The sequence below is a fragment of the Pseudomonas mendocina genome, from assembly GCA_037482215.1.
Taxonomy (GTDB): Bacteria; Pseudomonadota; Gammaproteobacteria; order Pseudomonadales; family Pseudomonadaceae; genus Aquipseudomonas; species Aquipseudomonas mendocina_E.
Genome location: CP148074.1, coordinates 1324800 through 1382470, shown reverse-complemented (window position 1 = coordinate 1382470; position 57671 = coordinate 1324800). Strand labels below are relative to the sequence as shown.

The following is a 57671-nucleotide window of genomic DNA, read 5'->3' as shown; positions in this document are numbered from 1 at the left end:
CTGACATGCTGATCGTAGACTCAACACGTCTGGGGGCTGGAGGTCCTACGCGGATTCAACTGGACTACAACCCTGCGACCATGGGCGTGCTGACGTCTGGAAACGGCATGGAGCTCGTCGAGGTACGCGATGCGACCCGCTCTGCCGCTGGTGCCTTCGTACTCGGCAACCGCATTGCAGCTGGTGCCTATGAGTACACCCTGCAACAAGGCGGTGTTGCCTCAGACACTGGGGACGGTAACTGGTATCTGCGTAGCCACCTCAATATGAATTCGCCAGAACAACCCACACCGGAAACACCAACTCCCCCACCAACCCCTGTGGTGGAGGTCCCCAACTACCGTAACGAGGTGCCGACCGCGATGGTCGTGCCCGCGCTGGCGCACCGACTCGGTCTTGGCGTTTTGGGTACCTATCATGATCGGGCTGGCGAGGATAATGCGCTTCTTGCCCAGGGCAGCGCATTGCAAGGCTATGCCCGCGCCACTGAAAGTCCGGAAGAAAAACGCAGCTGGGGTCGGGTTTTCGGCGAGACTGGCAAAATCAGAAACGGCGGTAATGATCAAAGTAGTCGCTATCAAAGTTTTAGCGACAAAGGCGCACGCTACGACTTCGACTTTTATGGCTTCCAGCTAGGTCTGGATTTGCATCGCCAACTTAACGATGACGGCTCGCGCAATATCGGAGGTGTCTACCTTGGCCTTTCACATGCGAAAGCTGATGTCGACGGGGCCTTGCAAGGTCGAGCAGGTGAAGTGACTATGGACGGCTACTCACTCGGTGCCTACTGGACGCTACTCGGCGCATCTCGCTGGTACATCGACGCTGTTGCACAAGCCACCCTCTACGAGGGCATAGAAGCACGCTCCACAGCTAACGAAAAGATCAAACCCAGTGGGTGGGGTTACACGGCCTCACTCGAAGCCGGCTACCCGTTTGCCCTAAAAGGCAACTGGACATTGGAACCACAAGCTCAACTAATCTATCAGCGGGTCATGCTTGATGATACTGAGCGAGACACCTACGGTATCATTCAATTCAAAGACAGCGATGCTCTTTATGGAAGACTTGGAGGTCGGCTGGTCAAGCAATGGGAACGTGAAGGCGGAAAGGAAACCTCCGCTTGGCTCAGAGCTAACGCCTGGCATAGCTTTGGTGCTGACGCCCAAACCTCCTTTGCATCACTCAACGGGGAAAACACCGTAACCCTCAGTAACGATCTGGGTGGTTCTTGGGCCCAGGTCGGGCTTGGCGTCACGCATCAGGTCAATAACAACCTGAATGCCTTTATAGCAGCCGACTACAATCAAGGTCTAGATCACAGCAACAACCGCAGCCTGTCCGGACGAGTAGGATTGCAATATGTCTGGTGATATACAGCTCGGGAATGCAGTTGAGCGTTCAGCAGCCTGAGCTTAAGCCGAATGCGTCCACTGAACCTAAAGAAAAACGGCAGCCACTTGGCTGCCGTTTTAATCTTAAGGTCACCCTGAGATTTATTCCCACTCAATAGTCGCTGGCGGCTTGCTCGACACGTCGTAAGTAACGCGGGAGATGCCCTCAATCTCGTTGATGATGCGGTTCGACACCTTCTCCAGCAGCTCGTATGGCAGATGCGCCCAGCGAGCGGTCATGAAATCGATGGTTTCTACCGCACGCAGGGCAACAACCCAGGCGTAACGGCGGCCGTCACCGACCACACCCACAGATTTAACCGGCTGGAAGACAACGAATGCCTGGCTGGTTTTGTGGTACCAGTCGAAGTTACGCAGTTCTTCGATGAAGATGTGATCCGCACGACGCAGCAGGTCGGCGTACTCTTTTTTCACTTCGCCGAGGATGCGCACGCCCAGGCCCGGGCCTGGGAATGGGTGGCGGTAGACCATGTCGTACGGCAGGCCCAGTTCGAGACCGATCTTACGCACTTCGTCTTTGAACAATTCACGCAGTGGCTCAACCAACTTGAGCTTCATCTCTTCAGGCAGACCACCCACGTTGTGGTGGCTCTTGATCACGTGAGCTTTGCCGGTTTTAGCGCCAGCGGACTCGATCACATCCGGGTAGATGGTGCCTTGAGCGAGGAACTGGATGTTTTCCAGCTTGCTCGACTCTTCATCAAACACCTCAATGAACTTGGCGCCGATGATTTTGCGCTTCTGCTCAGGGTCACTGACGCCAGCCAATGCACTGAGGAATTTGTCTTCGGCGTTGGCACGAATCACCTTCACGCCCATGTTCTCAGCGAACATGGCCATAACCTGATCACCTTCGTGCAGGCGCAGCAGGCCGTTATCCACAAATACGCAGGTCAGTTGGCTGCCGATGGCTTTGTGCAGCAGTGCGGCTACAACGGAGGAATCCACACCACCGGAGAGGCCCAGCAGGACGTTAGCATCGCCCACTTGCTCACGTACTTGGCGAATGGCGTCTTCAACGATGTTGGACGGTGTCCACAGGGCTTCACAGCCACTGATTTCCAGCACAAAACGGGACAGAATGCGGCCGCCCTGCTTGGTGTGGGTCACCTCTGGGTGGAACTGCACGCCGTAGTAGTGGCGGGAATCGTCAGCCATGGCAGCAATCGGGCAGCTCGGGGTGCTGGCCAGAATGTGGAAGCCTTCTGGAATCTTGGTGACTTTGTCACCGTGGCTCATCCACACATCCAAGCCCAGCACGCCATCGGTATCCACGTGGTCTTCGATGCCGTCGAGCAGCTTGCTCTTACCAACGACATCCACACGGGCGTAGCCGAATTCGCGCAGGTCAGAACCTTCAACCTTGCCGCCCAGCTGCTCGGACATGGTCTGCATGCCGTAGCAGATGCCCAGCACCGGCACATTAAGGTCAAACACGGCCTGCGGTGCGCGAGGGCTGTTGGCTTCGTGCACCGACTCCGGGCCACCGGCCAGGATGATGCCGCGCGGTGCGAAGGCACGGATGTCCGCGTCGCTCATATCCCAAGGGTGCAGCTCGCAATACACTCCGATTTCACGCACACGGCGGGCAATCAGTTGGGAGTACTGGGAACCGAAATCCAGAATCAGGATACGGTGAGCGTGAATGTCTTGATGAGCCATAGCCGTCTCTCGTAGCGGGATTCACAAATGACAAGGGGCTGAATCAGACAGCCCCGAGTACTCAATATTCTGTATGTCGCCAGATAGAGGCTTCGGCAGCAAACCGAAACCACTATCCGACGCTTTTTCAACCGACGCGGTAGTTCGGCGCTTCTTTGGTGATCTGTACATCGTGTACGTGGGACTCAGCCATACCAGCACCGGTAATACGTACAAACTCTGGCTTGGTACGCATCTCTTCGATGGTTGCACAGCCGGTGTAGCCCATGGAGGCACGCAGGCCGCCCATCAGCTGATGCACGATGGCACCCATTGCGCCTTTGTACGGCACTCGGCCTTCAATACCTTCCGGAACCAGTTTCTCGGCACCTGCGGATGAATCCTGGAAGTAACGGTCAGACGAACCTTGCGCCTGCGCCATTGCACCCAGCGAACCCATACCACGGTACGCCTTATAAGAACGGCCTTGGAACAGTTCGACTTCGCCCGGTGCTTCTTCAGTACCAGCCAGCATAGAACCGATCATTACAGCCGAAGCACCGGCAGCGATGGCCTTGGAGAGGTCACCGGAGAAACGGATACCGCCGTCCGCAATCAACGGTACGCCTGTACCGGCCAGTGCCGCTGCAACGTTAGCCACAGCACTGATCTGCGGAACGCCAACACCAGCAACGATGCGGGTGGTGCAAATAGAACCTGGGCCAATACCGACTTTAACGCCATCAGCACCGGCTTCGGCCAGGGCACGAGCAGCAGCGCCAGTGGCGATGTTGCCGCCGATCACCTGAACCTCTGGGAAGTTCTGCTTAACCCAGCGTACGCGCTCGATTACGCCTTTGGAGTGACCGTGCGCGGTATCAACGATGATCACGTCAACACCTGCCGCAACCAACGCAGCAACGCGGTCACCAGTGTCAGCTCCAGTACCAACAGCAGCCCCCACACGCAGACGGCCATGCTCGTCTTTGCTGGCCAGCGGGTAGGCTTTGGCTTTTTCGATATCGTTAACGGTCATCATGCCTTTGAGGCGGAATTGATCGTCAACAATCAGAACGCGCTCAATGCGGTGCTTGTGCAGCAGCTTGCGCACGACTTGTTTGTCTTCGCCTTCTTTGACGGTGACCAGACGCTCTTTCGGCGTCATGACTTCACGTACTTTGGCGTTCATGTTGCTTTCGAAACGCACATCGCGCGAAGTCACGATGCCCACCAGATCACCGTGGTGCAGGACTGGCACGCCGGAGATGTTGTTCTGACGGGTCAGGTCGAACAGATCACTCACAGTTGCGTCAGCTTCAATGGTGATCGGATCTTTCACCACACCAGACTCATAACGTTTGACCTTGCGGACTTCGGCAGCCTGCTGATCAATAGTCATGTTCTTGTGGATGATGCCGATGCCACCTTCCTGAGCCATGGCAATAGCCAGACGGGCCTCAGTTACGGTGTCCATTGCAGCAGAAAGAAGCGGAATATTCAGTTCGATGCCACGTGTCAGGCGCGTTTTGAGGCTGACATCCTTCGGCAGAACTTCGGAATAACCAGGAATAAGTAGAACGTCGTCGAAGGTAAGAGCTTCTTGACTGATTCGCAGCATGGCGGGGGCTCCCAGACGGGAAAATTGGAAGCGCGCCATTATACCCAGACCTGCCGCTTCGCTCAACGCAAAGTAGCGATTACTTTGGGGAAATTCTCAGATGCCGCGAACCGCGCCCTACAGGCCAACCCTGACGACCCTGACAGGAAATCCCAACACGGCTGTGATCTGCTGCAAAAACTCTGGCTTAAAGCCTGCTTCTGCCCAGTTATTGAAGATAAAGCCGAGATTGGAAAAACCACAGGGTTGTAAGAACAAGAAGCCGTTAATGTCGTCTTCATGCCCACAAAGGGGGCAGATAAAGTTGTCGGTGTGCCCAGGAAACCACTCATCCAGACTTTCAAACAGAGCCTCACCGACTTCTTGACGGCATTCAGGGCAACCTGCCTCCTCAAGAAACCCCTCAGTGGGGGTATAAATGCAGCGTTTGTAGATAATTTCCAAACCGTGTATCGGCTGACCAAACGGCAGTAGGTCGGGCCGTTCAACCACCTTGCGAGCCCCGGGGGCGATCCCATACCCCATGTGCCGCCCGGTACGGCCACAGGTGCTTAGCTCAGCCTCTACAATGTTCTGCCGAATCAGCCAACGCACCAGTTTAAGTGCCGCTGCCTCATGGCCGGGGAAGCTGGATATCTGCGGAACAATGATGGCTTGCTGCTGCTTCATGACGCGATCTGCTCGGATAAAGGGCGCGCAGCTTAATAAGCTGGACGGCCCGGTCAAGATAAAGAATCAATTTGCACCCTATGGACAGTTTCGCAAAGTCTTTACTATGCCCACATGATTAAAGACCCATTCCAACGCCTGAACCTCGACCGCGAGGTACTCAGCGTCAGCCAACTTAATAGCCGCGCACGCCTGCTGCTTGAAGATGTGTTCAGCAACATCTGGGTGGAGGGTGAAATCTCCAACTTGGCCAAACCTGCGTCGGGGCACGTTTACTTCACCCTTAAAGACAGCCAGGCCCAGGTGCGCTGTGCACTGTTCCGACAAAACGCCCTGCGTATTCGGCAAGCGCTGCGTGATGGGCTGGCGGTGAAAGTGCGCGGCAAGGTTTCGCTGTTTGAAGGCCGCGGCGACTACCAGTTGATTCTGGACATGGTCGAGCCCGCCGGTGACGGCGCGCTGCGGCTGGCATTTGAAGCCCTGAAAGAAAAGCTCAGCGCTGAAGGCCTGTTTGCTAACGAGCGCAAGATTGCCCTGCCGACTCACCCCAAACGCATTGGTATTGTCAGCTCGCCGACCGGCGCGGTAATCCGCGACATCATCAGCGTGTTCCGCCGCCGCGCCCCGCAAGTAGAGCTGAACTTGGTTCCCACCGCTGTGCAGGGCCGCGAAGCCACCGCGCAGATTGTTCGCGCACTCGAACTGGCTGACAAACAAGGCTTTGATGCGCTAATCCTGGCCCGTGGCGGCGGCTCGCTGGAAGACCTCTGGTGCTTCAACGAAGAGCCTGTGGCCCGTGCCATTGCCGCTTGCGCCACGCCGATTGTCAGCGCTGTCGGCCACGAAACTGATGTATCCATTGCCGACTTTGTTGCCGATGTCCGCGCGCCGACACCCTCTGCCGCCGCAGAACTGCTGGCACCGGATAACAGCGAACTGGTGCAGCGCCTGTACACCCTGCAACGTCGCTTGCACATGCGCATGCAACACCGCCTGGAGCGGGAGCGCATGCGCGTGGATAGTTTGCAGCGCCGCCTGCGCCACCCCGGTGAGCGCCTGCGCCAACACGCGCAGCGGGTGGATGATCTGGAAATGCGCCTGATCCGGGCCATCCAGACGCAATCAGGCAGGCAGCGGGAGTGCCTCAACAGCTTACAAACCCGCTTGCTAAGCCTGCACCCGCAACGGGACTTGAAGTTACTAGGCCAGCGTCTCGACGCCCTAACCGAGCGTATGCATCGCAGCATGTTCGAAGGTTTAAGAGCACGCCAGCTACGCCTCACCAGCCAGATGCAAACCCTGCATGCCGTCAGCCCACTGGCAACACTGGGTCGCGGATACAGCATTTTGCTCGATGACAAAGGGCGTGCCATCCGAGATGCAGCGGATACACAACCCGGCCAGCGCTTAAAAGCACGGCTAGGCAAGGGCGAACTGGACGTTCGCGTCGAAGACAACCACGTGCAGCCAGCTAATCTGTCGCTGCTGGACTGATCGAAACCGGCTGCTGGATCAGCCACAACAGGAAGATGTATGCGTTTTATTGCTGTCCTTTTTGCCCTAGCCCTACCTGCCCACGCCGACGGGTTTATCAGCCGCCTGCTCAACAAACCGGTTCCAGGTGGGGTCGCCGTTGTGGATCTTGGCTCAAGCCCCAGCGCACCAACGGCCACTTATCAAGGCAAGCCAGTACTGATCATTCATGAAGATCAGCAACGCTGGATAGCCATTGTCGGCATCCCGCTGAGTGTTAAACCAAGCACACAGCAAATCAGCGTGAACAACGGCCAGCAGCTGAGCTTTCAGGTCGGTAGCAAGCATTACACCGAACAGCGCATCACCCTCAAAAACAAACAGCAGGTCAACCCAAACCCAGACAACCTGCGGCGCATTGAGCGCGAGCTAGCGGAGCAGACTCACGCCTATCGGCAGTTCAGCCCACGTCAACCAAGCAATTTATTGTTTGATCGGCCCGTTAACGGCCCCCTCTCCAGCCCCTTCGGCCTGCGACGCTTCTTTAACGGAGAGGAGCGCAACCCACATTCCGGACTGGACTTCGCCGCCAACAAAGGTACACCGATCAAAGCACCGGCAGCCGGGAAAGTGATTCTGGTGGGCGACTACTTCTTCAATGGCCGCACTGTATTCCTCGATCATGGCCAGGGCCTGATCAGCATGTTCTGCCATATGTCAGCGGTGGACGTGAAAGTCGGTGATGAAATTGCCCGGAGTGGAGTTATCGGCAAGGTCGGCTCCACAGGACGCGCCACCGGACCGCATCTGCACTGGAACGTCAGCCTGAACGATGCACGGGTTGATCCAGCGATCTTTATCGGCGCATTCAAACCCTGAAAAGGCAGCCCTTGGTCAGACAGACGGCTCGTTCAACGCAATAACCCTGCTCGGTTTGTTATGGTGGGAGGTTCAAATTCGCACACCAGTCATCTGGCATACGTATAAATGGATCTCACGCTTTAATAGGAGCGACACGAGCAGCATGAAAGAACTGTACAACGAGTCTCTGATCTGGCTTCAGCAATACCCCGAGCTATACACCCTGACCGCACTGACAGTGCTGTTGCTGGCAGCCTGGGTAGGCAACTTCATCGTCAAACGCATCTTGGTGCGCGGCCTCTATCGTGCCCTCAAGAGCACACCAATCGGCAGGAACCAGCTGGTTTATGACTCACGGGTGATCTCCCGCCTGGCCAATATTGTTCCGGCGCTGATCATCACCGGCGGGATCAACCTAATTCCCAACCTGCCTAAAGTCGTTGTAACCGTCACCCAGAACGTGTGCAGCGCCTTTATCGTACTGTCCATCGCGCTGGCCATTAGCGGTATTCTGACGATCATCAACTCGCTGTATGAGCGCAGACCCAATGCCCACCTGAAGCCGATCAAAGGCTACATCCAAGTCATCAAGATTCTTCTATTCGCTGTTGCAGCGATTCTGATGATCGCCAGCCTGATCGACCGCTCACCACTGATCCTGCTGTCCGGTCTGGGTGCCATGGCTGCGGTGCTGATGTTGATCTTCCAGGACACCCTGCTGTCACTGGTGGCCAGCGTGCAGATCTCCTCCAGCGACATGGTGCGCGTAGGCGACTGGATTGAGATGCCACAGCTCAATGCCGACGGTGATGTGATCGATATCGCCCTGCACACCGTCAAGGTGCAGAACTGGGACAAAACCATCACCACCATACCCACCAAACGCTTGATCACTGATCCGTTCAAAAACTGGCGCGGCATGCAGGAGTCGGGTGGTCGGCGAATCAAGCGCAGCCTGTATCTGGATCAGACTAGCGTACGCTTCCTCAGCCCAGATGAAATCGCCCGCCTGCAAAACTTTCTGCTACTGGGCCAGTACCTGAGCAATAAAAAAAGTGAGCTGGAAAGCTGGAACGGTCAGTTAGCAGAAGCGGCTAACGAACCGGCAAACACACGTCGGGTAACAAACCTCGGCACGTTCCGAGCCTATGTTGAGCATTACTTGCGCCAGCATCAGGGCATTCATCAAGGCATGACTCAACTTGTCCGCCAGTTGCAACCCACCGCAGAAGGCTTGCCGCTGGAACTGTACTGCTTCACCTCAACAGTGGCCTGGGGGCCGTATGAGGCGATCCAGTCGGACATCTTCGACCATTTATTGGCCATCCTGCCGGAGTTTGGACTGCGTGTATTCCAAGCACCTAGTGGTGCAGATATGCGAGAGCTAAAGGGGCATTTATCCCCAACAAGCCTCAATTGATGCTTTAGCGGGCGGCTACCGTAAAAAGCCGTCCGCAATTTGCGACAATAAAGCCGCAAAAAAACTGCTATAAAATTGCGCAAACATGTCTCAATCGAGATTTTTCACCAATTTTCAAGCATTGCTTGCCAGCTTTAACCCCAGCGATTAGGGTTAGCGCCATGAAAAACACTCATACCCTCTTCCTGCTGCGCCAACATGCCAATCTATGTTTGGTAAGCCAGCGACTGCGTGGCTAATTCTCAGCCCCAGATCTACCCGATTACCTGAATAGTTCAGCGGCCGCCACAAGCGCCGAGATTTTAAGGATTAGCCATGAGCATGCTTAAAGATCCATCCAGCAAATACCGTCCGTTTACTCCGATCAGCCTCCCGGATCGCACCTGGCCTGATCAGATCATCACTAAAGCGCCGATCTGGTTGTCCACCGACCTGCGTGACGGTAACCAATCGCTGATCGAACCCATGGACGCCGAGAAGAAAATGCGTTTCTTCAAGTGCCTGGTTCAAGTGGGTCTGAAAGAGATCGAAGTTGGCTTCCCGTCTGCTTCGCAAACAGATTTCGACTTCGTTCGCGAATTGATCGAAGGCGGCCACATTCCTGATGACGTCACCATTCAGGTACTGACTCAGGCCCGTGACGATCTTATCGAACGCACCTTCGAGTCCCTCAAGGGCGCGAAGAAAGCCATCGTTCACTATTACAACGCCTGCGCTCCGGCCTTCCGCAAAATCGTCTTTAACCAAGACAAAGCCGGTGTTAAAGCCATTGCGGTGGCTGCCGCTAAAACGATCAAGCGCCTGGCCGAAGCTGCACCGGAAACCCAGTGGGGCTTCGAGTACTCGCCTGAGGTGTTCAGCTCCACTGAAACCGACTTCGCGGTGGAAGTGTGCAACGCTGTGATCGACGTGTTCCAGCCGACTCCGGCCAACAAGCTGATCCTCAACCTGCCAGCCACTATTGAGTGCGCTACACCCAACAACTATGCCGATCAGGTCGAGTGGTTTGGCCGCAATGTGGACAAGCGCGACAGCGTGTTGATCAGCGTGCACACCCACAACGACCGTGGTACTGGCGTTGCTGCTTCCGAGCTTGCAGTCATGGCGGGCGCTGACCGTGTGGAAGGCTGCCTGTTTGGTAACGGCGAGCGTACCGGCAACGTCTGCTTGGTGACCTTGGCGCTGAACCTCTACACCCAAGGTGTGAATCCTGAACTGGACTTCTCCGACATCGACGCCGTGCGCAAAGTCGTCGAAGACTGCAACCAACTGCCGGTTCACCCACGTCATCCGTATGTTGGCGACCTGGTTCATACCGCGTTTTCAGGCTCGCACCAAGACGCCATCCGTAAAGGCTTTGCCCAACAGAAGCCGGATGCCATCTGGGAAGTGCCATACCTGCCAATCGACCCGGCCGATATCGGCCGCGATTACGAGGCGGTTATTCGCGTCAACAGCCAGTCGGGCAAAGGCGGCATCACTTTCCTGCTTGAGCAGGAATACGGCATCAGCTTGCCACGCCGTATGCAGATCGAGTTCAGCCAAGTGGTCCAGAAAGAGACGGATCGCCTCGGCCTTGAAATGACGGCCGGTCAGATCTACGAGTTGCTGGTCAACGAATACCTGAAAGCTGAAACACCGTACACCCTGAAAGGCCACCGCCTGCAGGAAGAAAACGGTAACAGCACAGTAGACGTAGAAGTTAGCAATAACGGCGAAACGCAAACCTGGCACGGCACCGGCAAAGGCCCACTGGAAGCACTGGTCGCTGGCCTGCCCGTCTCGGTTGAGATCATGGACTACTCTGAACACGCCATTGGTGCAGGTACTAACGCCAAAGCCGCAGCTTATATTGAGCTGCGCGTAAATGGTGGCCGCGCCCTGCATGGTGTAGGCATTGATGAAAACATCACCACCGCCAGCTTCCGGGCACTGTTCAGCGCACTGAACCGGGCCCAGGCACAAGCCGCCTAACGGTACTACAAATAAGAAAAGGGGGACTTCGGTCCCCTTTTTTGTGGCCGCGATTATAAAAACATCACAAACCGATAAGCGCTGTCTCCAGCGAAGACTATAAGGCCGCCGACTTCATGCATTAGCTCAACGTGAAGCTATCAGCATCCAGATACGCCGGGAAACGCTCGCGGTATTCGGCCAACGCCTTGGCACTCAAGGTGCTGCGCAGCACGCCATCGGTTGCATCCGGAGCGATCAGGTAGTCACCCTGGAAGTCAAGCAACTGGCTGTCGCCACTGTAGGAATAGCCTTTGCCGTCCGTACCCACACGGTTGACGGCAGCGACGTAACAGAGGTTTTCAATGGCCCGAGCAGGGAGCAGGCGGTTCCAGTGATTACCTCGTGCAGCTGGCCAGTTGGCAGTGTAGATCAGTAGATCGGTGTCACCCGCACTGCGGCTCCACACAGGGAAGCGCAGGTCGTAGCAGATCAATGGCCGTACCTTCCAGCCCTTGAGTTCCACCACCAGTTGCTCATCCCCTGCGCTGTAATACTTATGCTCACCGGCCATGCGAAACAGGTGGCGCTTGTCGTAGTACGCATAGGTGCCATCCGGCCGAGCCCAGATCAAACGGTTACGGTAGCCGCCATCAGCAGCCTGAATAATCAGGCTCCCCATGATCACCGCATTAACGGCCTGAGCCTGTTGCAGCAACCATTGCACGCTAGGGCCGTCTTGAGGCTCAGCAAGGGCAGAGGACTCCATGCTGAAACCAGTGGTGAACATTTCCGGCAGGAGTATCAAGTCGGCGCCTTTAGCCTGCTCGAACAGCGCTGAGAAATGTTCACGGTTAGTCTGCGGGTCGTGCCAGGCAAGATCCGTCTGAATCAGGGCAACGTCTAGGTCGGGCAACTGACTTAATTCCTTTAAATCGCGCATAGCTTCTCCGCAGCTTGGCGTAGGGTTTCTTCACGTTTGGCAAAGCACAGGCGTACAAGACGCAAACTTTCGGGTGGCTGCTGATAAAAAACCGAGACAGGAATAACCGCCACACCGTGTTCACGGGTCATCCACTCAGCCATGGCCACATCATCCAGATCATTACGGATGGCGGAATAGTCGACCACCTGAAAATAAGTGCCCGGTGTACGGCTAAAACGGAAGCGAGAGTCCTCCAGCAAATCGCAGAAGATATCGCGCTTGGCCTGATAGAAGCCTGGCAGTTCGTCCACATGTTCAGGATGGGCTGCCATATAGTCCGCCAGCCCCCATTGCAGCGGAGTGACGCCACAGAAATTAACGTACTGATGCACTTTGCGCAGTTCGGCGCTGAGCGCAGGCGGGGCGACTACATAACCGGTTTTCCAACCGGTGACGTGGTAGGTTTTGCCGAATGAGCTGACCACAAAGGACCGCTGATACAGCTCCTCATGCGCTAGCACACTGGCATGCTTGCGACCATCAAACAGCAGGTGCTCATACACTTCATCACTGATTATGTAAATTTCACGCCCACGGATCAGCTCAGCCAGTTGATCCAGTTCTTCACGGCTGATCAGCGCCCCACTAGGGTTGTGCGGGCTGTTGATGATGATCATGCGGGTTTTGCTGCTAAGGGCATCCTGCAGTTTCTGCCAATCAATGCGGAAGTCAGGCAAGGTCATTGGCACATGCACACAGCGTCCCCCAGCCAGCTCGACTGAAGGCTCATAACTGTCGTAGCTAGGATCAAAGACAATGACCTCATCGCCAGGGTGAACCACTGCCTGCACCGCACAAAAAATCGCCTCAGTCGCACCCGGCGTGATGGTAACTTCAGCGTCAGCACTGACTGTGGCGCCATAGCAGCGGGCGATCTTCGCCGCCACCTGTTCACGTAAAGCGGGCAAGCCCGTCATCGGCGCATATTGGTTATGGCCTGCTGAAATGTGCGCAGCCACAGCATCGCGTAAACCTTGCGGGCCATCAAAGTCTGGAAATCCCTGAGACAGGTTAAGCGCGCCGGTTTCCGCAGCGAGCTGAGACATACGGGTAAAAATGGTGGTGCCGACATTCGGCAACTTGCTGTTGATCATTACGACTTATCCCCGGAGCAGTGCAGCGCTGGATACTGACAAGCCAGCAGGATAGCCGATACGCCAGATGCGCAAAAGGCACCCGAAGGTGCCTTTATAGAGCGCTACCGACATAGTGCTAGTCGGTTATTTACGCTTGTCCTTACGCTTTTTCTCAGCCTTTTTGTGGTGGCTCATCAAACGACGCTTCTTATTCACCTGGCGGTCCGTAAGGGTGTTTTTGTTGCCCTCGTACGGGTTATCGCTGCCTTTGAACTCGATGCGAATAGGCGTACCCACCAGCTTCAGCACACGGCGATAGGTGTTTTCCAGATAACGAATGTATGACTTCGGTACCGCATCCACCTGGTTACCGTGGATCACAATCAGCGGCGGGTTAGCACCACCCAAGTGAGCATAACGCAGCTTGATACGGCGGTTGTTGACCATAGGTGGCGCATGGTCACTGACGGCATCTTCGAGAATCTGAGTCAGACGGTTGGTCGGCCAGCGGGTAATCGCGGACTTAAACGATGCCTGCACCGACTTGTACAGATTGCCCACACCAGTACCGTGTAGGGCAGAGATAAAGTGGATATCAGCAAAGTCGACGAAGAACAGACGGCGTTCCAGCTCAGTCTTAACGTAGTCACGTTCGCTCGGCTCCATGCCATCCCATTTGTTCAATGCGATAACCAGAGCGCGACCGCTTTCCAGGACAAAACCCAGTAGGTTCAAGTCGTGATCCACCACACCTTCGCGGGCGTCCATGACGAACACAACAACGTTGGAGTCTTGAATAGCCTGAAGGGTTTTAACTACCGAGAACTTCTCAACTGCCTCGAAAATCTTGCCACGGCGACGCACGCCCGCCGTGTCGATCAGGGTGTATTTTTCACCATCACGCTCGAACGGGATGTAGATACTGTCACGGGTCGTTCCAGCTTGGTCATACACGATGACCCGTTCTTCGCCCAACATACGGTTTACCAGCGTGGACTTACCCACGTTGGGACGACCGATGATGGCCAGCTTGATGCCGTCCTTCTCACTCGGCCCGGGAATACGCTTGGCTTCCTGACCTTCGAGGACTTCCTCTTCTGCTTCGCCCTCTTCCGGTTCTTCAGCATCTTTGGGGAACGTGCCCAGCACAGCTTCAAGCATCTGGCTAATGCCACGGCCGTGAGCACCGGCAATGGCCAGGGATTCACCCATGCCCATGCTGGCGAACTCGGCACGAGCCAGATCCGGATCGAGGTTATCGACCTTATTGATCACCAGGAAACTGCGCTTGTTACGACGACGCAGATGCTCACCAATCATCTGGTCAGATGCAGACAGACCCGCACGGGCATCCACCAAGAAAAGTACGGCATCCGCCTCTTCAATGGCCTGCAAGGATTGCTCAGCCATCTTGGCGTCAATCCCCTCTTCATCCCCGGAAATACCACCGGTGTCGATGACGATGTAGGTGCGCCCCTGCCACTTGGCCTCACCGTACTGGCGATCTCGGGTCAGACCAGACAGGTCGCCGACGATAGCGTCACGGGACTTGGTCAAGCGGTTAAACAGGGTGGACTTGCCAACGTTCGGGCGACCCACCAGGGCTATTACGGGAACCATTCGGCTCTCCACTTCGTTATTTCAGAAAATACAAAAGCCGCTGCTTGCGGCAGCGGCCGTAATTCAACACCTGGAGGGCCGTCAGACAACACGTTCTGCCAACCCTGCCAGGACCAGCCGATCAATGCTTGATGGTCAGAGCCACCAGCTTACCGCTGTTGCCGAATGCATAGAGCATATCGCCTACGACCAGCGGACGGGCACGCAGGCCATCGCTGTCGATACGGGTACGCCCTACGAAACGGCCATCCACTTGGCTGACCAAGTGCAGATAACCTTCCAGATCACCAAAGGCAACATAGCTGGAAAACACTTCCGGCGCAGAGAGCTGACGGCGAGCCAGTGCATCGTTGTTCCACAGAGCGGATGCAGAGCGCTCGTCGATACCCTCAACGGTACCGCTGGCCAGGCTGACATACACACTGCCGTAACCTTGAGCAACGCCGACGGAACTGGAGGCTTCGCGCTGCCAGAGGATCTGGCCGCTTTCAAAGTCCAGAGCGGCTACGCGCCCCTGATAACTAACGGCATACAGGGTGCCAGCAGACAGCAACAGGCCACCATCGATATCCACAACCCGCTCGAGTTCGGAGCGCCCCTGCGGAATCGCAACGCGTTGCTCCCATACTGGAACACCGCGCTGCGCGTCTAACGCAATCACCTTACCGGTGGACAGGCCTGCAACAGCCAGACGATTAGTCAGTACTGGGCTACCTGTACCGCGCAGCGTCAGTACCGCTGGGGTGTTTTCGAAAATCCACCGCTGGTCGCCCGTGTGGATATCAAATGCAATCAGTCGGTCATCCTGAGTCTGAACCAGAACAACGTCACCATTCAGAGCAGCGGGTGCTAGGACTTCGCTGGTGACACGAGAACGCCACTTTTCTTCACCCGTAGCGCTATCCAGGGCGACAATCTCACCTTTAAGCGTGCCTAAAACCACCAGACCATAACCAGCACCGACAGCGCCGGAAACCGGGATCTCCAGGTCTTTTTTCCAAAGCACCTTGCCGGTCATACGGTCCATGGCGACCACCAGGCCCTCAACATCGGCAGCATAGATCTGCTCACCGTCGATGGCTGGAACCAGCATGTTGTAGGTTTCGCCTTGGCCTTCACCAATGGAGCGGCTCCAGACTTTATCTAGACGCACTTCTTCAGTGAACTTTGGCAGTTCGGCCGGGGGCAGTTCCTTGGTGCTGTTGCTGCTGCAACCCACAGCCATTACAGCCAGGGCCAGCAGTGCGGCATTTTTCCAACGCATCACGTTATGCATCCCCTTTGGCCAGGTCGTCGAGCTTCATTTGCAAACCGCCTACTGCGGCATCATCAGCAAGAGAAGACTTAGCCTTTTCATAAGCAGCTCGGGCTTCATCTGCGCGACCCAATTGCACCAGCAGATCGCCCTTCAACTCTTCACGGCTGGACGAGAATGCTTCAATGGCATCGCCATCGAGCAGTTTCAGCGCGTCCTCAGCCTTGTCTTGTGCCGCCAGTACGCGGGCCAGACGCTGACGCGCCATTTCGCCTAGGCTCTTATCAGCTGGCTTATCAACAACGGCTTGCAACTCGCTGGCTGCGTCGTCCAGTTTGCCCGCTTCAACGGCAACCTTTGCAACAAACAGGCTGCCGTACTGAGCATAAGCAGTGCCGGAGTATTCTTTCTTGAGGGTGTTGGCCAGCTCAGCAACCTTACCTGCATCCGGCTTACCGCTCGGATCAAGGGCGGCCTCCAGCAGCTGCTGGTACAGCGCAGAGGCGCCATAGGCATGGTTCGCTTGGTATTTCTGCCAAGCATTCCAACCCAGCACAGCGGCCAAAGCAATGATCACACCTGTCAGTAATGGCTTGCCGTTACGCTGCCACCAATCCTTGATTACCGCCAACTCTTCATCGTCAGTACGCGAAACCACCCCAACACTCCTATTCGCTGAATCTTTTAGCAGGTGTTCAGACCTGTTTGGCACAAGCCGCCAGATGATCGGCCAAGTCCGACCAGGCAATATTCTGTTGTTCGCCCTGTCCACGTAGCGGCTTACAACCTACAACTTGCTGAGCCAATTCATCTTCACCAAGAATCAGTGCGTAAAGCGCGCCGCTCTTGTCGGCCTTTTTGAACTGGCTTTTGAAACTTCCTGCACCGGCGTTGACCTGCAAGCGCAGCCCCGGTACCTGATCACGCAATTTTTCACTCAGGGCTAGCGCTGCCAGTTCGGCAGGCTCACCAAAGGCACACATATATACATCAACTGTGCGCGCAATTTCAGCCGGCACTTTACCCAAGGTTTCGAGTAAGAGCACCAAACGTTCGATACCCATGGCAAAACCCACACCCGCAGTCGGCTTGCCACCCATCTGTTCGACCAGGCCATCATAGCGTCCGCCAGCACAAACGGTGCCCTGCGAGCCCAACTGATCAGTTACCCACTCGAACACAGTTTTGCTGTAGTAGTCGAGCCCGCGAACCAGTTTGGGATTTACTTCGTATGGCACGCCAGCCGCGTCTAAACGGGCCTTGAGCCCTTCGAAATGCACCCGGGAGTCCTCATCCAGGTAATCCGCCAGTTTTGGCGCATTAACCAAGATTGCCTGGGTTTGTGGCGACTTGCTGTCTAATACTCGCAGCGGGTTGGTGTTCATGCGGCGGCGGCTGTCTTCATCCAACTGATCCGCATGGGCCGTCAGAAACTCAACCAGAGCATCCCGGTACACCGCACGGGCTGCACTGGTGCCCAGGCTGTTCAGCTCGAGCTTGACCGAATCACGGATACCCAGCAGGCCCCACAGGCGCCAGGTCAACAGAATCAGCTCGGCATCAATGTCCGGGCCGTCAATGTTGAATACTTCGACACCAATCTGGTGGAACTGGCGATAGCGGCCTTTTTGAGGACGCTCGTGACGGAACATCGGGCCGATATACCACAGCTTTTGCGGCTGACCAGCACCCGCCAAACCATGTTCCAGCACAGCGCGGACGCAGGCTGCGGTACCTTCAGGGCGCAGGGTCAGAGAGTCACCGTTGCGATCCTCAAAGGTGTACATCTCTTTTTCTACGATATCGGTGACTTCACCAATGGAGCGTTTGAACAGCTCAGTGAACTCAACGATAGGCATGCGAATTTGCTGATAGCCGTAACCATCCAGCAGACCGGCCACAGTGCCTTCGAAATAGCGCCAGAGAGGGGTTTGATCCGGCAGGATGTCGTTCATGCCACGAATGGCTTGTAAGGGCTTGCTCACTTAAATTCCTTAACGCGTCTTAGCTGCGCACAATAACAGCAGCATCAGCAGCGGCTTTATCTGCGGCTTTTTCACGAATCAGTTTTTCCAGCTCGTCGACCAGATTGTCGTTGGTCAGCTTCTGCGCCGGTTTACCGTCGATATAAATCAGGTTTGGCTGACCACCAGTCAGTCCGATATGAGCCTCTTTAGCTTCGCCGGGCCCATTGACCACGCAGCCAATCACGGCAACATCCATCGGCACCAACAGGTCTTCGACCCGCTGTTCCAACTCATTCATGGTTTTCACCACATCGAAGTTCTGTCGCGAACAGCTCGGACAGGCGATGAAGTTGATGCCACGGGAGCGCAGGCGCAGTGATTTGAGGATATCGAAGCCTACTTTGACCTCTTCTACCGGGTCAGCCGCCAGCGAAATGCGGATGGTGTCACCAATACCGTCAGCAAGCAGCATGCCCAGACCTACAGCTGACTTGACGGTGCCGGAGCGCAAACCGCCGGCCTCGGTAATACCCAGATGCAACGGTTGTTCGATCTGTTTGGCCAGGAGGCGATACGCCTCCACTGCCATAAACACATCTGAAGCTTTAACGCTGACTTTGAAATCAGGGAAATTAAGACGATCCAGATGCTCAACATGTCGCAAAGCGGACTCTACCAGCGCTTCAGGCGTAGGTTCACCGTACTTTTTCTGCAAATCCTTTTCGAGGGAGCCGGCATTGACACCAATGCGAATCGGGATGCCCTTGTCACGAGCAGCCTCAACCACAGCGCGCACCCGATCTTCACGGCCAATATTACCGGGATTGATACGCAGGCAATCGACGCCAAGCTCAGCCACACGCAAGGCAATCTGATAGTCGAAGTGAATATCAGCTACCAGCGGCACCTTCACCTGCTGTTTGATCAGGCCGAATGCTTCAGCCGCATCCATGTCCGGGACAGAAACCCGAACGATATCAGCACCAGCAGCCTCCAGACGGCGGATTTGGGCAACTGTTGCAGCAACATCGTGGGTGTCGCTGTTGGTCATACTCTGAACCGAGATGGGTGAATCACCCCCTACAGGAACCGAACCTACCCAGATTTTGCGCGAAACGCGGCGCTTGATCGGTGACTCACCGTGCATGTTATTGCCCACCCAACTTCAGTCGTGCTGTCTCACCAGAGATAAAGGGCGCAATATCAACTTCTGCACCATTCAAACGAACACTGGCACCGCGCGCATAGCCCAGGCGCAGCTCCAATGGTGCCTTACCGGCAACCTCATAGCGCTCACCTTTACGCTTGAGTGAGGCATGAAGGATCTTGCCCGTCGCATCTTTAATCTGAATCCAGCAGTCAGCAGTGAAGGTAAGTGCAATCACGGCCTCACCTTCACCGGCCTGGACGGGAGCGGCAGGTGTTTGTACGCTTGTTTCAGCAGGCGTAACAGCCGCAGCGGCCGCTGTTGGCTCAGTAGCTGAAGGCAGCGCTGGCGCTGCAGAAGCCTCGGCAGTACCTACAGCGCTCTCGCCCACAGTAGAGGCTTGCGCAGCAGGAGTAGTCTCTGAAGACCCCGGCTCAGTTTCCGGCTTGTTAGCTTCAGCACCTGTCAGGGCCTGATCAGCTTCTGCTTCCTGTTGGGCCTCTTCTACCGCTTGGTCTTCTGGCTCGTCCAAAGGATGAATCTGAGTTGTGCCATCCGCACCCTCTACTTCAACGTGCTCAAGACTGGTCGTTGCAATGCTCTGTTCACGACGTTCAGCCTGGTCCTGCCACCATATAAAGCTCGCACCAGCCAACCCCACCAGCGCAACAATGCTTACAACCTTAAGAACCCGCTGAGAAATATTTCGCGGCTCTTGAATGCGATCCAAGCTATGAACAGTACTTTCAGCGGCAGTAGATCCGGTGTACGCATCAAATTGACGAACCAGCTCAGCCTGATCCAGGCCCAGCAGTTTGGCATAAGTACGTACATATCCCCGGGCAAAGGTCAGCCCCGGGACTTTTTCAAAAGCGCCTTGTTCGATTTCATTAAGACGCTGTGTGGTCAAATTCAGCTGAGCGGCAACTTCGGCAACCGCCCATCCCCGAGCCTCACGAGCATTGCGCAAGGTCTCGCCGGGATTCACCCGGGAAACAGCTACAGTTTCTGGTTGCGCCGTTTTCATCATTGCTCCGACAGGTATTGCTGATATTCCGGGGTAGCCGGATAGAGTCGTTTTAACTGTAAACCGAGGCTCGCGGCCTGATCGCGCTCCTCAAACACCTTAGCGAGGCGGACACCCAGCAGCAGGCTTGCCGCATTGTGTGGAGCCAGCGCTACATAGCTTTCATAGTAGCTGCGGGCGGGCACATATTCTTTATCGTTAAAAGACAGCTGGGCCATGGCGAGCAAAGCCCGTGGCTGACGGGAATTTAAACGCAAAGAACGCTCAAAATAAGTCTTCGCTTGAGCCTGTTGGTTCAATTGTTGAGCCGTCAGACCAAGATTTTCGAAAACCCTAGAGCGTTCTGGGTACAGCGTGTCTTCTGAAGCTTTTAAATAAACCTCAAGGGCTTCTTTATAACGTTTTTGCTCAAACAGGAAACCACCGTAGTTGTTCAGCATACGGGCTTCGCCGCCACTGAGCGAGATGGCTTTGCGAAAATGGCTATCTGCCAGCTCAGGCTCCATCTCCGTCTGGAAAACAAAGCCTAAGGTTGCGTGCACATCCGCACTCGACGGATCTAAGTCCAGCGCTTGCTTGAGCGGCACCTTGGCACGCTCAGTATCGCCGTTGCGCAAATAGCCAAGCCCGAGTTGCATGTAAGCATCCCTGGCTTCTTCGCGACCTTTGTCGGTCTTTAGTGGATCAATATTACCGCCGGTTGAGACACAACCGGCCAACAGACTGGCGGCCAACAGCAAAAATGCAGGTCGCAAAGTCATGAGCGCACTCCCTCAGGTTCGATTGGCAGCAGAACTCGCGGCGTCAGTTTCGCTATTCAGCTGACGAACAGCAATATAACGCTCGCTGCGGCGGGTACGGTCCATGACCTGCCCCACCAGTTGCCCACATGCTGCATCAATATCTTCGCCTCGTGTGGTGCGGACTGTGACATTGTGCCCAGCTTTGTGTAACAAGTCCTGAAAACGGCGAATAGCGTTATTGCTAGGACGCTCGTAGCCAGAATGAGGAAACGGGTTGAAAGGAATCAGGTTGATCTTGCAAGGCACGTCTTTGAGCAGAGCGATCATCTCATCAGCGTGCTGCGGGGTATCGTTTACGTCCTTGAGCAGGGTGTACTCGATGGTCAGAACACGCTTCTCACCTAAACGCGAAATGTAGCGCTTGCAGGCAGCCAGCAGCATCTCAAGCGGGTACTTCTTGTTAATGGGTACCAGCTTATTACGCAACTCATCGTTTGGTGCATGCAGAGAAAGCGCAAGGGAAACGTCGATGACCTCAGCAAGCTTGTCAATCATCGGCACAACACCCGATGTCGACAAAGTCACCTTGCGCTTGGAAATGCCGTAACCGAGGTCGTCCATCATGATTTTCATGGCGGCGACAACGTTATCGAAGTTAAGCAGCGGCTCCCCCATGCCCATCATCACCACGTTGGTGATAGCACGGTCGATTTTTGCCGGAACGGTGCCAAAGGATTTATTAGCGATCCAGACTTGACCGATGATTTCAGCCGACGTCAGGTCACTGTTAAATCCCTGCTTACCCGTGGAGCAGAAGCTGCAATCCAGGGCACAACCTGCCTGGGATGACACACAAAGCGTGCCCCGTGATCCCTGCGGGATATACACGGTTTCAACGCAACTGCCTGATGCCACGCGCACAACCCACTTGCGAGTGCCATCGGACGAAATATCTTCGCTGACCACTTCAGGCCCGCGAATTTCAGCAGAAGCTTTGAGCTTTTCGCGCAAAGCTTTGCCGATATTGGTCATGGCGTCGAAATCATCGACGCCAAAGTGGTGAATCCACTTCATGATCTGACCGGCACGGAAGCGCTTTTCCCCGATCTGTTCGAAGAATTGCTCCAGTTCCTGCTGGGTTAAACCCAGAAGATTTGTTTTACCGGTCGATTGTGTCATGGCCTCACCCTCACCCATTTCGCTTAGCGAATGCGTGCGCAAACTTCAGTTTCAGAGAAGAAGTAAGCGATTTCGCGAGCAGCAGAAGCTTCGGAGTCGGAACCGTGAACAGCGTTTTCGTCGATGGAAACAGCGAAATCAGCACGGATGGTGCCTGGAGCTGCTTCTTTCGGGTTGGTAGCGCCCATCAGCTCACGGTTAGCCAGAACTGCGTTCTCGCCTTCCAGAACCTGAACGATAACCGGGCCGGAAGTCATGAATGCAACCAGGTCCTTGAAGAAGCCACGCTCGCTGTGCTCAGCGTAGAAACCAGCAGCTTCGCGCTCGGACAGCTGTACCATCTTAGAAGCAACGACACGCAGGCCGGCTTTTTCGAAACGGCTGGTGATCTCACCGATAACGTTTTTAGCAACGGCATCCGGCTTGATGATGGAGAAAGTACGTTGAACAGCCATGGGAAACTCCAAAAACAGTTATTTAGCAAAAATTAAACCCGCGAATTATACGCGGGTTCATGTCAAAAGCGTAGGTCGCTGGCCAGATAGCCTTCAATCGGCTTCTTCGATCCAGGCGGCCTGAATGGCCTCTAACACTTTCTCTCCTGCCCGTTGCGGGTCGTCATCGAACCCCGGCAAGGCTACGACCCACTTGTGCAGATCGACAAAATTGACGTAGCGCGGATCAACATCCGGTTTGGAATCGGCTAACTGAATGGCAATTTCCAGCACATCAACCCATTTCAGACTCATCACAACTCCTCGACTCAATGGGGCGCTTCAGCGGCGTGATTGAGGGAATACTTGGGAATCTCAACAGTCAGATCTTCATCTCCGACGATAGCCTGACAGGATAACCGGGACTGCGCCTCAAGCCCCCAAGCCTTATCCAGCATATCCTCTTCAAGATCATCCAGCTCGTTCAACGAGTCGAAGCCCTCGCGGATGATGCAGTGGCAGGTGGTGCAGGCGCATACGCCGCCACAGGCACTTTCAATCTCGATGTGGTTATCGTGCGCCACATCCAGAATGGATGTACCGGGCTCAACTTCAACCACTAACCCTTCCGGACACAGCACTGCGTGGGGCAGGAAAATGACCTGGGGCATGTTTATTCCTCAATCTCGTTTAGATTACGACCAGCCAGCGCGGCCTTGACGGTTGCATCCAAGCGACGAGCCGCAAAGGCATCGGTCACCTGCGTCAGGCGCTTAGTCTGCTGCTCGATGGCAAAACCGTCGTTACCGGCCATCAATTCACGCAGCTGCTCCATTTGCAGTCCGATGGCTAAGCGCTCTTCTTCACTCAGCAAGCGCTCACCATCCACCTGCAAAGCGCCTTCAACTGCCTCAAGCAGACGCTGCGCATCAACTTGCTGCTCACGCAGCACACGAGCGGCCTTGTCTTCACCGGCATTACTGAAGGAATCCTGCAACATGCGGGCAATTTCGCCATCGGTCAGGCCGTAAGACGGCTTCACCTGAATACTGGACTCCACACCCGAGGTTAGCTCACGGGCCGAGACACTGAGCAAACCATCAGCATCCACCTGGAACGTAACCCGGATTTTTGCTGCGCCAGCGACCATAGGTGGAATGCCGCGCAACTCGAATCGAGCCAAAGAACGGCAATCGCTGATCAGCTCACGCTCACCTTGCAACACATGAATCATCATGGCCGTTTGGCCATCTTTATACGTGGTGAATTCTTGAGCCCGCGCCACTGGAATGGTGGTATTGCGCGGAATCACCTTCTCCATCAATCCGCCCATGGTCTCAAGACCAAGCGACAGCGGAATTACGTCCAGCAGCAAGAGTTCTTCGCCCTCACCGCGACGGTTACCCGCCAAGGCATCAGCCTGAATAGCAGCACCAACTGCCACCACCTGATCCGGATCGATATCCGTCAGTGGTTCGCGACCGAACAACTCACCCACCGCTTCACGCACACGCGGTACACGAGTCGAGCCGCCAACCATGACAACAGCTTTGACATCTTCGAGCTCGATCGCAGCGTCACGCACCGCACGGCGACACGCTTTAAGACTGCGACTGATCAAAGGTTCAATCAGCTGATCAAAATGGGCACGAGTCAACACACCACTCCAACCGGCATAGGCCACCTCAGTGGAATCTGCTGTCGTCAGAGCCTCTTTAGCCGCACAAGCAGTGGCTAGCAGGGCACGCTGCTCACTCGGGCTGAGATTAGTGGAAAGGCCGGCTTGAGCGACAATCCAGCCTGCGACCAAGTGGTCGAAGTCATCACCACCCAGCGCCGTATCCCCACCGGTTGCCAACACTTCGAACACCCCACCCGTCAGGCGCAGGATGGAAATATCAAACGTTCCACCACCCAGGTCGTAGATCGCCACAACACCTTCGGCTTTTTGATCCAAACCGTAAGCAACCGCCGCGGCAGTGGGTTCATTGAGCAGTCGTAGCACGGTCAGCCCAGCCAGTCGCGCAGCATCCTTAGTCGCCTGGCGCTGAGCATCATCGAAATAAGCCGGGACCGTGATTACAGCCCCCACCAGTTCACCACCGAGCGCCTCTTCACCACGCTGACGCAGCACTTTGAGAATTTCAGCAGAAACCTCAACCGGACTCTTTGCGCCCTGCACCGTGTCAATAAAAGGCATGTGCGACTCACCTTCGACAAAACGGTACGGCAACTGCTCGCCCAGCTGCTTAACATCAGCCAGACCACGCCCAACCAGACGCTTGACGGAGAGCACAGTGTTGAACGGATCGCTGGATGCAGCCTCTTTCGCGCGCGCACCGACCTCAACGCGATCAGCGTGATAACGAACAGCAGAAGGCAGAATGACCCGCCCATCCGCATCAGCAAGTGGCGCGCTCAGACCGCTGCGCACAGCGGCAACAAGAGAATTGGTTGTCCCAAGATCAATCCCAACCGTGAGCTTGCGCTGGTGTGGTTTTGGGCTTTGTCCGGGCTCAGCGATCTGCAGTAAGGCCATGTTGATCAGTGCTTAAATCAGGGGCGCAACGGGGCGCAGGGGCATTAATCGTCGAGGCGCTCTTCCAGCTGGCGCACCTCGTGGGAAAGCTTGTCCAGGAACTGCATACGGCGCATCAGGCGCTCAGCCTCTTCGCGCTGCGCTGCATCTTCCCAGCAAGCGGCAAAACGCTCATTGAGCTCGTCCTGAGCTGACTTGAGCCGACGCTTGAACTGACTGACACCTGAGATATCAGCGCTGTCCTGAAGATCCTCAAGCTCCTCACGCCACTGCATTTGCTGCATAAGGAATTCAGGGTCGTGCACCGTTACCTCTAGCGGTAACTCACCGCCTTTAAGCGCCAACAGATAGCGGGCACGTTGCGGGGCACTTTTCAGGACTTGATAGGCTTCGTTCAGACTGGCTGAGCGCTCCAGCGCGAGGCGTTGCTCACGCTCGGATGCATCTGCAAAGCGATCCGGATGAACATGACGCGCCATCTCACGATAGCGGGCGCTGAGCAGATCCAGATCCAGCTTAAACTCAGGTTGCAAGTCGAACAGTGCAAAATGGCACGGGCTGCCGCTACGAATCTCAGACATTGAAGCTTTCGCCGCAGCCGCACTCACCACGCACATTTGGGTTATTGAACTTGAAGCCTTCGTTCAAACCCTCTTTGACAAAGTCCAGCTCTGTGCCGTCAAGGTAAACCAAGCTCTTAGGGTCGATGACGACTTTCACACCATGGGCTTCGTATACCTGATCTTCGCTGGCGGCTTCGTCAACGAACTCAAGCACATAGGCCAAACCGGAACAGCCTGTTGTGCGAACCCCCAAACGAATGCCTACACCCTTACCGCGCCCCTCAAGGGAACGACGCACATGGGCAGCAGCCGCTTCAGTCATGCTGATAGCCATCGACTACCTCCTTAGAGCAGGCCTTTCTTCTGCTTGTAATCGCGAACAGCAGCCTTGATGGCATCTTCAGCGAGTACTGAGCAGTGGATCTTCACTGGCGGCAGTGCAAGTTCTTCAGCCAACTCAGTGTTCTTGATGGTTTCTGCCTCATCCAGGGTCTTACCCTTCATCCACTCGGTAGCGAGGGAGCTGGATGCGATTGCGGAACCGCAACCGTAGGTTTTGAACTTGGCGTCTTCAATGACACCCTGCTCATTCACCTTGATCTGCAGACGCATTACGTCACCACACGCCGGAGCACCGACCATGCCGGTGCCGACATCAGGATCAGCCGCATCCATCTTGCCGACGTTGCGGGGGTTTTCGTAGTGGTCAATGACCTTGTCACTGTAAGCCATGCTGGTATTCCTCTCTCATCAGGGACTGCTCACCGGCAGCCTTAGTGTGCAGCCCACTCGACTTTGGTCAGGTCCACACCTTCTTTAAACATATCCCACAGCGGCGAAAGCTCGCGCAGCTTGGTGACCGCCTCGCGCACTTTCTGCGCGGCGTAGTCAATTTCTTCCTCGGTCGTAAAGCGGCCGAAGGTGAAACGAATGGAGCTGTGTGCCAGCTCGTCATTACGCCCCAACGCACGCAGCACGTAGGAAGGCTCCAGCGAGGCCGAAGTACAGGCCGAACCGGAAGAAACAGCGAGGTCTTTGAGCGCCATGATCAGCGACTCACCCTCAACATAGTTGAAGCTCAGATTGAGGTTGTGCGGTACGCCAGAAGTCAGACTGCCGTTAACGTACAGCTCTTCCAGATCTTCAAGCTGCTTGTAGAAACGGTCGCGCAGGCCTTTGATGCGCTGGTTTTCCTGCACCATTTCTTCTTTAGCAATGCGGAATGCTTCGCCCATACCAACGATTTGGTGAGTCGCCAGAGTGCCTGAACGCATGCCACGCTCATGACCGCCACCGTGGATCTGCGCTTCGAGACGCACGCGCGGTTTACGACGCACATACAGAGCACCGATACCTTTCGGGCCGTAGGTTTTGTGTGCCGAGAAGGACATCAGATCGACTTTCAGGGTATTGAGGTCAATCTCGACCTTACCAGTCGCCTGAGCAGCATCAACATGGAAGAACACGCCACGGGCACGGGTCAGTTCACCAATTGCAGCGATATCGTTAACGCTACCGATTTCGTTATTGACCATCATGACCGACACCAGAATGGTGTCCTCACGCAGGGCAGCCTCGATCATCGCTGGGGTGATCAGGCCTTCTTCAGTCGGGTCCAGATAAGTCACTTCAAACCCTTCACGCTCCAGTTGGCGCATGGTGTCGAGGACAGCCTTGTGCTCAATTTTGGAGGTAATCAGGTGCTTACCTTTGGACTTGTAGAACTCAGCCACGCCTTTGATAGCAAGGTTGTCCGACTCGGTGGCACCGGAAGTCCAGACGATCTCACGTGGATCAGCATTGACCAGCTCAGCCACCTGGCGGCGAGCGTTCTCAACAGCCTCTTCAGCTTTCCAGCCAAAGACGTGGGAACGGGACGCTGGGTTACCGAAATTACCGTCAACCAGCAGGCAGTCACTCATTTTTTGCGCAACTCGCGGATCAACCGGAGTGGTCGCGGAGTAATCGAGATAAATCGGCAATTTCATCAACTTTCTCCTAATCAGGTATCTGGCCCGTCGGCCTGCGCCCCACCCTCAATCAACGGCGGACGCTTGAATCTTGTCCAGGTGCGGCGCCCCATTACTGCAACGGCGCTGATCCTGACGCAGAGCTACTTCCTGCACTTCACTACGAGTAACCAGATCAGCCAGGCTGATGCCACTCAAAAACTCATGAATTCGCTGACTCAGATCGCACCACAAGTGGTGAGTCAGACAGGTATCACCAGCATGGCAATCCCCCTGCCCCTGACAGCGCGTGGCATCGACCGATTCATTCACTGCATCAATCACTTCTGCCACCTGAATCCCGCGCATATCACGGGACAACTGGTAACCACCGCCTGGGCCGCGCACACTGGAAACCAGATTGCTACGGCGAAGCTTGGCAAACAGCTGCTCCAGATAAGAAAGAGAAATACCCTGCCGCTCGGAAATGTCAGCTAGAGATACAGGCCCACGCTGGGCATGCAGCGCCAGATCGAGCATGGCAGTGACGGCGTATCGGCCTTTAGTGGTTAATCGCATGAGGGATTACCGCGTGATCGCAACAGGCTGCGATTATGCAATTCCCGAGCATTTAAGTCAACTATAAGACCCAGCACGCTAGTCGGGATTAAGTTGCATATGAGGGCGCACATCATAGCAAGTTGCTCGCCCTCACGCTATCAAACCTGCGGCTTCGCCACCTCTTTGACCACCCCATCGAAATCTTCGTCACGCAACTGTGGCAACTCACCAGCACAGTAGTCACTACCCAGTGATTTCAGCGCGCCACACATACCCTCAAGACGCTCATCCACCACATGCAGGTGATCCAACAACTGACCAATGGCACGCGCCACAGGGTCAGGCATGTCCTGACCAACACCATAAGCATCGAAACCAAACTTCTCAGCAATTGCCTGACGCTTAGCCTCCCGCTCATCATCTGCCTTGACGATGATCCGTCCCGGTATCCCCACCGCAGTCGCCCCTGCCGGCACTGCCTTAGTCACCACAGCATTTGAGCCTATCTTAGCCCCTGCCCCAACCGTAAAAGGACCAAGGACCTTGGCACCCGCCCCGACGACCACGCCATCTTCAAGCGTAGGATGGCGCTTACCCTTGTTCCAACTGGTCCCTCCCAGGGTAACCCCTTGGTAAAGGGTTACATCATTGCCAATCTCGGCAGTCTCACCGATCACAATGCCCATGCCGTGATCAATGAAGAAACGACGACCAATTTTCGCACCCGGATGAATCTCAATTCCGGTCATCCAACGCCCGAAATTGGACACCAAACGCGCCAGCCACTTCCAGCCAGACGTCCACAGCGCATGGGCGATACGGTGTAACCAGACCGCATGTAACCCCGGATAACAGGTCACCACTTCGAACGCATTACGTGCAGCCGGATCACGGTGAAACACACTGCGAATATCTTCGCGCATACGTTCAAACATCTGCTTTCTCCTGAGCAGGCAACTCACCCCGCGCAGCCTTGACCGTTTCGGTCAGAATTCCACGCAAAATATTCATCTCAAGTTTACTCACCTGACTGCGCCCATAGAGCCTGCGTAAGCGACTCATCAGGTGGCGCGGCTTCGCCGGGTCCAGAAAGCGAATCTCAATTAACGCCTGCTCCAGATGCGCATAGAAAGACTCCAACTCGTCCGCTGTTACCGGTTGCGAGCTCTGCACCGCAGTAGCTTCGAATTTCTGCTGCTTAGTCGGCTGATTACTGGCAGCCAGCCAAGCCATGCGCACTTCATAGGCCAACACCTGAACTGCAGCCGCCAAATTAAGCGAGCTGAACTCAGGGTCAGACGGAATGTGGACGTGATAATGGCAACGCTGTAACTCTTCATTAGTCAGCCCAGCGTACTCACGCCCGAACACCAGAGCCACCTCACCCCCCTGAGCCGCCTGTTCGCAGGCAGTGACCCCGCACTCCCGCGGATCGAGCAAAGGCCAGGGAATGCGGCGGTCACGAGCACTGGTACCCAACACCACATTACAGCCAACCAAAGCTTCCTCAAGTGTCTGCACGACCTGCGCAGAGTCCAGCACATCTGTAGCCCCCGAAGCCCGGGCCACCGCCTCCGAGCTTGGAAACTCAACCGGATCAACCAGAACGAGACGTGACAGCCCCATGTTCTTCATGGCGCGCGCAGCCCCACCGATATTTCCCGGATGACTGGTATTAACCAGGACGACTCGAATTTTTTCCAGCACCACAAACGCTCACAGACAGGGTTTAGATCGATAAATCTTACAGAACCGTCTCACCTTGCGCCATTCAGGCCACAGCGCACACTTCATTAATGTTTCGTTTCTGATAGAATGATCGGCTTTCTTTAAAGCCCCAGGTGAACCTCCATGCAGCCCATGCTGAATATCGCGCTGCGCGCAGCCCGTAGCGCCGGCGAAATGATTTTCCGCTCAACCGAACGCTTGGACGTTATTTCGGTCGACGAGAAAGAAGCCAAAGATTATGTCAGCGAAATCGACCGTTCAGCAGAACAGCTGATTGTTCAGGCGCTGCGCAAGGCCTATCCGAATCATGGCATTCTCGGCGAAGAAAGCGGCCTTAGCGAAGGCAGCGGTGACGGCGCTGATTACCTGTGGATCATTGACCCACTGGACGGTACCACCAACTTCCTGCGGGGCATCCCCCACTACGCGGTGAGCATTGCCTGCAAATACCGTGGCCGCCTGGAACACGCCGTTGTGCTCGACCCCGTCCGCCAAGAAGAATTTACCGCAAGCCGTGGTCGCGGCGCGGCACTTAACGGTCGCCGCCTGCGCGTAGGCAATCGCAAGAGCCTCGAAGGGGCATTGCTGGGCACAGGTTTCCCGTTCCGCGACAGCCAGATGGAAAACCTGGAAAACTACTTGGGCATGTTCCGTTCCCTGGTTGGCCAAACCGCAGGCATCCGCCGCGCAGGCGCTGCCAGCCTGGACCTTGCCTACGTTGCAGCTGGTCGCTTCGATGCCTTCTGGGAGTTCGGCCTGTCCGAGTGGGACATGGCTGCAGGTGCACTGCTGATTCAGGAAGCAGGCGGCTTGGTCAGTGACTTCAGCGGTGGCCATGAATTCTTGGAAAAAGGCCAAGTGGTTGCCGGTAACACCAAGTGCTTCAAAGCCGTTCTGACTGCTATTCAGCCGCATCTTTCCGCTTCACTGAAGCGCTGAAAAGACCAATAAAAAAGCGCCCTTCCGGGCGCTTTTTTATGCCTGACGCGTACGCTCTCACTGCGCAGCTGCTGCGGCCGACGCTTCCTCGGCCAACACAAGCTGCCCATCACGCACCGGAATCTGCCGTCCTGGGTCTTGCGCCATACGCACCTGACCGACTTTGCCATCCAGCTCATATTTAACGTCGTAACCCACTAGCTTCTCACTGGTATCCGTAACGGTATTGCAACGGGTCTCAGTGGTTGTGTAAGTATCTTTTTGCTGCAAATGCTCTTGGGCTTTGTTACCTGCGTAGCCCCCTCCGACGGCACCTGCAACAGTGGCAATCTTCTTGCCAGTACCACCTCCGACCTGATTACCCAACAAGCCACCTACCACAGCGCCAATCGCAGTACCCGCAATCTGATGCTGATCCTTCACGGGCGCCTGCCGCGTTACCGCAACATCTTTGCAGACCTCGCGTGGAGTCTTGATGGTTTCCATGACCGGTTTCACAGCCAGTACCTGGGCATACTCAGGCGCACTGACCATGTTGTACGTAGCAACAGCACCACCGGCCGTAACGCCTACCGCGCCTAATACAGCACCCGCCAACATTGATTTGTTCATCTCAAGCTCCTTGAGCTACTTGGTTGCTCACGTTCCTTTGAGCATAAAAAAACCGGGCAAGTTCACAACTTACCCGGCCTTTTATCGACAAACGGACAGATCGTACTAGATCAAGGACGATCATCCACCTCTTCAGTCACCGCAGGCGGGATCAAGTCCTCTACTCGCAGCTTCAACCACACCAGAACGGTTGCTCCGATGTAAACCGACGAGTAAGTCCCCACAACCACACCCACCAACAGCGCCAGTGCGAAGTTAGCCAGGGTGTCGCCACCGAACACCAGCAACGCGATCAGCGCCAGTGCAGTGGAGAACGAAGTAGCCATGGTACGCAACAGGGTCTGAGTAACCGAGATATCGATGTTCTCGATCAAGTCAGCCTTGCGCAGTACACGGAAGTTCTCACGGATACGGTCATAGATAATGATCGTGTCGTTCAGCGAGTAACCGATCATCGCCAGTACCGCAGCCAACACTGTCAGGTCGAATGGGATCTCAAAGAACGCCAGGATACCCAGCGTAATCACGGTATCGTGAGCCAGAGAGGCCACCGCCCCCACACCAAACTTCCACTGAAAACGGAAAGCCAAGTAGAGCATGATCCCGCCCAAGGCCAGCAGCGCCGCCAGGCCACCCTGGTCACGCAGCTCCTCACCCACCTGCGGGCCTACGAACTCCACACGCTTAACTTCAAAGCCGGTGTCCGGGTCAATCTTGCGCAGCGCCTCAGCGACCTTAGTGCCCAGCTGCGGATCGTCGCCCGCCATACGCACCAGCACATCAGTGGTCGCGCCAAAGCTCTGCACGACAGCGTCGGTGTAGCCCGCCTGCCCCAGCTCACGCTTGATCAGCTCAAGATCAGCTGCCTTCTCGTATTTGAGCTCAATCAGCGTACCGCCAGTAAAGTCCAGACCGAAGTTAAGCCCTTTGGCAAACAAAGCACCCAGACCGATAACGGTCAGCACCAAAGTGATGGCGAACGCAACATTGCGGATCGCCATGAAACGAATGGTTGATTTGATAATGGCCATTGGTCAGATCCACAGTTTCTTGAAGTTACGACCACCGAAGATCAGGTTGACCATGCCGCGAGTGAACATGATCGCTGTAAACATGGATGTCAGAATCCCCAGCGACAGTGTCACAGCAAAGCCCTTGATCGGACCGGAGCCCAGCGCGAACAGAATGCCCCCAACCAGCAGCGTGGTCAGGTTACTGTCGATAATTGCGGTATAGGCACGATCGAAACCTTCATGGATCGCACGCTGCACCGACAGACCATTATTCAGTTCTTCACGTATGCGTGAGTAGATCAGTACGTTGGCGTCCACCGCCATACCCAGCGTCAGCACAATACCGGCAATACCTGGCAAGGTCAGGGTGGCACCAATTACTGACATCAGGCCAACCAACAGCGCCAGGTTGAACGCCAGAGCAACTGTAGCCAGCACGCCGAAGAACTTGTAGATGATCACAATGAACACCGACACGAACACCATGGCCCACCAGGTGGACTCGATACCCTTGGCAATGTTCTCAGCACCCAGGCTTGGGCCGATTGTGCGCTCTTCAGCGAAGTACATCGGGGCTGCCAGACCACCAGCGCGCAGCAGCAGCGCCAGCTCAGAAGACTCACCCTGGCCATCCAGACCGGTAATACGGAACTGGCTACCCAGCGGCGACTGGATGGTTGCCAGGCTGATGATCTGCTTCTCTTCTTTAAACGACTGAACAGCAACCTCTTGCTCAACACCGTCAACAACCTGCTTGGTGTACTGAGTAACCGGCTTCTGCTCAATGAAGATCACCGCCATGCTGCGGCCCACATTATTGCGGGTCGCACGGGACATCAGCTCACCGCCGTGGCCATCCAGACGGATGTTCACTTGCGGGCGGCCGTTTTCGTCGTAACTGGCTTGAGCATCCGTTACCTGATCACCCGTGATGATCAGGCTGCGCTCCAACGCAACAGGCGGGCGGCCAGCCTGACGGAAACCGAAAGACTCAGTGGCAGCACGCGGTGCATCAATCTCAGCCTCAAGGCGGAACTCAAGGCTGGCCGTTTTACCCAAAATACGCTTGGCTTCTGCGGTGTCCTGCACGCCCGGCAGCTCAACCACGATACGGTTAGCACCCTGACGCTGAACCAACGGCTCAGCCACGCCCAGTTCGTTCACACGGTTACGAACGGTGGTCAGGTTCTGCTTGATCGAATATTCGCGAATCTCACTAAGACGCGCCTGAGTCAGCGCCAGATTAAGGATCTGCTGATCACCACGGGTATTGGTGGTCATGTCGAAATCGGTAAATTCTTTGCGGATCAGCGACTGCGCCTTTTCGAGCGAGTCACTGTCAGCAAACCCCAGCTGGAAGCCGTTTTCCTGCGCTGGCAGGGTACGGTAGCGAACGCGCTCTTTACGCAGCAGGGTTTTAACTTCACTTTCGTAGACTTTCAGACGTGCCGTGATGGCCTTCTCCATGTCCACTTCAAGCAGGAAGTGCACACCACCCGAGAGGTCAAGGCCCAGCTTCATTGGGCTGGCGCCTACAGAGCGCAGCCAGTCTGGCGTAGTAGGTGCCAGGTTCAGTGCCACGACATAGTCGTCGCCCATGGCCTTACGCACAATGTCCTTAGCTGGCAGTTGGTCAGCCATACGCGTCAGGCGTAGCAGACCGCCCCGCTCACTCACCTCACTGCCTTTTACAGCGATGCCGGCGGCTTCAAGGGCGCTGGTGGCCTTACTTAAAGACGACTCATCGACCTTCAGCGCAGTACTGGCGCCACTGACCTGAATGGCAGGATCATCCGGATAGAGGTTGGGTGCGGAATAAATCAGACCGATTGCCAATACGGCAAGAATCAGAATGTATTTCCACAAGGGGTATTTGTTCAGCATGGAACCGCCCGTTATGAAGCGGGGCGCTAATGAGCGCCCCGTCGATGGTGAAAGTCTGTCGCTTAGATAGCCTTCAGCGTGCCTTTCGGCAGAGATGCTGCGATGGCTACTTTCTGAATCTTCAGCTCTACGGTGTCGGACACTTCGATTACCACGAAGTCATCAGAAACCTTGGATACCTTACCGGCAATACCGCCGCTGGTAACAACCTCGTCGCCTTTTTGCAGGCCGCCGATCAGGGATTTGTGCTCTTTCGCACGCTTGGCTTGTGGGCGCCAGATCATCAGATAAAAGATGACCAGGAAGCCGAGCAGGAATACCCACTCAAAACCAGTACCGGCAGCACCAGCAGCCGGAGCAGCACCTTCAGCGTAAGCTGCGGGGATAAAGAAACTCATGTAACACTCCTGTAGCAAAGGACTTAATACGTCTAGAAATCAATCCAGTGGTGGGGTTGGAAGGCCCCGCTTGGCGTAGAAGGCATCGACAAAGGCGGCCAATGTACCTTGTTGAATTGCCTCACGCAAACCAGCCATCAGCACCTGATAATGGCGCAAGTTATGGATGGTGTTGAGCATGCTACCGAGCATTTCACCGCATTTATCAAGATGATGCAGATATGCGCGGGAGAAATGTTTGCAGGTGTAACAATCACAGGTCGGATCCAGCGGTGAATCGTCGTGTTTGTGCACCGCATTGCGAATTTTCAGAACACCGGTATCAATAAACAGGTGGCCGTTGCGAGCATTGCGAGTCGGCATCACGCAGTCAAACATATCTACACCGCGGCGCACGCCTTCTACCAGGTCTTCCGGCTTACCAACGCCCATCAGGTAACGTGGCTTGTCGCTCGGCAGGCGCGGCGGCAAGTAATCCAGCACCTTGATCATTTCTTCTTTCGGCTCACCGACGGACAAACCACCAATGGCGTATCCGTCGAAGCCAATTTCATTCAGGCCTTCCAAAGAGCGCATGCGCAACTCTTCGTGCATACCACCCTGAACAATACCGAACAGTGCAGCAGTGTTATCGGCATGGGCCTCTTTCGAGCGTTTGGCCCAACGCAGCGAAAGCTCCATTGAGCGCTTGGCTACATCAAACTCAGCGGGATACGGTGTGCACTCGTCGAAGATCATCACAATGTCAGAGCCCAGATCACGCTGAACCTGCATCGACTCTTCTGGCCCCATAAATACTTTGGCGCCATCCACAGGAGAGGCGAAGTAGACGCCCTCTTCCTTAATTTTGCGCATTGCACCAAGGCTGAACACTTGAAAGCCGCCCGAGTCTGTCAGGATCGGCCCTTGCCACTGCATAAAATCGTGCAGGTCACCGTGACGTTTGATCACCTCGGTACCAGGGCGCAACCACAGGTGGAAGGTGTTACCCAGAATGATCTGCGCACCAATGCCTTCAATATCACGGGGCAGCATGCCCTTTACGGTGCCGTAGGTACCAACCGGCATGAAGGCCGGGGTTTCGACCACGCCACGGGGAAAGGTCAGACGACCACGACGGGCCTTGCCCTCAGTCGCCAACAATTCAAAAGACATGCGACAGGTGCGTGTCATAGCTGTTCCTCTGGCCCGCGTGGTGCGGGATTACGGGTGATGAACATAGCATCACCGTAGCTGAAAAATCGGTATTGGTTATCCACAGCCGCTTTGTAAGCCGCCATGGTTTCCGGGTAGCCCGCGAACGCTGAAACCAGCATCAGCAGGGTGGACTCCGGCAAATGGAAGTTGGTCACCAAGGCATCAACCACATGCAGCGGCCTACCGGGGTAGATGAAGATATCGGTGTCACCACTGAACGCCTTTAACTCCCCATCGCGGGCAGCGGTTTCCAGTGAACGCACACTGGTCGTTCCCACTGCAATCACCCGACCACCACGGGCGCGGCATGCTGCCACTGCATCCACCACGGCCTGAGTAACTTCGAGCCACTCACTGTGCATATGGTGATCTTCAATGCGCTCAACCCGCACCGGCTGGAAAGTACCAGCACCTACGTGCAATGTAACAAATGCTCGCTGAACACCTTTGGCCTCAAGTGCAGCCAACAGTTCATCATCAAAATGCAATCCCGCAGTGGGCGCAGCCACCGCTCCAGAACGTTGCGCATAGACCGTCTGGTAACGCTCACGGTCAGCGTTTTCGTCGGGGCGGTCAATGTAGGGTGGAAGCGGCATGTGGCCGACCCGATCCAACAGCGGCAGCACCTCTTCATTGAAGCGCAGCTCGAACAGCGAATCGTGACGCGCCACCATCTCCGCCTCGCCACCGCCATCAATCAAAATGACTGAGCCGGGCTTAGGGGATTTGCTCGCCCGCACATGGGCCAGCACGCGATGGCTGTCCAGCACACGCTCAACCAGCACTTCCAACTTGCCGCCTGAAGCCTTTTGCCCAAATAAACGCGCCGGAATCACACGGGTGTTGTTAAACACCATCAAATCTCCAGGACGCAGATAATCGAGCACGTCAGCGAAGTGTTTATGGGCCAGCTCTCCGGTTGGACCATCCAGCACCAGCAAGCGGCTAGCGCGCCGTTCGGCAAGTGGGTGGCGGGCAATCAGGGAATCTGGAAGCTCGAAATTGAAGTCGGCGACGCGCATGTTTAGGCAGGGGATCATCTAGCAGGGCCGCGAAGCTTACCGGAAAACACAAATTCTAGCCACGTAATGCATTGACCAACTCGAATCGCATCCCTATACTGCGCCGCCATTGTGCCCCGGTGGCGGAATCGGTAGACGCGGCGGATTCAAAATCCGTTTTCGAAAGGAGTGGGAGTTCGAGTCTCCCCCGGGGCACCACTAAACAATCAGATTCTGGTAACGGAATCTGAATAAAAAACCGGCTTAAAGCCGGTTTTTTTGTGCCTGTGTTTTATCGACGAAACTGAGCGCAGTGATCCTCCTCCGGCTGCGCCGCCGTATACCAGACATAGTCCGCCGACTCAGACGCAACCTTGCTGCCGACATCAGCCAGGATCAGCGCCTGCAAGCCCTTATCAGCCTTAAGATCACGCAAGTGCAGCGGTACTCCGAGGTCGCGGCGTGCATGGTAGGCACCGGCGAACAGGATGCTCGGCTCTGGGGCAGCAATCATTGCTTCAGCCATACGGCGGTCGCGTTGTTGCTGAACGGCGAGCATGGCCGGGAGTTGGCTTTCGGGCAGGAGGTTGCAGTGGGAACTGCGGATTTGTTTAAACAGCCCTTCCTGCACCTTGGCGCGGGTTGAGTGTTCGCCAGTCAGTGTCGGGATGGTCTTATAGATATCCATCACTTCGCTGCGCTCAAGGTTGGCCGCCAACAGCGGATACGGCTGACGCACAGCGTATTGCACCAGCGGGCCGTAGAGTGACCAAGGCCAGCCTGGCTGCCAGTTCAGTGCGCGAATCATGTCGTCCGGCGCCTTACCTTGGGCAACAGCTGTGCGGACGCTATCGACTTTGCCTTGTTGGTCCGGTGTAAGCATTTCCAGCAGCAGGCTGCCCTGATCCCGCTGCGTGGCCAGTGCCCGCAGCAGCCAGAGCTGCAATGCATGATGATCAGGATTGTCATGGCGTTCGCCCACCAGCACCTTGGGCGCAGCAGCGAGGCGCTCCAGCAGTTGCTCCGGGCTCAACTCGTTGCCTGTGCGCAGCTCAATAATTTTGCCCAATTGCTCATGCTGCAAACCTTCACTGCCCTGCCACTGCGGCACAGACGGCAGTGACGCTTGGCAGGCCGTTAACAGTGCTAACACCAGTAAAAACGCGATACGCATACTTAGCCCTTATCAATAGGATTGGCTCATTTACATGGGCCGGATATTGGCTGGATCAACGCGCCACAATCAATGGGTGACCCCGCTCGGGATGCTGTTGTACCAACACCTCTAGCCCGAACACAGCTTGCAGTGCCTCTACACTCAGTACCTCGTTTGGACAACCCAAGGCATGGGGACGGCCGTTATTAAGCAGCAGCAGGCGATCGCAGTAACGGGCAGCCAGATTCAGATCATGCAGGATCACCAATGCGCTGGCGCCACTGGCGACAAACTCACGGGTAGCCTGCAAGGTGGTGTGCTGATGGAGGGGGTCCAGCATCGATGTGGGCTCGTCCAGCAGTAACACCTGCTCTGCTCCGGCAGGCCAGAGCTGGGCCAACACCCTTGCCAGATGCACACGCTGACGCTCGCCGCCGGAGAGCGCCAGATAGCTGCGCCCGAACAGGTGAGCAACATCCGCGGCCTCCAGCGCATGCCGGATAATTTCGGCGTCCTGCGCCTGGCCACTGGCGTGGGGCAGTCGTCCCATACCCACCACCTCTTCAACGCGAAAGGCAAAGTTCAGCGTGGACGATTGCGGTAACACCGCCAGCCGTCTGGCCCGCTCCGAACCGGCCCAGCTGTGCAGTGGGCGTTGCTCCAGCAACACCTGCCCGTGGCTCGGTTTCAGTTCACCACACAACGCGCCGAGCAGTGTGCTCTTACCTGTACCGTTGGGACCAAGCACGCCCAGCACTTCGCCTGCACGCAACTCCAGATTGATGCCTGCCAGCACCGTGGTCGAACCACGCTGCACGGCCAGATTCTCTGCCCGCAACATCAGGTTCGCCCCCGCACAAGTAGGTAAAGGAAGAACGGCGCACCAATCAGAGCCGTTACGATGCCAATCGGCAATTCAGCCGGAGCCAACGCCAAACGCGAAATCAGATCCGCCAGCAGTAACAAACAAGCCCCCGCCAACGCAGACGCTGGTAACAGCACGCGATGATCAGGCCCGACCATCAGCCGCACCAAATGGGGAATCACCAGACCTATAAAGCCGATCATCCCCGCTGCCGCCACCGCAGCACCAACGCCCAGCGCCGTGCAGAACACCAGTTCAGCCTTGACCCGCTCCACCGAAAAGCCCAGATGCCGCGCTTCAGACTCCCCCAGTAACAGCGCATTCAACGCTTTGGCCCGGCGTGGTAGCCACAGTGCAACTGCCGCAGTGACGATCAGCAGGGGCCAAAATCGGGCGTAGCTCGCCCCGTTCAAGCTGCCAAGTCCCCAAGAGGTCAGGCTGCGCAACGTGGCATCGTCGGCCAGGTAGGTGAACAACCCGATCACTGCGCCGGATAGCGCAGTAAAAGCAATGCCGGCCAACAACATGGTCGCCACATTGGTTTCACCATTGCGACGCCCCAGGCTGTATACCAGTGCCGTCACGCCCAAGCCGCCGATAAAGGCGAAGAGAGAAAGCAGGTACGGCTCAAGCACTTTAGGCAAACCACCGATCAGCGTAACGCCGCCGACAATCGCCAGTGAGGCGCCCAACGCAGCGCCACTGGCCACACCAATCAGCCCTGGGTCCGCCAGTGGGTTGCGAAACAGCCCCTGCATGGCCACGCCACACAGCGCCAGCACTGCCCCCACCAATACGCCGAGCAGGGTTCTGGGCAGACGAATCTCACTCAGAATCAATTCAGCTTGAGCCAATCCCTCCCCGCCTATTGGTAGCCCCAATAAACGAAGGCCAGCCTTGAGCGTATCCAACAGAGCAAGGTTGATCGGCCCAAACGCAAGCGAAGCCCACAGTGAAACCAATAGCAGCAGTGCCAACGCGACAAACAACAGCCGCGGCCGGATCAATGGACTCATAAAGCCGACTTAGCGTCTGACGGGACTGACGTGGTTCCGGGATAAAACAGCGCTGAGATTTCACTCAGGGCGTCTGGCAAACGTGGCCCGAGCCCGCCTACCAGCAAAGTGGGATCAATCACCAGCAAGCGCCCTTCAGTTGCAGCCTTGGTGGCTGCCAGGGCGGGGTTCTGGCTGAGCAATGCCTTTTGCGCCGCCTCACCGGCCAGCTGTCGGTCTGCGATCAGTACCACGTCCGGGTTCAGGCCCAGCAGCGCTTCGGTGGAAAGCGCCTTGTAACCTTCGTGCGTGGCCAGGTTACGCCCACCTGCATGGGCCACCAGCCAGTCAGCGACCGTATCCCTCCCCCCAGCCATCGGGCTGGCTCCGGCATGCCCGATCAGAATCACAACGCCAGGGGCTGACTGCTTTTTCTGCACATCGGTCAGCCACGCTTGCTGCTGCGCCAAGCGCTGCTGATAAGCACTAAACACCTGCTCTGCCCGGCCCTTATCACCGAGCAACTCACCAACATACTGCAAGTTAGCGTGCAGGCTGTTCAACTCTGGCTGTGAGGACAGCGACTGAACTTTCACCCCGGCGCTGCGCAGTTGCGCCAGCACAGGCGGCGGGCCCATCTCCTCAGTACCGAGCACAACGTCGGGGCGCAACGCCAAAATGCCTTCGGCAGCCAGTTGCCGCTGGTAGCCCACGCTTGGCAGTTTTGTCAGGGACGCAGGGTGGCGGCTGGTACTGTCTACCCCCACCAGATGACGTTCGCCGCCCAATTCGACCACCCACTCACTCAACGAACCACCGGCGGTGATCCAACGCTGCGGCAATGGCTCATCCGCCAGGGCCGCAGTGGCCAACATTACACTCGCGCACACCGCGATTACTGCATTCAAGGCTTTCATGTCTGCTCTCTGCAATCGGAATAACAGACGACTGCACCCGCAGCCGTCTGAACGGGCTTAGATGCTCAGGGCCGGGGCTTCTTCGGCCAGCGCACGCCACGTTTCCAGCTCTGGTACACCTGGCTTACGCGCACCAAAGAGCTGCAATACCAACTCACCGTCCGCATCAAAAGCCTCCCAACTGGTGATCACGCCATCGGTGCTTGGCTTACGAACGCGCCACAGTTCAGTCACACCCGCGGTTTGCAGATGCAGGTTGAATTCCGGGGCCATCACGTTGAACCAAGTGTCGAGCCAGCGCATGTTGCTGACAGGGCCGGTATGAATCTGGATGCAGTGTTGGTTACCCACAAACACCATCACCGGCACCTGGCGCTCGCCAGCCGTTTCCAGCACGTTTGGCAGCTCCTCCAGCGCCAGCGGCTCGGCCCACTGACGCCCAGCCAGACGCAGCGCCTGGGTACGGGCAGCGCCATGTTTTCTCAGTAAGGCGAAGAAATGATGGGTGTCCTTGAGCTCAGCCCAGCCGGTGCGCAGGCTGGTCACATCAATCGCCGCATCCGCTTGCGCAGCTGGCTTTTCCGGCAACGGTTGCAGATTAAGCACATCGCTTTGCACCTCATCCTTGAAGCGCTCAATCAAAGCCTCCCAGGCTTGATGATGGCTCTGCTCGGTGAGGAAGACCTTGTGCACCGCAGTGCCTTGTCGGTCGAAAATCTGGATACTGCGCTGGGCACCTTTCTGGGTTTTCTCATCCACAGCAAACACACTGTCCCAACCGCCTAGAAACAGGCGCAAGTCGATGTCTGGGCTGACCACCAAGCCCATTTGCCCGTTCGGGGTCACGGTCACATCTCGGTAAAAGCCCTTACGTTCGTGCACGCAATGTTCATTGCGGGTCAGCGCCATGATGTAGCCCAACTCGCCCAACGCCGGCAGCAGCTGGGCCCACTCCGGGCGCAGACGCACGGCGTCGACACCTAAGCGGCTGGCAACCAGCTCACCCTCACTGACCTTCAACTGCGTGGCAGCATCGCGGGCACGCAAGCGTGGCTGCTCGGCACGCAGTATTTGCCAGGCCTGGTATAGAGCGCTGACTGAACGGTTCAGCGATGGCGAATGTTCCATGTGTAGCTCCTTCTCAATCACGGATTGATGAGCCGCCAGAGGCAACCCACCTGAATTTTGCGCACACACTGCCCCGGCCCTTAAGTAAGGAACCGGGGCAGTTATGTCCGAGCACATCGGGCGCAGCGGACGGGAATGAGCCGCAGCGCAAATCTATTTGATAATCATTTGCACATGCATGTCAATCCCATTACTGTTTGTCGCGATTTTTATCGCCAAACCTTGCATGCAATGGAGTATTCACATGCTGAACCGCCCGCCCTTCGCACTTCGCCCATGGATGGCACTGCTACTGCTGAGCCCATCGCTGGCTCTGGCTGAAGATGCCGAGACATTGCCGATAACAAAGGTGTCCGCCTCCGCGGTGGAAACACCGCTTCCCAGCCGAACAACTACTGACGCTGAGACCTTGGACAAGCGCTTGATCCGCAGCTTTGAGGATTTGGGCCGGCGCAGCGAACCGGGCGTTGCCTTCAACCGCAACAGTGAAAGCATCAACATCCGCGGCCTGGAAAAAGACCGTGTACTGACCACCATCGACGGCATCCGCGTGCCATGGATGACTGACGGCGCCCGCAGCCAGGGCCCTACTGGCGGCGCCCAGGGCGGACTGGATACGTTCGATTTCAATACGCTGTCAGCTGTGGATATTGTGCGTGGCAGCAACTCCAGCCAAATCGGCTCCGGCGCGCTGGGGGGCTCCGTACAACTGTTCACCCTCAACCCGGAAGACCTGCTGGAGCCGGGCAAAGACTTCGGCAGCCTGCTAAAAACCGACTACGACAGTGGTGACGAAAGCTGGGGGCTCAATGCAGCTATCGCGGGGCGCGTGCAAAACACCTACTGGCTGCTGCAAGCCGGTAAACGTCAAGGCCACGAGCTGGAAACCGCAGGCAGCGACAACCTCTACGGCAGCCAACGTACAGAGGCCAACCCGGCCGACACTGACCAGAAGAACGTCCTGTTCAAGCTGCAACAACGTTTCGATGGCGGTCATAAAGTGGGTTTTACCGGTGAGTTTTTTGAACGTAACCGCGATGTCGACAACCGCGTCGGCCAAGGCAGCACCTACCTGATCGGCCAGAACAGCACCAATGAACTGAGCCATCGCCAGCGGGTGTCTGTGGATTACAGTTTTATCAGCGAAGATGAAAACAACCTGATCGACACAGCTAACGTCATCGCCTACTGGCAAAAACTCGATCGCAAGGATGATCAGGACGGCATGCGCAGCATGGACGCCCGCGGCGGCGCGCCAGACCGACTGTTCCAGCGTTTCGGCCTGCCCGGCAACCCGTACAAATATCCCAGCGGGCCTTACGGCCGTAACAACCAGATCGAGAAGGAGTTGTACGGCGTTTCAGGTAATGTCGGCATCGGCCACAACCTAGCGGGGTTGGACAACAAGCTGACCCTCGGCGGCGAGCTGTACCGCATCAATACTGAGCAAAACTCCAAGGGCTACGACAACTGCCCAGGCTTCTCCATCAGCGCCTCCAACCCGATGTACATGGGCCCTGCCTCTTGCGACTTTTTGCATACCAATCAGGCAGACATGCCAAAGGCTGAATCAACGCAATGGGCGCTCTACGCCAATAACCAAATCAGCTTCCTGGATGGCGCGGTAACACTGACTCCCGGCTTGCGTTACGACCACTACAAGCAAGACCCGCAAGCCACTGGCGCGTTTAACAACAACGTCAACCCGAGTAACAACCAGACCCTCAGCACCTCCACAGACCACAAGCTCTCCGGCAGCCTGCTGGCCACCTGGAAAGTGGCGGAGAAAGCCAAACTCTACGCACAGTGGTCGCAAGGTTTCCGTGCCCCGGACGCCACCGAGCTGTACATGAACTATGGCGCGGAAGGCAGCTACCTGCGCCTGGGCAATGCCGATCTCAAACCGGAAGAGAGCAACGGCTACGAGATCGGTGCGGAACTGGGTGACAAACAGCTGGGCGGCTCGATCAGCCTGTTTGATAACCACTACAAAAATTTTATCGACGGTAACCTGACCGCCTCCGCTGAAGACCTCGCCAATCTAGGCCTTAATTCATCCGACTATCCAATGGGTGTAACCCGAGCCGGCAACCGCGCAAAAGTCGAGATTTACGGCGCCGAGCTGGCCGCACACTGGGCCTTTATGCCGAACTGGAAACTCTGGGGCTCCGTGGCTTGGGCCAATGGTGAAGACCGCAACACCAACCAGCGTCTGAACACCGTAGCGCCAATCACCGGTCTGTTCGGTCTCAGCTACGAGCAGGAACAGTATGGCGGCGACCTGATGCTGCGCACCGCCACAGCACGTAACAAGGTGGAAACCGACAACGACTTCCAGGCACCGGGTTACGGCGTGGTCGATCTGACCGCGTATTGGCAGCCCAAAGCGTTGGACGGCGTGAAGCTGCAAGCGGGTCTGTTCAACGCCTTCGACAAGAAATACTGGAACGCACTGGACGTGCCCACTGGCCAGCTGGCACAGCCGAATGACTACTACAGCGAAGTCGGACGTAACTTCCGAGTTTCCGCTTCCTGGCAGTACTGAGCCCTTCCACTTACGCAGCAGACCGGCATAATGCCGGCCTGTTTGCGGAGGTGGATGTCATGTTTAGGGTCTGTGCTCTTGATGAGCTCAAAGAAGGTCAAAGCCGCGGTTTTACCGTCGCCGGAATCAAAGTGTTTGTAATACGTAAGCACGATCAGTTTTACGCCTACCGCAACTGGTGCCCGCACCGGGAAATCCCCCTCGAATGGCAATCCGATCAGTTTCTCGATGAGAGTAATAACTTGATCCGCTGCTCCAGTCACGGCGCATTGTTTCTGATCGAAAACGGCGAATGCATCTCCGGCCCTTGCGAAGGGGACGCTCTACAAAAACTGGATGTGCAGATAAAAGAAGACAGCCTCTGGGTAGATGCTTAAAACACGAGCGCCTGCGCTAGACCTTCTCAATAATTTGAGCACAAACGTACTTGACTGTTGGGGATCATGGGAACGCTGACATATAGTCACCAGACTTATTGTTAACGGCGGCGCCATGCACACCATCGAACGTATTTATCCAAAGGATTTGGATCTGCAAAACACGGACGATCAGAACAGCCTGCACATTCACATGCAGCGCTACGAATTTGCATCTGAGCAACTCACCGGGCAGCGCATTCTGGATATGGCTTGCGGCTGCGGTTATGGCAGTGCGCGTCTGGCTGAACTGAACCCGGATAAGCACATCACTGGCGTCGATATCGACCCTGACGCCATCGCCTACGCCCGCGCCCACTATCAATTGCCCAACCTGACCTATATCTGCGCCAACGCCGAACAGTTCAGCAGCGAACAGCCGTTCGACTGCATTGTCAGCCTGGAGACCATCGAGCACCTGCCCGATCCAAAGGCGCTGGCGGACAATATCAACCGTCTACTTGCCCCGAACGGCAAACTGATTGCCTCGGTGCCGATCACCCCAACGCTGGATGGCAACCCACACCACCTGCACGATTTCAGCACGCGCAGCTTTCATGCACTGTTCCGCCCCTATTCGATGCAGCCGGGCGAGCAGTTAGAGCAGATCCAGTGGTGGCAATTCAAAGGGCTTTTTTCAAAGCGGCCTGATCAGCAGAAACAACACCGTTCTGAAGGTGTCGGCAACGCTGTGCTCAAGTATTACCAGCGCCATCCGCTGTATCTGTTCAGCCGCCTGTACTCCATGCTGCGCTATGGTTTCAGTAACCGTTACATGACGTGCGTGTTCAGCCGTCATCCCGGCAAGCCTTAACCGTTCGACGCAGACGAAGTGCCTTTGTTAGAGTGCCAACCCGTATACCAGCTAAAGAGTCAGGAAGCGTGAACTCTGACCTGCCCCGTGCCCGACAAAAACTGCAAACCCGCCACGCCCTGATGGATGCGGCGCACACCCTAATGGACAGTGGTCGTGGCTTTTGCAGCCTGAGTCTGCGCGAAGTGACGCGGACTGCCGGCATTGTCCCAACCGGGTTCTACCGGCACTTTGCGGATATGGATGAGCTTGGCCTGGCATTGGTGGAAGAAGTCGGTGAGACGTTCAGCGAAGCCATCCGCCAGGTGCGCCATCACCGCTTTCAGCTCAATGGTGTCATTGACGCTTCTGTGCATATCTTTCTCGATGCGGTGTCTGCCAATCGCTCCCAGTTCCTGTTCCTGGCCCGCGAACAATTTGGCGGTTCTGTTGCAATCCGTAAGGCCTTGGCCGCGCTGCGTGAGCGGATCGCTCTGGATTTGGCAGCCGATCTTGCCACCATGGCCAAACTGGAACACCTCGATCAGGCCGCGCAGATCATGCTCTCCGACCTGGTCGTGAAGAGTGTTTTTGCTACCCTGCCAGAGCTGATCGACCCGCCATCCAGTCCGCTGGCTCACTATGCCAACCCGGAAACCAAGATGACCGAACAACTGCGTTTCATCTTTATTGGCGCCAAACATTGGCAGGGCCTGACACACGGCAGCGATATCGCACCAAAATAAAGCACAACCCGCCCCAACGCCCAAGCATGAAACATGCACCAGCATGAAGCAGGCGCTCTACATCGCGGCATAGCCCGAAAGCACTGAGCATTAGCCTGCTTGGCAAGCCCCTTGCTCTGTAACCGGTAATAACCTGCCGGACACATGCCCCATGTTGGTGATACACACACGCATTCCCCCCCAGGCACACTGGGATGCGGAACTCGAACTGACCTTTGAGGCCCGCAGCAAAAGCCGCCTGCGCTGCTATACAAGCAGCGGAGAAGATGCCGGCCTGTTCCTTGAGCGCGGCCAGCCCGCACTGCACGACGGCGAATGCCTGCAAGCCCAAGACGGGCGCATCGTGAAAGTCGTCGCCCGCCCGGAAACCCTGCTCCACGTCACCTGCGCCAGCCCGTTTGAATTAATGCGAGCGGCCTACCACCTGGGCAACCGTCACGTTGCCCTGCAATTGGGCGATGGCTGGTTGCGTCTACCCGATGACTACGTGCTCAAAGCCATGCTCGAACAGCTTGGTGCCACGGTCACGCTGATCGAAGCGCCCTACCAACCTGAACAAGGGGCTTATGGCGGCGGCCATCACCACTCCCATGCGGGTGACGCTGAATTCAGTTATGCACCACGCCTGCATCAGTTCGGTGCGCGTAAGTGAGCGACATCCACAGCGCCTGGCAGTTACTGCGCCTGTCCAGCCCACAGCTGCCGATTGGTGGCTACAGCTATTCGCAGGGTCTGGAAATGGCTGTGGATAACGGCCAGGTCAAGGACACTGACAGCGCACGCCGCTGGATCAGCGATCAGTTGTTACTCAACCTTGCCCGCTTTGAAGCGCCCCTGCTGCTGGCTCACTGCCAAGCTGCTGCTGAGCAAAACTGGCCACGCTTACTACAACTGGCCGAACAACACCGGGCCAGCCGAGAAACCCGTGAACTGCATCTGGAAAGCCGGCAGATCGGCTACTCACTGGAGCAACTTCTGCGCGGTTTGCCCGAGCTGGATGAAGCCGCCCGCACTGTATTTGCCGCACTCCCGCAACCGGGCCAAGCCGTGGCATGGGCTCTGGCGGCCCGCGCGTGGCAGATCAGCCCGCAAAACGCCTTGGCGGCCTGGCTATGGGGCTGGCTGGAAAACCAGCTGGCAGTGCTGATGAAAACCCTGCCGCTGGGTCAGCAGGCCGCTCAGGTTCTGACCTCACAACTGATTCCCCTGCTTGATCAGGCCCGCCAGCAGGCCAGCGCACTACCTGAAGCACACTGGGGTAGCGCCGCCTTCGGCCTGGCCCTGACCAGCATGGCGCACGAACGCCAATACAGTCGCCTATTCCGCTCTTGATATAAGGAAGACACCCCACATGAACAGCCAACCTCTACGCGTCGGCATCGGTGGTCCAGTCGGCTCAGGTAAAACCGCCCTGACCCTGGCCCTGTGCTTGGCCCTGCGTGACCGCTATAACCTGGCCGTGGTCACCAACGACATTTATACCCAGGAAGATGCCCAGTTTCTGGTGCGCAACGAAGCCCTCGCCCCGGAACGCATTATTGGCGTGGAAACCGGCGGTTGCCCGCACACAGCCATCCGCGAAGATGCTTCGATCAACCTGGAAGCAGTCGACCAGCTCAACCGCCGCTTTCCGGGGCTGGATCTGATCATCGTCGAGTCCGGTGGTGACAACCTTTCCGCCACCTTCAGCCCGGAACTGTCCGACCTGACTATTTATGTGATCGACGTGTCAGCCGGGGACAAGCTGCCACGTAAAGGCGGGCCGGGCATTTGCAAATCCGACCTGCTGGTTATCAACAAGGTCGACCTCGCCCCCATTGTCGGCGCCTCACTGGAAGTCATGCAGCGCGACACCCTGAAAATGCGTGGCGACAAACCGTTTGTTTTCAGCAATCAAAAGGTCGGCCAAGGCCTGGACGAAATCATCACCTTTATCGAACGCCACGGCATGTTGACTGCCGCCTGATGCCCCATACCGCCTCCACAAGGAACTACCCCATGAAACGCAGCACATCCCTTCTCGGCCTTACCCTCTTACTCAGCCCGGCGTTGGCCTTTGCCCATCCTGGCCATGAACAACACGCCGGGCTGCTGGCAGGGCTTACGCATCCACTGTTCGGCCTCGACCACTTGCTGGCGATGCTGGCTGTCGGCCTTTGGGCTGCTCAGCAGAGCGGTGCGGCACGCTGGGCCCTGCCCCTGACGTTTGTCTGCAGCATGCTGGTGGGCGGTTTGCTGGGCTTTGCCGGAGTTGAGATTCCCTTGATGGAAACCGGCATTGCCGCCTCCGTTCTGGCATTCGGCTTACTGGTTGCCGTAGCAATTCGGCTGCCAATGGCAATTGCCCTAAGCCTGACAGCTCTCTTCGCCCTCACCCACGGTGTTGCACACGGTCTGGAACTACCTGATGCCAGCAGCCCATGGGGCTATGCCATAGGTTTTGTTGCGGCGACGGCTGCACTGCACGGCTGTGGTTACCTGCTGGTTCGCCTGTTGCCTCAAGCGGCCGCACCTTTGGTCCGCATTCTGGGTGCAGTCACTGCACTCAGTGGTGCTTGGCTGCTGGCAGGCTGAAATGACGGGCGTATCGCGAGGTACGCCCGCCACTCACCACTGAACAAATTACGATCAATCCTCTGCATCCCCCGTCCTCTGTAGCCTGTGGCCACTACCGCTCAGCTTATCCACAGGTCGCTCCACAGAAATCAGGGATAAAACATTCAGCGTGCGGAACAAGCCGTCTAATACCTTGAATTTATTAGATTTGCACTTGACGCAAAGGACTGCTGCTGGGTGCTTTTACGGGGCCAATGTACCTGATCAAAAAACAACCACTTTGCTGGAGAGTAGGTTTATTCTCACCCTCAGACACCCATACAGCTTTTATCAACAGGAATACCCACAACTCCCGTGGACAAGTTTTCTGTGAACAAAATCTTCGCGTAAATCAGCTAAATAGCCCATCGCTGTGGAAAAGCAAAAATCGCTCAAAAACCGTACAACCCGCTGCAGGGCCTACAGCACTATGCCTTCAGAAGCTTGTAACCAACTTATCCACACCTCACTCCACAATCTTTGTGCAAAACCCTGACCCAACAGCTGCTTTTTCTGGCTGCCGCACAGATTTCAGCAAAAGCTCATGCACCGGCCAGCAGAAACAGAAACCTTCACGCCTCAAACAGGCGTATGATTTGCGCTCCTGAAATTTGAGATACCCATCATGTCTTTCCTGGATCTGTTACGTAGCCTTCTTGCCGCTTATACAAGCGGAGCAGGTAAAGGCAACGACTGATCTAGGCTCTGCCTGAACACACCCTTTGCCGGGCGACGGCTTAAAACCGACATCGCAGGCATTTGTGCGCGTGTTTTCCAGAACCTGACCAGATGCACCCGCCGCATTCCTAAGCTATAGCTGATACGTGCTAACTCACGTATAAAGCGGCAAAACCGCCCCCAACGCATTGCTGGGTCGGTAGTGTTTTGCCTGTTTAAGACTGTTTTAAAAGTGTACTCCACTTCTTTGAAGCAGCCCCTTCAGCCCATGCCCAAGGATAGAAATGATGGCCGGTGCAAGCCTGTTAACACTGCTAGATGATATTGCCGCTGTCTTGGATGACATTGCGGTCATGACCAAAGTCGCTGCCAAGAAAACGGCAGGCGTACTAGGGGATGACTTGGCCCTCAATGCACAGCAGGTCAGCGGCGTTCGCGCCGACCGCGAGCTGCCTGTGGTGTGGGCGGTTGCTAAGGGCTCGTTCAAAAACAAGCTGATTCTGGTGCCCGCAGCGTTGCTCATCAGCGCCTTTATTCCGTGGGCGGTCACCCCACTGCTGATGATTGGCGGCCTTTACCTGTGCTTTGAAGGGTTCGAGAAGCTGGCCCACAAGTTCTTGCACTCCAAGGATGACGACGCCAGCCGCCACGAAGAGCGCATGCAGGCCGTTGCAAATCCTGAAGTGGACATGCTCGCGTTTGAGAAAGAGAAGGTAAAAGGCGCCATTCGCACGGACTTTATTCTTTCCGCTGAAATTATCGCCATCGCTCTGGGCACGGTCGCAGCCGCCACATTCAGCAAACAGGCTGCCGTACTCGCTACAGTCGCAATTGCCATGACCATTGGCGTCTATGGTTTGGTCGCGGCCATCGTAAAAATGGATGACGCGGGCCTGTACCTGACCCAGCGTAAAGACAGCACACTGCTGAATGCTTTGGGTCGTGGCTTGCTGATCACTGCACCCTACCTGATGAAAACCCTGTCAGTTGTGGGCACCGCGGCGATGTTTATGGTGGGCGGTGGCATCCTCACTCACGGCATTCCAGCGGCCCACCACTGGATTGAGGGCGTTACTCAAAGTGTTGCGCAGCACAGCAGCACATTCGCACTGGTAACACCAACACTGCTCAATCTGATTGCCGGTGTCATCGCCGGAGCGCTCGCCCTGCTGGCCTTCAGCATCCTCAGCCGCCTCTGGCGCGCCGTTAAACCGACTAAAGCCGCAAGCTGATCCCACGCCTCCCGGCGTATGACGCATACGCCGGGCACACTCGTCCCATCTAACAACCGGCGTTGTCAATCTACGCAGACCGATGCGCTTCCGTTACCATCGACAGACTTTGGTAGCGAGAAGCGGCATGTATATCTATCGCCTGGTGCTGATTCTGGTTGTGGGAATCTATCTGTTCTCCCCAGCCATCATGGACTGGTGGGTTGATCCCAACGGAGCCTGGTATCGCCCGTATCTGCTGTGGCTGATCCTCATCGTCGTGACCTTTATCCTGCAAAGCCAAAGGGACACCGATGAGATCTGACCTGTACGTGCCCACCCCTTCTGTAATCGCCTGCCACCTGCCGAGTTGAGCTGATGCCGACAACTTTTAGCCTGGGCCAACTGATTCTGATCAGCGCCGCGTACCTATTGGTTCTATTCGGCGTGGCGTGGATTAGTGAGCGAAACCTGATTCCTCGCTGGGTTGTGCGCCACCCTCTGGTCTACACCTTGTCGCTGGGGGTCTACGCAAGTGCATGGGCTTACTACGGCACCGTCGGGTTGGCGTACCAATATGGCTATGGATTCCTGGCCTGTTTCCTCGGCGTGTCCGGTGCCTTTTTGCTGGCCCCCGTGCTGCTCTACCCGATTCTGCGCATCACCCGAGCCTACCAGCTGTCATCACTGGCTGATCTGTTCGCATTCCGCTTCCGCAGTACTTGGGCTGGCGCACTCACCACGGTTTTCATGCTGGTTGGCGTACTGCCACTGCTGGCCTTACAGATTCAGTCGGTGGCGGACAGCATCAGTACACTTACCCGCGCGCCCATTCACGACCGAGTTGCATTGGCGTTCTGCGGCCTGATCATTCTGTTCACCATTCTGTTTGGCTCGCGCCATATCGCCACCCGTGAAAAACATGAAGGCTTGGTCTTTGCCATGGCTTTCGAGTCGGTGGTCAAGCTCGTCGCCATCGGCATCATCGGCCTGTATGCCCTCTATGTGGTTTTCGACGGTCCGCAAGATCTGCAACGCTGGTTGGTGCAGAACCAGGCGTCCCTCAGCGGCCTGCACACGCCTCTTCAAGAAGGCCCCTGGCGCACCCTGTTGCTGGTGTTCTTTGCTTCGGCGGTAGTCATGCCCCACATGTACCACATGACCTTTACCGAAAACCTCAACCCTCGGGCCATGGTCAGTGCCAGTTGGGGATTGCCACTGTTCCTGCTGCTGATGAGTTTGGCCATTCCGCTGATTCTTTGGTCAAGCCTGAAGATCGGCGCAACCACCAACCCTGAGTACTTCACCCTCGGCCTTGGCCTTGCTGCCGAGAACCCTGCACTGACTCTGCTGGCCTACGTCGGCGGTCTCTCAGCGTCGAGCGGGCTAATCATTGTCACCACATTGGCGCTGTCTGGCATGGTGCTTAACCATGTGGTGTTACCGCTGTATCAGCCACCAGCTCAGGGCAACATCTATCGCTGGCTGAAATGGACACGACGCGCCCTGATCCTCCTCATCATCATGGCCGGATACGGCTTCTATGTGCTGCTGGGAGCAGAACAAGACCTGGCCAATCTCGGCATCGTCGCTTTTGTGGGTACGTTGCAGTTTCTGCCCGGTGTCCTCTCGGTACTGTATTGGCCCAGCGCCAATCGCCGTGGTTTCGTTGGAGGGCTGCTAGCTGGTTTCAGCGTATGGACGGTAGCCATGCTGTTACCGATGCTGGGTAACATCCAAGGCATCTACATCCCATGGCTGAACCTGGTTTATGTCATGGACGACAGCAGCTGGCACCTAGCTGCAATTGCCTCGCTTGCCGCTAACGTCTTGGTGTTCACCTTGGTGTCGTTGTTCACAGAGGTTAGCCCGGAAGAGAAAAGCGCAGCCGAAGCCTGTGCTGTGGATAACGTCCGCCGTCCTCAACGACGTGAATTGATCGCCGTTTCACCGCAAGAATTTGCCGAGCAACTGGCCAAGCCACTGGGCGCCAAAACTGCACAGCGTGAAGTGGAGCAAGCCCTGCGCGACCTGCACCTGCCATTTGATGAAAGCCGCCCTTATGCGTTGCGCCGCCTGCGCGACCGCATTGAGGCGAACCTGTCCGGGCTAATGGGCCCCAGCGTCGCGCAGGAAATAGTAGAAACGTTCCTGCCTTATAAGGCCACGAGTGAAACGTACGTCAGTGAGGACATCCACTTTATTGAAAGCAGGCTTGAGGATTATCAGTCACGCCTGACGGGCCTGGCCGCTGAACTCGATACCCTGCGTCGTTACCACCGCCAAACGTTGCAAGAGCTGCCAATGGGCGTGTGCTCGTTGGCCAAGGATCATGAAATCCTCATGTGGAACCGGGCGATGGAAGAGCTGACCGATATCCCGGCCATGCGCGTGGTGGGATCGCGCCTTAACACCTTGAGCGAACCTTGGCGCAGCTTGCTGGAGCGCTTTATCGAGGTGCCCGACGAGCACCTGCACAAACAAAGCCTGCCACTGGCCGGTCAAACCCGCTGGTTCAACCTGCATAAAGCGGCCATTGATGAACCGCTGGCGCCCGGTAACAGTGGCTTAGTGTTACTGGTCGAAGACCTCACCGAAACCCAATTACTGGAAGACAAGCTGATTCACTCCGAACGCCTGGCTTCCATTGGCCGACTGGCCGCCGGGGTCGCCCACGAAATCGGTAACCCGATTACCGGTATCGCCTGCCTGGCACAGAACTTACGTGAGGAGCGCGAGGACGATAGCGAGCTGACGGAAATCAGCCAGCAAATTCTTGAGCAGACCAAGCGCGTCTCCCGCATCGTGCAATCCCTGATGAGCTTTGCCCACTCCGGTACTCATCAAAATGCTGAAGAGCCCGTCAATCTATCCCAGGTCGCACAGGACGCCATTGGACTGTTGTCCTTAAATCGCCGCAGCATTGAAGTCCAGTTCTACAACCTGTGCGATCCCGAACATTGGGTGGTCGGTGATCCGCAACGGCTGGCGCAGGTACTGATCAACCTGCTCTCCAACTCTAGAGATGCCTCAGAAGCCAACAACGCGGTGCGTGTTCGCAGCGAAGCTTCAGAACATACCGTTGATCTGATAGTTGAAGACGAAGGCAGCGGTATCCCCAAGGCCATCCAAAGCAGAGTCTTCGAGCCTTTCCTCACGACCAAGGACCCTGGGAAGGGGACCGGATTAGGCTTGGCACTGGTCTATTCGATCGTGGAAGAGCATTATGGACAAATAACAATCGATAGCCCGATAGACCTCGAAAAGGAACGCGGAACCCGTATTCGGGTTACATTACCGCGCCATATCGAGGCGACGTCCCTGGCGACTTAAACCGTTACTGAAGAGCCTTGCAGCAAGCGATTATTGCGCTGCGGCGGGCTTAGAAAGTCGAGAGACCGTATTGATGCCGCATATTCTGATCGTCGAAGACGAAACCATCATCCGCTCTGCTTTGCGCCGTCTGCTTGAGCGCAACCAGTACGAAGTCAGCGAAGCTGGCTCCGTACAGGAGGCTCAGGAGCGCTTCAGTATTCCCAGTTTTGACCTTATCGTCAGCGACTTGCGCCTGCCCGGAGCCCCAGGCACCGAGATGATTAAACTGGCACAAGGCACTCCCGTACTGATCATGACCAGTTACGCCAGCCTGCGCTCTGCGGTCGACTCCATGAAGATGGGGGCAGTGGACTACATTGCCAAACCGTTCGATCACGACGAAATGCTGCAAGCCGTGGCGCGAATCCTTCGCGATCACCAGCAGGCTCAAAGCGACTCGGTGGCGCCTACTCCCCCAAGCGCTCGGGTATCAGCAGACAAACCTGCGGAAAATGCCCAAGGTGAAATCGGCATCATCGGTTCCTGCCCCGCCATGCAGGACCTTTACGGAAAAATCCGTAAGGTAGCTCCAACTGATTCCAACGTACTGATTCAAGGCGAGTCGGGTACGGGTAAAGAATTGGTCGCCCGTGCTTTGCACAACCTGTCTCGCCGGGCCAAGGCGCCGTTGATCTCGGTTAACTGTGCTGCCATCCCGGAAACATTGATCGAGTCTGAACTGTTCGGCCATGAGAAAGGCGCCTTTACCGGTGCCAGCGCCAGCCGCACAGGCTTGGTAGAAGCGGCAGACGGCGGCACCCTGTTCCTCGATGAAATCGGCGAGCTGCCGCTGGAGGCCCAGGCCCGACTGTTGCGCGTACTGCAAGAAGGCGAGATTCGCCGGGTCGGCTCCGTACAGTCACAAAAAGTCGATGTACGCCTGATCGCTGCCACCCACCGCGACCTGAAAACACTTTCTAAAACCGGACAATTCCGTGAAGACCTTTATTATCGCCTGCACGTAATCGCCCTGAAGCTGCCAGCACTGCGCGAGCGCGACGATGACGTGCTGGAAATTGCCCGCGTATTCTTGCAGCGCCAGAGCGCCCGCCAAGGCCGGGGCGAAATGAGCTTTGCGGCAAGTGCCGAGCAAGCCATTCGTCAGTACCCGTGGCCAGGTAACGTGCGCGAATTAGAAAACGCCATCGAACGCTCAGTCATTCTCTGTGAAGGCAACGTCATTTCAGCCGAGCTGTTAGGCATTGATATTGAGCTGGATGACCTCGAATACGAGTTCAACCTGCCTCAGTCTCAGAGCACGGGTATTGGGCACGACGCCAACGAGCCGACCGAAGATCTGTCACTGGAGGATTACTTCCAGCACTTCGTCTTGGAGCACCAAGACCACATGACTGAGACAGAACTGGCACGCAAGCTGGGTATCAGCCGCAAATGCCTGTGGGAACGACGCCAGCGCTTGGGTATTCCACGCCGTAAGCCAACCATTGCCGCTGATTAAGAAGTAACACAGCTATACACAGAACCAAGGGTAGCGCTCTGATAAGTGGGCGTAACAGCGGTAGCACGGAGGTGACAACCTCGGTGTGGGGAGGTTCCCCAATCTGTTACCTGCTACATGGTTCGTAACAAAAACCGGGTCTAATGGTAACGAGAGCCCGGTTTTTTTATGCCTAACGCTCGCAAGCAAAACTCTCAAAGCCTTGATTTATAAGGATTTTGAAAAGTTGGCACGACACATGCTTTATATCTGGCACAACAACAATAATAAGCAGCAAAAAAATAATAAAAATAAGAGACATCGACTCCAAGACAACAAAAACAACAACGTGGAGGCGCAGCTAACTGATTCTTTTGGAAAGGATATGCCTTTGGGGTTCGCCCCAGAACCGGGCAGAGAACAATAAAACTGCACCAATGCAGCGCCCGAACCGGTTGGATCACTCTGTGATCAAAGCAATGTCAGCATCCAAAGCAATCCGTTTGCTCCTGATTCCCAACTTGGGAATTTTCATAAACATCCTTGACCGGATGGAACGGGTAACTGAACAAAAACAACAAGCCCGAAATAATAATAAAAAAAGAGCACGCACCAATTTGGGGGGGAGCTTCGGCTCCCCCAGTAGCTTCCTAGCCTTCCCCTCTCGCTCCTCTCTCCAGCCAATTTCTGTATCAATCCCCGACTCAGTGCTAGAATCCGCGCCAATCCTGCGGCCGGCTTATACTCTGGCCAGTCAATCCGTCAAACAGTGCCTCCCATGCTGAAAAAGCTGTTCAAATCTTTTCGTACGCCATTGCGCCGTGGCAAAGCCACTCACAGTTCGCCCGAAGTGCTGAACCGCAGCCAGCACCCGATCGAACGTGGTGAAATCAGCCGTTACGCCATCAGCGTCGTGGAACGTCTGCAAAATGCGGGCTATCAGGCCTATTTGGTCGGCGGCTGCGTGCGCGACTTGTTGCTGGATATTGAGCCTAAAGATTTCGATGTCGCCACCAGTGCTACCCCGGAGCAAGTGCGTGCGGAGTTCCGTAACGCCCGCATCATTGGCCGCCGCTTCCGGCTGGTTCATGTGCACTTCGGCCGTGAAATTATTGAAGTAGCAACCTTCCGTGCAAACCATGATGCGGAAGAAGAAAACAGTAACCTTGCCCAACGCAACGAGAGCGGCCGCATCCTGCGTGACAACGTATACGGCACACTGGAAGACGACGCACAGCGTCGCGACTTCACCATCAACGCCCTGTATTACGACCCGAGCACCGAGCGCATTTTGGATTACGCCAATGGCGTGCACGACATTCGTAACCATTTGATCCGCCTGATTGGTGACCCAACCCAGCGTTACCAAGAAGACCCGGTGCGCATGCTGCGAGCGGTGCGTTTTGCTGCCAAGCTCGATTTCGACATCGAAAAGCACACAGCTGCTCCCATCTACAAGCTTGCGCCAATGCTGGGCGAAATCCCTGCGGCGCGCCTGTTTGATGAAGTACTCAAACTGTTCCTGGCCGGTTATGCCGTTTACACCTATGACCTGCTGGTGGACTACGGCCTGTTCGCCCAACTGTTCCCAGCCAGTGCCGAAGCCTTGCGACACAACCCGGAATACACAGATCAGCTGATCCGCAATGCACTGGACAACACAGACCTGCGTATTCAGCAAGGTAAAACCGTTACCCCTGCATTCCTGTTGGCCGCCCTGTTGTGGCCCGCCCTGCCCGCCCGCGTCCTGAAACTACAAGAACGTGGCATGCCGCCAATTCCGGCCATGCAGGAGGCCGCACACGAACTGATCAACGAACAGTGCAAGCGCCTCGCGGTACCCAAGCGCTTCACAATCCCGATCCGTGAAATCTGGGATATGCAAGAGCGCCTGCCACGTCGCTCCGGCAAGCGCGCCGACCTGCTTTTGGAAAACCCACGTTTCC

General features: G+C 56.2%; 54 protein-coding genes and 1 tRNA gene (2 of these 55 cut by a window edge). 20 read left to right on the top strand and 35 right to left on the bottom strand.

Annotation, left to right across the window (positions count from 1 at the left end; translation table 11 throughout):
• A protein-coding gene (locus tag WG219_06255; protein WXL27055.1) for an autotransporter outer membrane beta-barrel domain-containing protein crosses the window boundary here: on the top strand, positions 1 to 1373 show its 3' end. It extends 2047 nt beyond the left edge of the window; only the last 1373 of its 3420 coding nucleotides appear in the window; its start codon lies beyond the left edge, outside the window; it ends in the stop codon at positions 1371 to 1373.
• A gap of 123 nt (positions 1374 to 1496) precedes the next feature.
• On the opposite strand, the gene guaA is transcribed toward WG219_06255, so the two are convergent.
• The 3 genes from guaA to WG219_06240 form a co-directional block, all read right to left on the bottom strand.
• The gene (gene guaA / locus WG219_06250; protein ID WXL27054.1) at positions 1497 to 3077 is read right to left on the bottom strand and encodes a glutamine-hydrolyzing GMP synthase; all 1581 of its coding nucleotides are present in this window, start codon (positions 3075 to 3077) and stop codon (positions 1497 to 1499) included.
• A 127-nt stretch (positions 3078 to 3204) separates the two neighbouring features.
• Entirely contained in the window at positions 3205 to 4674 is a 1470-nt protein-coding gene (gene guaB / locus WG219_06245) for an IMP dehydrogenase (protein ID WXL27053.1), read from the bottom strand.
• A gap of 117 nt (positions 4675 to 4791) precedes the next feature.
• The gene (locus WG219_06240) at positions 4792 to 5343 is read right to left on the bottom strand and encodes a sugar ABC transporter ATPase (protein ID WXL27052.1); all 552 of its coding nucleotides are present in this window, start codon (positions 5341 to 5343) and stop codon (positions 4792 to 4794) included.
• Positions 5344 to 5457: 114 nt separating this feature from the next.
• Between WG219_06240 and xseA the strand changes: the two genes are divergently transcribed.
• The 4 genes from xseA (at position 5458) to leuA (ending at position 11071) form a co-directional block, all read left to right on the top strand.
• A complete protein-coding gene (xseA, locus tag WG219_06235) occupies positions 5458 to 6837 on the top strand; it encodes an exodeoxyribonuclease VII large subunit (GenBank protein WXL27051.1) in 1380 nt (459 codons plus the stop codon).
• 39 nt (positions 6838 to 6876) lie between these two features.
• Entirely contained in the window at positions 6877 to 7695 is an 819-nt protein-coding gene (locus WG219_06230; protein WXL27050.1) for a peptidoglycan DD-metalloendopeptidase family protein, read from the top strand.
• 145 nt (positions 7696 to 7840) lie between these two features.
• Positions 7841 to 9097, top strand: a complete 1257-nt coding sequence (locus WG219_06225) for a mechanosensitive ion channel family protein (GenBank protein WXL27049.1) — start codon at positions 7841 to 7843, stop codon at positions 9095 to 9097.
• A gap of 315 nt (positions 9098 to 9412) precedes the next feature.
• Positions 9413 to 11071, top strand: a complete 1659-nt coding sequence (gene leuA, locus WG219_06220; GenBank protein ID WXL27048.1) for a 2-isopropylmalate synthase — start codon at positions 9413 to 9415, stop codon at positions 11069 to 11071.
• 121 nt (positions 11072 to 11192) lie between these two features.
• Here the strand turns inward: leuA and WG219_06215 are convergent, their stop codons facing one another.
• The 21 genes from WG219_06215 to trmJ form a co-directional block, all read right to left on the bottom strand.
• Entirely contained in the window at positions 11193 to 11993 is an 801-nt protein-coding gene (locus WG219_06215) for an amidohydrolase (protein WXL27047.1), read from the bottom strand.
• On the bottom strand, positions 11981 to 13129 hold the full coding sequence (locus WG219_06210) for a pyridoxal phosphate-dependent aminotransferase (GenBank protein WXL27046.1): 1149 nt from the start codon (positions 13127 to 13129) through the stop codon (positions 11981 to 11983). Before WG219_06210 ends, WG219_06215 begins: the two co-directional genes overlap by 13 nt.
• Positions 13130 to 13255: 126 nt before the next feature.
• Positions 13256 to 14731: a ribosome biogenesis GTPase Der gene (der, locus tag WG219_06205; GenBank protein ID WXL27045.1), complete on the bottom strand. Its 1476-nt coding sequence runs from the start codon at positions 14729 to 14731 to the stop codon at positions 13256 to 13258.
• Positions 14732 to 14852: 121 nt separating this feature from the next.
• Entirely contained in the window at positions 14853 to 16007 is a 1155-nt protein-coding gene (gene bamB, locus WG219_06200) for an outer membrane protein assembly factor BamB (GenBank protein WXL27044.1), read from the bottom strand.
• Positions 16000 to 16644, bottom strand: a complete 645-nt coding sequence (locus WG219_06195; protein WXL27043.1) for a tetratricopeptide repeat protein — start codon at positions 16642 to 16644, stop codon at positions 16000 to 16002. The genes bamB and WG219_06195 overlap by 8 nt, the downstream gene beginning before the upstream one ends.
• Before the next feature lie 37 nt (positions 16645 to 16681).
• Positions 16682 to 17971 carry a histidine--tRNA ligase gene (gene hisS, locus WG219_06190; protein WXL27042.1) on the bottom strand — a complete coding sequence of 430 codons (1290 nt, stop codon included), beginning with the start codon at positions 17969 to 17971 and terminating at the stop codon, positions 16682 to 16684.
• 19 nt (positions 17972 to 17990) lie between these two features.
• The gene (ispG, locus tag WG219_06185; protein WXL27041.1) at positions 17991 to 19100 is read right to left on the bottom strand and encodes a flavodoxin-dependent (E)-4-hydroxy-3-methylbut-2-enyl-diphosphate synthase; all 1110 of its coding nucleotides are present in this window, start codon (positions 19098 to 19100) and stop codon (positions 17991 to 17993) included.
• Between the two features lies 1 nt (position 19101).
• A complete protein-coding gene (locus WG219_06180) occupies positions 19102 to 20127 on the bottom strand; it encodes a RodZ family helix-turn-helix domain-containing protein (GenBank protein WXL27040.1) in 1026 nt (341 codons plus the stop codon).
• Positions 20127 to 20888, bottom strand: a complete 762-nt coding sequence (gene pilW, locus WG219_06175) for a type IV pilus biogenesis/stability protein PilW (protein ID WXL27039.1) — start codon at positions 20886 to 20888, stop codon at positions 20127 to 20129. Before pilW ends, WG219_06180 begins: the two co-directional genes overlap by 1 nt.
• 12 nt (positions 20889 to 20900) lie before the next feature.
• Positions 20901 to 22049, bottom strand: a complete 1149-nt coding sequence (rlmN, locus tag WG219_06170; GenBank protein ID WXL27038.1) for a 23S rRNA (adenine(2503)-C(2))-methyltransferase RlmN — start codon at positions 22047 to 22049, stop codon at positions 20901 to 20903.
• 23 nt (positions 22050 to 22072) lie between these two features.
• Positions 22073 to 22504 carry a nucleoside-diphosphate kinase gene (ndk, locus tag WG219_06165; protein WXL27037.1) on the bottom strand — a complete coding sequence of 144 codons (432 nt, stop codon included), beginning with the start codon at positions 22502 to 22504 and terminating at the stop codon, positions 22073 to 22075.
• Between the two features lie 93 nt (positions 22505 to 22597).
• Positions 22598 to 22798 carry a Fe-S cluster assembly protein IscX gene (iscX, locus tag WG219_06160; GenBank protein WXL27036.1) on the bottom strand — a complete coding sequence of 67 codons (201 nt, stop codon included), beginning with the start codon at positions 22796 to 22798 and terminating at the stop codon, positions 22598 to 22600.
• A 14-nt stretch (positions 22799 to 22812) separates the two neighbouring features.
• A complete protein-coding gene (gene fdx / locus WG219_06155; protein ID WXL27035.1) occupies positions 22813 to 23154 on the bottom strand; it encodes an ISC system 2Fe-2S type ferredoxin in 342 nt (113 codons plus the stop codon).
• Positions 23155 to 23156: 2 nt separating this feature from the next.
• Complete coding sequence (gene hscA, locus WG219_06150; GenBank protein ID WXL27034.1) at positions 23157 to 25022, bottom strand: Fe-S protein assembly chaperone HscA; 1866 nt, start codon at positions 25020 to 25022, stop codon at positions 23157 to 23159.
• A gap of 44 nt (positions 25023 to 25066) precedes the next feature.
• On the bottom strand, positions 25067 to 25603 hold the full coding sequence (hscB, locus tag WG219_06145; GenBank protein WXL27033.1) for a co-chaperone HscB: 537 nt from the start codon (positions 25601 to 25603) through the stop codon (positions 25067 to 25069).
• A complete protein-coding gene (gene iscA / locus WG219_06140; GenBank protein WXL27032.1) occupies positions 25596 to 25919 on the bottom strand; it encodes an iron-sulfur cluster assembly protein IscA in 324 nt (107 codons plus the stop codon). Before iscA ends, hscB begins: the two co-directional genes overlap by 8 nt.
• 11 nt (positions 25920 to 25930) lie before the next feature.
• Complete coding sequence (gene iscU / locus WG219_06135) at positions 25931 to 26317, bottom strand: Fe-S cluster assembly scaffold IscU (protein ID WXL27031.1); 387 nt, start codon at positions 26315 to 26317, stop codon at positions 25931 to 25933.
• A gap of 41 nt (positions 26318 to 26358) precedes the next feature.
• Positions 26359 to 27573, bottom strand: coding sequence for an IscS subfamily cysteine desulfurase (locus tag WG219_06130; protein ID WXL27030.1), 1215 nt, complete (start codon positions 27571 to 27573; stop codon positions 26359 to 26361).
• 48 nt (positions 27574 to 27621) lie between these two features.
• Positions 27622 to 28113 (bottom strand): Fe-S cluster assembly transcriptional regulator IscR, encoded by a 492-nt coding sequence (gene iscR / locus WG219_06125; GenBank protein WXL27029.1) that lies wholly within the window; start codon positions 28111 to 28113, stop codon positions 27622 to 27624.
• 140 nt (positions 28114 to 28253) lie between these two features.
• Positions 28254 to 29030 (bottom strand): serine O-acetyltransferase, encoded by a 777-nt coding sequence (gene cysE, locus WG219_06120; protein ID WXL27028.1) that lies wholly within the window; start codon positions 29028 to 29030, stop codon positions 28254 to 28256.
• Positions 29023 to 29802, bottom strand: coding sequence for a tRNA (cytosine(32)/uridine(32)-2'-O)-methyltransferase TrmJ (trmJ, locus tag WG219_06115; GenBank protein ID WXL27027.1), 780 nt, complete (start codon positions 29800 to 29802; stop codon positions 29023 to 29025). The genes cysE and trmJ overlap by 8 nt, the downstream gene beginning before the upstream one ends.
• 144 nt (positions 29803 to 29946) lie before the next feature.
• Here trmJ and suhB point away from each other — a divergent pair, with 144 nt between their 5' ends.
• Complete coding sequence (suhB, locus tag WG219_06110) at positions 29947 to 30762, top strand: inositol-phosphate phosphatase (GenBank protein ID WXL27026.1); 816 nt, start codon at positions 29947 to 29949, stop codon at positions 30760 to 30762.
• Positions 30763 to 30819: 57 nt separating this feature from the next.
• Here suhB and WG219_06105 read toward each other — a convergent pair whose 3' ends face one another.
• The 6 genes from WG219_06105 to queA form a co-directional block, all read right to left on the bottom strand.
• Positions 30820 to 31374, bottom strand: a complete 555-nt coding sequence (locus WG219_06105) for a glycine zipper 2TM domain-containing protein (GenBank protein WXL27025.1) — start codon at positions 31372 to 31374, stop codon at positions 30820 to 30822.
• A 110-nt stretch (positions 31375 to 31484) separates the two neighbouring features.
• The gene (gene secF, locus WG219_06100; GenBank protein ID WXL27954.1) at positions 31485 to 32396 is read right to left on the bottom strand and encodes a protein translocase subunit SecF; all 912 of its coding nucleotides are present in this window, start codon (positions 32394 to 32396) and stop codon (positions 31485 to 31487) included.
• Between the two features lie 12 nt (positions 32397 to 32408).
• Entirely contained in the window at positions 32409 to 34271 is a 1863-nt protein-coding gene (secD, locus tag WG219_06095) for a protein translocase subunit SecD (protein ID WXL27024.1), read from the bottom strand.
• A gap of 62 nt (positions 34272 to 34333) precedes the next feature.
• Positions 34334 to 34669, bottom strand: coding sequence for a preprotein translocase subunit YajC (gene yajC, locus WG219_06090; GenBank protein WXL27023.1), 336 nt, complete (start codon positions 34667 to 34669; stop codon positions 34334 to 34336).
• 39 nt (positions 34670 to 34708) lie between these two features.
• Positions 34709 to 35824: a tRNA guanosine(34) transglycosylase Tgt gene (tgt, locus tag WG219_06085; GenBank protein ID WXL27953.1), complete on the bottom strand. Its 1116-nt coding sequence runs from the start codon at positions 35822 to 35824 to the stop codon at positions 34709 to 34711.
• A 14-nt stretch (positions 35825 to 35838) separates the two neighbouring features.
• Entirely contained in the window at positions 35839 to 36888 is a 1050-nt protein-coding gene (queA, locus tag WG219_06080) for a tRNA preQ1(34) S-adenosylmethionine ribosyltransferase-isomerase QueA (GenBank protein ID WXL27022.1), read from the bottom strand.
• Between the two features lie 113 nt (positions 36889 to 37001).
• On the opposite strand from queA, the gene WG219_06075 reads away from it, so the two are divergent.
• Positions 37002 to 37086 (top strand) — tRNA-Leu (locus WG219_06075).
• 73 nt (positions 37087 to 37159) lie between these two features.
• On the opposite strand, the gene WG219_06070 is transcribed toward WG219_06075, so the two are convergent.
• The 5 genes from WG219_06070 to WG219_06050 are packed head-to-tail and all read right to left on the bottom strand — an operon-like array spanning position 37160 to position 41928.
• Positions 37160 to 38041 carry a ChaN family lipoprotein gene (locus tag WG219_06070; protein ID WXL27021.1) on the bottom strand — a complete coding sequence of 294 codons (882 nt, stop codon included), beginning with the start codon at positions 38039 to 38041 and terminating at the stop codon, positions 37160 to 37162.
• Between the two features lie 55 nt (positions 38042 to 38096).
• Positions 38097 to 38864: a heme ABC transporter ATP-binding protein gene (locus WG219_06065; GenBank protein ID WXL27020.1), complete on the bottom strand. Its 768-nt coding sequence runs from the start codon at positions 38862 to 38864 to the stop codon at positions 38097 to 38099.
• Entirely contained in the window at positions 38864 to 39850 is a 987-nt protein-coding gene (locus tag WG219_06060) for an iron ABC transporter permease (protein ID WXL27952.1), read from the bottom strand. The genes WG219_06065 and WG219_06060 overlap by 1 nt, the downstream gene beginning before the upstream one ends.
• 50 nt (positions 39851 to 39900) lie before the next feature.
• Positions 39901 to 40800 carry an ABC transporter substrate-binding protein gene (locus WG219_06055; GenBank protein WXL27019.1) on the bottom strand — a complete coding sequence of 300 codons (900 nt, stop codon included), beginning with the start codon at positions 40798 to 40800 and terminating at the stop codon, positions 39901 to 39903.
• Between the two features lie 57 nt (positions 40801 to 40857).
• Positions 40858 to 41928, bottom strand: a complete 1071-nt coding sequence (locus WG219_06050; protein WXL27018.1) for a ChuX/HutX family heme-like substrate-binding protein — start codon at positions 41926 to 41928, stop codon at positions 40858 to 40860.
• Positions 41929 to 42172: 244 nt separating this feature from the next.
• On the opposite strand from WG219_06050, the gene WG219_06045 reads away from it, so the two are divergent.
• The 13 genes from WG219_06045 to WG219_05985 form a co-directional block, all read left to right on the top strand.
• Positions 42173 to 44473, top strand: coding sequence for a TonB-dependent hemoglobin/transferrin/lactoferrin family receptor (locus WG219_06045; GenBank protein WXL27017.1), 2301 nt, complete (start codon positions 42173 to 42175; stop codon positions 44471 to 44473).
• A 59-nt stretch (positions 44474 to 44532) separates the two neighbouring features.
• Positions 44533 to 44850, top strand: a complete 318-nt coding sequence (locus WG219_06040) for a Rieske (2Fe-2S) protein (GenBank protein WXL27016.1) — start codon at positions 44533 to 44535, stop codon at positions 44848 to 44850.
• Positions 44851 to 44965: 115 nt separating this feature from the next.
• On the top strand, positions 44966 to 45703 hold the full coding sequence (locus tag WG219_06035; protein WXL27015.1) for a class I SAM-dependent methyltransferase: 738 nt from the start codon (positions 44966 to 44968) through the stop codon (positions 45701 to 45703).
• 122 nt (positions 45704 to 45825) lie between these two features.
• The gene (locus WG219_06030) at positions 45826 to 46428 is read left to right on the top strand and encodes a TetR family transcriptional regulator (GenBank protein ID WXL27951.1); all 603 of its coding nucleotides are present in this window, start codon (positions 45826 to 45828) and stop codon (positions 46426 to 46428) included.
• Positions 46429 to 46579: 151 nt separating this feature from the next.
• Complete coding sequence (gene ureE / locus WG219_06025; GenBank protein ID WXL27014.1) at positions 46580 to 47080, top strand: urease accessory protein UreE; 501 nt, start codon at positions 46580 to 46582, stop codon at positions 47078 to 47080.
• A gap of 5 nt (positions 47081 to 47085) precedes the next feature.
• Positions 47086 to 47760, top strand: a complete 675-nt coding sequence (locus WG219_06020) for an urease accessory UreF family protein (protein WXL27950.1) — start codon at positions 47086 to 47088, stop codon at positions 47758 to 47760.
• Positions 47761 to 47779: 19 nt separating this feature from the next.
• On the top strand, positions 47780 to 48394 hold the full coding sequence (ureG, locus tag WG219_06015) for an urease accessory protein UreG (GenBank protein ID WXL27013.1): 615 nt from the start codon (positions 47780 to 47782) through the stop codon (positions 48392 to 48394).
• A 32-nt stretch (positions 48395 to 48426) separates the two neighbouring features.
• Positions 48427 to 49002: a HupE/UreJ family protein gene (locus WG219_06010; protein ID WXL27012.1), complete on the top strand. Its 576-nt coding sequence runs from the start codon at positions 48427 to 48429 to the stop codon at positions 49000 to 49002.
• 986 nt (positions 49003 to 49988) lie between these two features.
• Entirely contained in the window at positions 49989 to 50933 is a 945-nt protein-coding gene (locus WG219_06005; GenBank protein ID WXL27011.1) for a DUF808 domain-containing protein, read from the top strand.
• Positions 50934 to 51060: 127 nt separating this feature from the next.
• Entirely contained in the window at positions 51061 to 51237 is a 177-nt protein-coding gene (locus WG219_06000; GenBank protein WXL27010.1) for a hypothetical protein, read from the top strand.
• Between the two features lie 53 nt (positions 51238 to 51290).
• Positions 51291 to 54245, top strand: a complete 2955-nt coding sequence (locus WG219_05995) for an ATP-binding protein (protein WXL27009.1) — start codon at positions 51291 to 51293, stop codon at positions 54243 to 54245.
• 73 nt (positions 54246 to 54318) lie between these two features.
• The gene (locus tag WG219_05990; GenBank protein ID WXL27008.1) at positions 54319 to 55746 is read left to right on the top strand and encodes a sigma-54 dependent transcriptional regulator; all 1428 of its coding nucleotides are present in this window, start codon (positions 54319 to 54321) and stop codon (positions 55744 to 55746) included.
• A 757-nt stretch (positions 55747 to 56503) separates the two neighbouring features.
• Positions 56504 to 57671, top strand: partial view of a polynucleotide adenylyltransferase PcnB gene (locus WG219_05985; GenBank protein ID WXL27007.1) — the 5' portion only. 230 nt of this gene lie beyond the right edge of the window; 1168 of the gene's 1398 nt are visible here — the first part of the coding sequence; its start codon is at positions 56504 to 56506; the stop codon falls past the right edge of the window.

Coding starts and splice junctions, on each gene's coding strand:
- guaA (WXL27054.1), bottom strand. CDS start 3,077: ATGGCTCATCAAGACATTCACGCTCACCGTATCCTGATTCTGGATTTC.
- guaB (WXL27053.1), bottom strand. CDS start 4,674: ATGCTGCGAATCAGTCAAGAAGCTCTTACCTTCGACGACGTTCTACTT.
- WG219_06240 (WXL27052.1), bottom strand. CDS start 5,343: ATGAAGCAGCAGCAAGCCATCATTGTTCCGCAGATATCCAGCTTCCCC.
- xseA (WXL27051.1), top strand. CDS start 5,458: ATGATTAAAGACCCATTCCAACGCCTGAACCTCGACCGCGAGGTACTC.
- WG219_06230 (WXL27050.1), top strand. CDS start 6,877: ATGCGTTTTATTGCTGTCCTTTTTGCCCTAGCCCTACCTGCCCACGCC.
- WG219_06225 (WXL27049.1), top strand. CDS start 7,841: ATGAAAGAACTGTACAACGAGTCTCTGATCTGGCTTCAGCAATACCCC.
- leuA (WXL27048.1), top strand. CDS start 9,413: ATGAGCATGCTTAAAGATCCATCCAGCAAATACCGTCCGTTTACTCCG.
- WG219_06215 (WXL27047.1), bottom strand. CDS start 11,993: ATGCGCGATTTAAAGGAATTAAGTCAGTTGCCCGACCTAGACGTTGCC.
- WG219_06210 (WXL27046.1), bottom strand. CDS start 13,129: ATGATCAACAGCAAGTTGCCGAATGTCGGCACCACCATTTTTACCCGT.
- der (WXL27045.1), bottom strand. CDS start 14,731: ATGGTTCCCGTAATAGCCCTGGTGGGTCGCCCGAACGTTGGCAAGTCC.
- bamB (WXL27044.1), bottom strand. CDS start 16,007: ATGCATAACGTGATGCGTTGGAAAAATGCCGCACTGCTGGCCCTGGCT.
- ispG (WXL27041.1), bottom strand. CDS start 19,100: ATGCACGGTGAGTCACCGATCAAGCGCCGCGTTTCGCGCAAAATCTGG.
- WG219_06180 (WXL27040.1), bottom strand. CDS start 20,127: ATGAAAACGGCGCAACCAGAAACTGTAGCTGTTTCCCGGGTGAATCCC.
- pilW (WXL27039.1), bottom strand. CDS start 20,888: ATGACTTTGCGACCTGCATTTTTGCTGTTGGCCGCCAGTCTGTTGGCC.
- rlmN (WXL27038.1), bottom strand. CDS start 22,049: ATGACACAATCGACCGGTAAAACAAATCTTCTGGGTTTAACCCAGCAG.
- ndk (WXL27037.1), bottom strand. CDS start 22,504: ATGGCTGTTCAACGTACTTTCTCCATCATCAAGCCGGATGCCGTTGCT.
- iscX (WXL27036.1), bottom strand. CDS start 22,798: ATGAGTCTGAAATGGGTTGATGTGCTGGAAATTGCCATTCAGTTAGCC.
- fdx (WXL27035.1), bottom strand. CDS start 23,154: ATGCCCCAGGTCATTTTCCTGCCCCACGCAGTGCTGTGTCCGGAAGGG.
- hscA (WXL27034.1), bottom strand. CDS start 25,022: ATGGCCTTACTGCAGATCGCTGAGCCCGGACAAAGCCCAAAACCACAC.
- hscB (WXL27033.1), bottom strand. CDS start 25,603: ATGTCTGAGATTCGTAGCGGCAGCCCGTGCCATTTTGCACTGTTCGAC.
- iscA (WXL27032.1), bottom strand. CDS start 25,919: ATGGCTATCAGCATGACTGAAGCGGCTGCTGCCCATGTGCGTCGTTCC.
- iscU (WXL27031.1), bottom strand. CDS start 26,317: ATGGCTTACAGTGACAAGGTCATTGACCACTACGAAAACCCCCGCAAC.
- WG219_06130 (WXL27030.1), bottom strand. CDS start 27,573: ATGAAATTGCCGATTTATCTCGATTACTCCGCGACCACTCCGGTTGAT.
- iscR (WXL27029.1), bottom strand. CDS start 28,113: ATGCGATTAACCACTAAAGGCCGATACGCCGTCACTGCCATGCTCGAT.
- cysE (WXL27028.1), bottom strand. CDS start 29,030: ATGTTTGAACGTATGCGCGAAGATATTCGCAGTGTGTTTCACCGTGAT.
- suhB (WXL27026.1), top strand. CDS start 29,947: ATGCAGCCCATGCTGAATATCGCGCTGCGCGCAGCCCGTAGCGCCGGC.
- WG219_06105 (WXL27025.1), bottom strand. CDS start 31,374: ATGAACAAATCAATGTTGGCGGGTGCTGTATTAGGCGCGGTAGGCGTT.
- secD (WXL27024.1), bottom strand. CDS start 34,271: ATGCTGAACAAATACCCCTTGTGGAAATACATTCTGATTCTTGCCGTA.
- yajC (WXL27023.1), bottom strand. CDS start 34,669: ATGAGTTTCTTTATCCCCGCAGCTTACGCTGAAGGTGCTGCTCCGGCT.
- tgt (WXL27953.1), bottom strand. CDS start 35,824: ATGTCTTTTGAATTGTTGGCGACTGAGGGCAAGGCCCGTCGTGGTCGT.
- queA (WXL27022.1), bottom strand. CDS start 36,888: ATGCGCGTCGCCGACTTCAATTTCGAGCTTCCAGATTCCCTGATTGCC.
- WG219_06070 (WXL27021.1), bottom strand. CDS start 38,041: ATGCGTATCGCGTTTTTACTGGTGTTAGCACTGTTAACGGCCTGCCAA.
- WG219_06065 (WXL27020.1), bottom strand. CDS start 38,864: ATGTTGCGGGCAGAGAATCTGGCCGTGCAGCGTGGTTCGACCACGGTG.
- WG219_06055 (WXL27019.1), bottom strand. CDS start 40,800: ATGAAAGCCTTGAATGCAGTAATCGCGGTGTGCGCGAGTGTAATGTTG.
- WG219_06050 (WXL27018.1), bottom strand. CDS start 41,928: ATGGAACATTCGCCATCGCTGAACCGTTCAGTCAGCGCTCTATACCAG.
- WG219_06045 (WXL27017.1), top strand. CDS start 42,173: ATGCTGAACCGCCCGCCCTTCGCACTTCGCCCATGGATGGCACTGCTA.
- WG219_06040 (WXL27016.1), top strand. CDS start 44,533: ATGTTTAGGGTCTGTGCTCTTGATGAGCTCAAAGAAGGTCAAAGCCGC.
- WG219_06035 (WXL27015.1), top strand. CDS start 44,966: ATGCACACCATCGAACGTATTTATCCAAAGGATTTGGATCTGCAAAAC.
- WG219_06030 (WXL27951.1), top strand. CDS start 45,826: ATGGATGCGGCGCACACCCTAATGGACAGTGGTCGTGGCTTTTGCAGC.
- ureE (WXL27014.1), top strand. CDS start 46,580: ATGTTGGTGATACACACACGCATTCCCCCCCAGGCACACTGGGATGCG.
- ureG (WXL27013.1), top strand. CDS start 47,780: ATGAACAGCCAACCTCTACGCGTCGGCATCGGTGGTCCAGTCGGCTCA.
- WG219_06010 (WXL27012.1), top strand. CDS start 48,427: ATGAAACGCAGCACATCCCTTCTCGGCCTTACCCTCTTACTCAGCCCG.
- WG219_06005 (WXL27011.1), top strand. CDS start 49,989: ATGGCCGGTGCAAGCCTGTTAACACTGCTAGATGATATTGCCGCTGTC.
- WG219_06000 (WXL27010.1), top strand. CDS start 51,061: ATGTATATCTATCGCCTGGTGCTGATTCTGGTTGTGGGAATCTATCTG.
- WG219_05995 (WXL27009.1), top strand. CDS start 51,291: ATGCCGACAACTTTTAGCCTGGGCCAACTGATTCTGATCAGCGCCGCG.
- WG219_05990 (WXL27008.1), top strand. CDS start 54,319: ATGCCGCATATTCTGATCGTCGAAGACGAAACCATCATCCGCTCTGCT.